This is a genomic window from Acinetobacter sp. 'aerobic (ED)' (assembly GCF_904886855.1).
Taxonomy (GTDB): Bacteria; Pseudomonadota; Gammaproteobacteria; order Pseudomonadales; family Moraxellaceae; genus Acinetobacter; species Acinetobacter courvalinii.
In genome coordinates this window covers 173,015-217,961 of sequence record NZ_CAJHGI010000008.1, presented here as the reverse complement: position 1 = coordinate 217,961, position 44,947 = coordinate 173,015, and the positions used below count along the sequence as shown (strand labels likewise).

The following is a 44,947-nucleotide window of genomic DNA, read 5'->3' as shown; positions in this document are numbered from 1 at the left end:
GATTTGTGAGTAATCTTTCGCTTCACCGCCGTAAGTTTTTGCACAGATCGTTGCAATCGCAGCAGTTAAAGTTGTTTTACCATGGTCAACGTGACCAATTGTACCCACGTTTACGTGTGGTTTATTACGTTCAAACTTGGCTTTAGCCATGATGATCTTCCTTTATAAACTGCTCATGAGGGTCGCCCATGAGCACTTGGTTTTTTAACTAAATTTTAGTTGGGTAATATAGTAATCGAAAGATTACTCGTCGTCACCTTTTTTACCGCCAGCTTGGAACTTAGCGATGATGCCTTCCGCCACGTTACGTGGAGTTTCAGCGTATTTAGCGAATTCCATAGAGTAAGTCGCGCGACCTTGAGACATAGAACGCATTTGAGTCGCGTAACCAAACATCTCAGCAAGTGGAACTTCTGCTTTAATTGCTTTTGTTCCGCCAGGAAGATCGTCCATACCCTGAACCATACCACGACGACGGTTTAAGTCACCCATGATATCGCCCATGTAGTCTTCTGGAGTTTCTACTTCAACTTTCATGATTGGTTCAAGAAGGATAGGATCTGCTTTCATGAAACCGTCACGGAAAGCGTATGAACCTGCCATTTTGAACGACAATTCATCAGAGTCGACATCGTGGTAAGAACCGTCGAATAATGTCGCTTTGATACCCACAACAGGGTAACCAGCCAATACACCATTCTTCATACGTTCTTGAATACCTTTGTCAACCGCACCAAAGAATTCTTTAGGTACAGTACCGCCGACAACTTCTTCAGCGAATTCGTATTCTTTACCAGCTTCTTCAACATCCATAGGTTCTAAACGAACATATACATGACCGAATTTACCTTTACCACCTGTTTGACGAACAAACTTACCTTCTTGTTCAACAGACTTTTTGATGGTTTCACGGTAAGCAACCATTGGTTTACCAATGTTCGCTTCAACGCTGAACTCACGCTTCATACGGTCAACGATGATGTCAAGGTGAAGCTCACCCATACCAGCAATAATTGTTTGACCAGATTCTTCGTCTGTACGAACGCGGAACGATGGATCTTCTTTCGCCAAACGACCTAAAGCGATTGACATTTTTTCTTGGTCAGCTTTAGTTTTTGGTTCAACAGCCAATGAAATTACTGGCTCTGGGAATTCCATACGCTCAAGTGTAATGATGTTTTTCTCATCACATAATGTATCACCCGTAGTAACGTCTTTAAGACCTACACACGCTGCGATATCACCTGCACGGATTTCATCAAGATCTTGACGTTCGTTCGCATGCATTTGCACGATACGACCGATACGTTCACGCTTAGATTTAACTGGGTTATAAACCGGATCACCTTGTTTAAGAACACCAGAGTAAACACGTACGAATGTTAAGTTACCTACGAACTTATCGTTCATGATTTTGAACGCAAGCGCAGAGAACGGAGCTTCGTCAGATGCTTCACGAGACGCTTTAGTTTCGTCTTTGTCGTCAAGGATACCTTCAATTGCTTTAACTTCTGTAGGAGAAGGCAAGAATTGAATTACAGCATCCAACATACGTTGAACACCTTTGTTCTTGAACGCAGAACCACAAAGCATAACTTGAATTTCAGATGCCAATGTACGAGCACGTAAGCCAGCGATGATTTCTTCTTTAGAAAGATCGCCTTCTTCTAGGTACTTGTCCATTAACTCTTCAGATGCTTCAGCCGCAGCTTCAACCATCTTAGTACGCCATTCGTTTGAAGTTTCAACGAGGTCAGCAGGAATATCACCGTATTCGAACTTCATACCTTGAGATGCTTCATCCCAGATAATCGCTTTCATTTCGATAAGGTCAACTACACCTGTAAATGTATCTTCAGCACCGATTGGCACAACGATAGGTACAGGATTACCGCCTAAACGTGTTTTAACTTGCTCAACAGCACGGAAGAAGTTTGCACCAGTACGGTCCATCTTGTTCACGAATGCTAAACGAGGCACTTTATATTTGTTTGCCTGACGCCATACAGTTTCAGACTGAGGTTGTACGCCACCAACTGCACAGTAAACCATGCACGCACCGTCAAGAACACGCATAGAACGTTCAACTTCGATTGTGAAGTCTACGTGTCCCGGTGTATCAATTACGTTGATACGGTGTTGTTGGAATTGGTTAGCCATACCAGACCAGAAACAAGTTGTAGCAGCAGAGGTAATTGTAATACCACGCTCTTGCTCTTGTTCCATCCAGTCCATTGTTGCTGCACCGTCGTGTACTTCACCGATTTTGTGAGATACACCTGTGTAGAACAAAATACGTTCTGTTGTAGTTGTTTTACCTGCGTCAATGTGCGCAGAAATACCGATGTTACGGTAATTACTAATTGGGGTTTGGCGAGCCATGATGTCTACATTCCTAAATGTTATATTTAAAACAGGACGCATCAATTAAATTGATGCGCACGAATATCCAAGCAGGCAACTTAAATACCCGCAAAGCCTCCACTTTGATAGAGAGCGATGTTGAATCGAGCTGCAGTACGCATGAATATTCTCCTGATTAGGGACTGTTTTATCCGCTTAGAAACGGTAGTGAGAGAAGGCTTTGTTGGCTTCAGCCATACGATGCACGTCTTCACGTTTTTTGATCGCTGCACCTTTACCTTCAGCTGCATCAAGCAACTCACCAGCAAGACGTAAAGCCATCGTTTTTTCAGAACGCTTAGCAGCAGCATCTACTAACCAACGCATCGCTAGAGCAGTACGACGGGATGGGCGTACTTCCATAGGTACTTGATAAGTAGCACCACCAACACGGCGTGCTTTTACTTCAACCATAGGACGAACTTTTTCAAGAGTAGTCTCGAAAAATTCAACTGGGTCTACTTTGTTTTTTTCTTGAACGCGGTCTAAAGCACCGTAAACGATACTTTCAGCAATAGATTTTTTACCATCTTGCATTACGTGGTTCATGAATTTAGCGATTGTTTGGCTGCTAAATTTTGGATCTGGAAGGATCTCACGAGCAGCGACTACGCGACGTCTTGGCATTTTAATACACCTAATAATATGACACTTCAGGATAATCCAGCAGTTTGTACAAGTGTCATGTACACGACGCTGGCCTTACTATACGTCGCTTGAATTACAAATCTATGAAGAATTCAAACAAGCGAAACGCTAAAGGGTTGCTTGGGCTAGTTTCCTAGAATTACTTCTTAGGACGCTTAGCACCGTATTTAGAACGTGACTGGTTACGATCTTTAACGCCAGCACAGTCTAAAGAACCACGAACGGTATGGTAACGTACACCTGGTAAGTCTTTAACACGACCACCACGGATAAGAACAACACTGTGCTCTTGTAGGTTATGGCCTTCACCACCGATATAGCTAGATACTTCAAAACCTGAAGTTAAGCGAACACGGCAAACCTTACGCATTGCTGAGTTAGGTTTTTTAGGTGTAGTAGTATAAACACGTGTACATACACCACGACGTTGTGGACAAGCCTTCAACGCAGGAACTTTTGATTTTTCAACCAAAGTCGTACGACCCTTACGGATCAACTGATTTGTTGTTGCCATTTGGCAATTCTCCCGTTATTAAACAACCTTAAAAAAAGAAAACGACCTCTTTTTAAGGGCACATAATTGTAAGCTAAGAAGTAAAAATGGTCAACATTGTTAGTGCTGACCATTTCTTGGGTTTGTTGTGTTTTTGATGTCTAAGACATCAGCCTATGATTAGCTATGTTTTGTTGAAGCAGGTTCGACATCAATTGATTTCTGCTCAGGCGCAACTTGCGCTTCAGCTTCATCGAAAATCTCTTCCTGTTCTGCCTTCAATGCGGGTTGCTGCTCAGTATGCTCATGCTCAACCACATGCTGCTCTGCAAGTTGTTGAATTCCTTCCTCTACTTTTTCATCCACTGGCGGTTTGACTGAGTCCGTGTCTTTTGCCTGAATCGAAACCTTGGCAATCACATCATTCTTTGACGCATCTGAAGCTGCAGTCTGCGTAGCAGCAGCTTCTACCTTATCCGACTTCTGTTCAGAGGTAACTTGAGTTCCCTCCCCATCCAGAGTCTGATCCTGTTCTGTCTTCAACGCAGGTTGCTGTTCAGTATGTTCATGTTCAACCACATGCTGTTCTGCAAGCTGTTGAATTCCCTGCTCCACCTTCTCATCAACCGGCGTTTTGGCAACATCACTATCTTTGGCCTGTATTGAAACACTGCTAATGACATCATTTTTTGGTATATCTGAAATCACCCCCTGCTTAACCTCTTCCCCACTTGCATTTAACAAACGCGGTGCTGCCTTTTTCAATAAAGTCTCGGCTTTATAGTAGGCTTCCAGTGGAGAAATGTTTTCATCCGGGTGCTCATTTAAATAGAAACGCGCTGCACCAAAAATAGCTTGTGATTTGTGCCCGACATCTTCCAGCAATCTCCAGCTATAAAAACCGCTCAAGACAGCCCCGGCAACAGGGGTTAGCTTACCGACCACGGAAACTTGAGGAACACGGTTTAACCAGCCAAATTTAAATTGTCCTTGTTCATCTACCAGCCACTTCTTGACCAAATCAAAATCATTATTCGATCCGAGTAATTGCTGAAACTGTTGCAGGTCGTGTGTTTCCAGCATTGACTTCAAGGCTTTTAAAGCCACCAGCAGGGTTTGTTTTTCAGCCACCAGACTCAGGTCAATTTCCTTAAAGATAAACGCCACAATCTCTTGATCGGCTTCTTCCGACAAATCAAAGCCATGGGAACGCCCTGTCTGATAAATGGTTCGCAAGGTCAAAACAATTGATGCAGGAATATCGATGGCTGCACCCCATACACCTGTTGCCCCTGTGACCGCACCCTGAACAGCTGCCAATAATTTATTCTGCTCAATCAGGGCCTGACTTAAACGTTGGGAACGCCCCGTATCTTTGGTGAGTTCGATAATATCCTTGACCCCTGCTTCTTCAAGGATTTTTTCAGTCAGGGAACTATTCGAACTGAACTCGTTCAGCCACTGGAATAAATAGTCAGAGGCTTTTTCTCCCAGATCTGGCGATACAAAAGATGCGATACTGTTCACGCGCGTGTAATGACGACCTAGAAACTGATGTGAAAGTTTAGGAAATTGCTGACGTAACATTTGTTGTGGACTTTCATATTTTTCCACTTCAAAAGGGCTTTTAAAACGAGCTTTTCCTTCAACCGTCTTGGAAGTGTTTGCAAGTTCCGCCCCAGATGTAATCGGCGCTACTTGAAATTTTTGTAATTCAGAACTGAGCTTTTTAGCCACTCCAAAGGCTTGTGCAAATAAACCTGAAGATTGCTTGTTTTTAGATTTTGTCATCAAGAACCTCTGTTGTGTAATATGTGAATTTCTAGGTAAATACTAGGTTGAATGCAGATTTATCTCAACTTTTATGTGTGTACTTTCATTACGTTTCGTCACCAGAACTGCAATATTTACGAATATTTACACAACTGGAAATAGGCATAAGATTTGCCATAAGAAATAAAAAACCTTTCTGCTATCATGGTGTCATTCACTCATAAGCCATTCTAATCGTTATTTTCTCCTGATTTGTATTCATAGCGAGATGCACAGGGCTTAAGTATTACCATAAAAGGGATCTGTAAATGAAACGTGTTGTAATCACTGGTATGGGCATTAACTCATGTATCGGTAACTCTTTAGAAGAGGTCACTCATTCTTTAAAAAATGGAATCTCAGGCACACGTTTAAACCCAACTTATGCAGAACTGAATTTCAAGAGCCATGTTAGCGCTGCAGCTGAACAGGATTTTGATGGCATTGACCGTAAACTGAAACGTTTTATGGGCGTCTGCGCCATGTATGCCTATAACGCGGCAGTCGCAGCAGTTGAGCATGCGGGACTAAAACAAGAAGATTTGGCAAATAATCCACGCTACGGTATTGCCGGTGGTTCTGGTGGTAACTCAACTGCCTCTGTTGCAGAAATGATCAAACTGCTAGAAGAAAAAGGTGCACGTAAAATCGGTCCTTTCTTCGTGCCGCGCAACATGTCAAATACCATTACTGCAAACGTTGGTGTTGCCTTTAAACTTCAAGGTGTGGCGCATTCGATTACCAGTGCATGTGCAACTTCTGCCGATGCAATTGGTTATGCCTACAACCTGATCCAATTAGGTAAACAGGATCTCATGCTTGCGGGTGGTGGTGAAGAAGATCACTGGTCACAAAGCTTGCTGTTTGATGCGATGGGTGCATTATGTTCAAAATATAATGACACCCCGGAAACTGCTTCACGCCCATATTCAAAAGACCGTGACGGTTTCGTTATTGCTGGCGGTGGCGGTTTCGTCGTGCTTGAATCACTTGAACACGCACAGGCACGTGGTGCCAATATCCTTGCCGAAGTGATTGGTTATGCAGCAAATAGTGACGGTGCCGACATGGTTGCACCAAGTGGTGAAGGCGCAACACGCTGTATCATCATGGCACTGGATGAAGCAAAGCAGCATGGCGTCGAGCAGATTGACTATGTCAATACTCACGGTACGTCAACACCAGCAGGTGACGTAACCGAGCTGAAAGCAATGGAACGTGCATTTGGTGAAGGTCAGGTTCCGCCACTCAGCTCAACCAAATCGATGACTGGCCATAGCTTGGGTGCTGCAGGTGTTCAGGAAGCAATTTATTCTGTATTAATGATGCAAAATGACTTTATTGCACCGAACATCAACGTAACCGAGCTGGATGAAGGCGCACAAGGTTTCGATATTGTACTTGAAAAACGTGATGCAAAACTGAATACTGTCATGAGTAACAGTTTTGGTTTTGGCGGTGTAAACGCCTGCCTTATTTTCAAGAAGTGGGATGCATAATCCCGCTTAGCAGGATTATCGATGGATGCACCTTCTGATGCTTTTTTGTGGGTAAAAGCATTACATATTATTGCCGTGGTTTGCTGGTTCGCTGCTTTGTTCTACTTACCACGCCTGTATGTTTATCATGCCATGAGTGAAGATGCCGTCAGTCATCAACGCTTTGAAGTGATGGAACGTAAGTTGTATCGCGGGATTATGTGGCCGTCCATGATTGCCACATTAATTACCGCCCACTTTCTGGTCGACTGGGGTGATGCAACCCGGCATTATCATGAAGCCTTATGGTTTTATCTCAAGGTCGGTCTGGTCGGTCTTCTGGTGATTTACCATCTGGTGTGTGGTTATTATCGTAAAAAACTGATTGGCAATGCCCACTACAAAACACATAAGTTCTGGCGCTTCTTTAATGAGATGCCGACCCTGATCTTATTTGCGGTGGTTATTCTGGTTGTTGTAAAACCTCAGTTCTAACTGAGGTTTTTTTATTTTAGAATTCAATACATCCTATCAATTTTCATACTTGAATTTCAGATGATCAAAGCACTTCAACAGACGCTAAGACAAATAAATAACTGGTTCATTGCAAACTTGATTGTACATCTCAAAATGAATCAGTTTCACTATCGCGGCTTAAGCTCTGGCGAGATTGAAATTGCACGTCCTGTGTTTGGTGACCTGATTGATTATGCACAGGTCAAAGTTTTTAATATTCCCTATCTGCCCTGGCAACCCGTAAATATATTTATGGCACCAAATGGCAATTTATTTGTACATCAAAAATATTTTAGTGCGGATTATTCAAAGTGCTCTGCCCCCTTACAAGGGATTTTTATTCATGAGCTGGCTCATGTCTTACAGTTTCAGCAACAGGTCCATGTCATTTTTAAAGGAGCAATGCTGCAATTGGGCTACTATCTCAGTTTTAAAACATACGATCCTTATCAATATCAATTCGAACCCGATAAAGCCTTCTCCAGCTACAACATCGAACAACAGGGAGATATTGCACGCGATATCTTCTTCAAGAAAATTCCCAATATTATTCTGAAAAAATAAAAAAGCCCTGTCATTCTATACAGGGCTTTTTAAGTTAAAGCATCGCAACGGGTCTTATGCAGCTGTGCCTTTGCCAGTTTCATTAGCAGGTTCATGATCGACATCCATATCTGTTGTAAAATCTACACGCATTGCATCCTTAACAATGGTACCCATACGTCCAAAGCCTATCGCTAAACCCAAAGCGATCACTGGCAATAAAATTGTTGAACTCATAATCTCTCACCTCACGTTATTTAAAAGAGAATCTGATATTTAAGCTTGCGGTTCTTGTTCACGGAACATGACAGTACCGATACGACCAACCACAACCGCTAAACCAAACGCAACAACTGGAAATAATAAAACTGACATATCAACCACCTCTTGATTTAAGTGTTGCAATACACTTGAGTAAGCTCAAAGTGTATAGCCATTCACATTAATCAGGATCATAGCAGTGCACAAATGTACACTCAAGTGTAGCAAAGATATTCCCGATAAACGGTATATAAAAGATACAAAAACCAAACAAGTGCTTGAAATAAATCTATTTTCTATCAGGTACAGCTGTTCCTCATTTTTTTGAATTATTTAATGGCTTTATCAAAGCTGCTCTTTTTATTAGAAATTTTAGAATTTATTGCACTTGTCACTGGGGTGTCATCTCAATAGGCGAAGATGACATGAAAAAAACTTGATGTGGTTATATTCAATTTATTCACAATCATGCACCATAACTACCTAAACATTGAGAAATGTTGCTTTTTCATACAGAAAAACTCGTTATTTTTACGCAGAAAAATGCGCATTTAGTATATATTAGTAAACTTGTCATTTTTCTTTAAGATATAAAATGTTTGGCGCCATGATATACAATCGTTTTTAACAACTATACTTATATAAATCAAAAACTTGTGTATCAAAACTTGTTAAGACTTAGGATTAGGTTTGAATGAAAAATTTTAAAATTGCCCTTGCTCAGTTCTCTCCGCATATTGGCAATGTTGACTCAAATACTCAAAAGATGATTGAGCAAGCAAATTTAGCGAAACAACAACAGGCTGATTTGATCATCTTTCCAGAACTTTCAACCATCGGTTACCCTGCGGAAGATTTAGTGCTTCGCCCAAATCTTCAAAAACGTACTCAAAAAGCTTTTGCCCAGCTAAGTGAAGTCAAAGACATCGTGATGGTATTTGGCTTTGTACATCAGACTGAAGATGGTCATCGTTATAATTCTGCTGCGGTGATGAAAGACGGTCAGGTACTGGGTATTTATAACAAACATAACCTGCCAAATTACGGTGTGTTTGACGAGAAACGTTATTTCCAGGAAGGCCATCAGCACCTTGTTTTTGAATATCTCGGTCATAAATTTGGCGTCCTGATTTGTGAAGATGTCTGGTCACTCAACACGGTGAAGCAGCTTAGCCAGCTCAATGTTGAAACCGTGCTGGTACTGAATGCTTCGCCTTATGAAGTGGGTAAACCACAGCACCGCATTCAGACCCTGAATGAATTGGCGAAACAGTTGCACTTGAATATTGTTTATGTCAACCAAGTCGGTGGACAGGATGACCTGATCTTTGATGGCAGCAGTTTTGTCAGCAACAATAGCGGTGAGCTGGCATTGCAGGCACCGAGTTTCCAGGAAGCTGTTCATTTTGCTGAATATGATGCAGAACAAAAACAGTTCAAGACAGCTGCAGCAGTTCCAGCTTTAGAAACCTTTGCTGAAATTTATCAAGCATTGGTCATGGCAACCCGTGACTACGTACAACGCTCAGGTTTCCCTGGGGTTATTCTGGGCTTATCTGGCGGGATCGATTCAGCATTAACCTTGGCAATTGCTGTTGATGCGATTGGGGCAGACAAAGTCCAGGCCGTGATGATGCCCTATACCTACACTTCACAAATGAGTGTTGAAGATGCGACTGAGCAGGCACGTCGTATGGGCGTGACTTTCGGTATTGCTGAGATTCATCCAATCGTGAATAGCTTCATGCAAACCCTATTCCCGTTCTTCGGCAATGCCCCTGCGGATGCGACAGAAGAAAACCTGCAGGCACGTACCCGTGGTACCCTGCTGATGGGCCTATCTAATAAATTTGGCAACCTTGTTCTTGCGACAGGCAACAAATCCGAGATTTCAGTCGGTTACTGCACACTTTATGGTGATATGGTCGGTGGCTTCTCGGTGCTTAAAGATGTCTACAAAACGATCGTGTTTGAACTGGCAAAATACCGTAACACACTGGAAGACACCCCTGTTATCCCGGAACGTGTGATTAGCCGTCCACCGTCAGCAGAACTCCGTCCAGATCAAAAAGATCAGGATTCATTACCTGCTTATGATGTACTTGATGCCATCTTGTATGCTTATATAGAAGAAGATCTCAGCCAGGCCGATATCATTGCCAAAGGTTATGAAAGCGATGTAGTCGAGAAAGTAATTCGCCTGGTGGATCGTAATGAATACAAGCGTCGTCAGGGCGCGATTGGGCCGCGGATCAGTTCACGTGCTTTCAGTCGTGAGCGACGCTACCCGATCGTCAACGGATGGACCGCGAATGACTGAAAAAATTGTTTCTGAAAAGTCACAATTACTTGCTCAAGCACTTTTGCTTGAGCAAGTTAAGTTTTATAAAAATCAACTTACAACACAACTTTCCGCTGATTTCTTCCAGCAATTTATCCAGCTCTTTCTGCAACATGCACCCAATATTCAACTCAAAGAAGTGGTCGAATTAGCGCAGATTCAGGCTGTGGTCAAACGTTATGCATTTGAAATGCAGCTGGGTGCAGGCTTACTGGAATTTATTGGCGAGATCGCACAAAGACTGCATGTGTTTTCGCTACAGTCATCCGCCCAGTTACAAGATGTATTTTCAGACCACCAGTTTGAAATGTGGCTGTCCAAGTTTCTGGAACTTGAAAATATCCGTCATTATTTAAACCAGTTTCTAAAAGAAAGCCCTTCTATTCAGCAATTATGCCAATACATTGCGACCACAACCTTACAGAACAAACTCCCTAAATTATTTACTCAGTCAGATGATGATAGAATTTCAGAAAGTAAATATGAGTGGCAACAAAAACTAAAAAGCTTTTCACATCGCCAGCAACAGCGTATTGAACAGAAAATTGAAGAAAGTATTGCCCGGTTTATTCAAGAACAACTGGCCGATCTTAGTCTGCTGTCTAATGACGATCTGGAAAGTCTGGCCCGTAATGTCTGGGATGACAATAAAGCTAAACCTTTATCAGAATATACCAAACAGGTCACGCCACTGGATGTGGAAGAATTCTTTGTCATGATTTATGAATACTGGAAAGAATTACGCCAGTCTGCATTCATACAGGATTTAATCCTTTACGGCGTCAAAGTCTTTTATGATTTCTATAAAGATGAAAGTCTAGCCGATGTCTTTGCTGCCATTGGACTGGAAGAGGCCGACCTGCTGAATGAAGCAGTGCGTTTTTATCCCAAAGTTGTGGCCGCTTTAGACCAGCACGGTGTCCTCGAACCGATCATCACTCTAATCCTGAAACCGTTCTATGACAGCGCTGACACGCTCGCCGCCATCGAAAAACACCTATAAAAATAAAGCCTGTAAATAGATCATTTACAGGCTTATATACGTATCCATTATTTTCAAATCATATAGATAAAAAGAAACCACGCAGGAGCGTGGTTTTTAAAATGGTGGCTATGACGAGACTTGAACTTGTGACCCCCGCATTATGAGTGCGGTGCTCTAACCAACTGAGCTACATAGCCGTAAACTGTGTGCGCATTATCTAGTGTTACGTGCAACGGGTCAAGTCTATGATCTTGAAAACAGAAGACATATGCGTGGTTTTTGCACAAACACCTAATTAACTGTATATTTTTAACTCAAAGCCTGTTCTGATAGCAATTTCCATCTCATCTTCCAGCTGATCTTGCTCTGAATACTTCTTTTCGGCTTAATGTTTTTCCCGATAAGACGCGTAGGAACAGCCAATGCACGCCACCATAATCATGATAATTGCCAGAATCTGATAAAGATTCAATGCTTCTCCCAAAATACACCATGCAGCTACAGCGCTAATCGCAGGTGAAGCGCTGAGTAACATCCCGAATACATGTGCAGCCAGTCTTTTCATCGCCACAATATCCAGCAAAAAAGGAATCATGCTTGAGAATAAGGACACAAATACGCAGGTAAAGAAAACCTTATAGGAGCTCACCACTAAATCTAGATGCTGAAAACCTACTGGAAGAGCACATAACGCCGCCACTAACATTCCGACGGCGACAGAACTGCCACCGGCAGAAGCGACTCGTCGTCCATAGATAATATACAACCCCCAGCAGATCGCCGCCGCCAATGCCAACCCCATGCCTTGGTAACTAAAATTCTGGTTAACGCCTCCTAATGGCAATATGACGATTCCAATCAATGCACATCCGGCCCACAGCAGGTCCTGCTTACGCTTGGACATTAACATCGCAACAGTCAACGGACCGAGAACTTCAATGGAAATTGCAATACCAACCGACATATAAGCAAAAGCCTTATAAACCAAAACATTCATTCCACTGATGAACATGCCGTAAATCACCAGATTGCGCCAGTTGGTCTGCTGATAGAACAATTGCCACGGCCTGAAAATAACACAGAGAAGAATGGCGGCTATGCCAAGACGAACCAACGCAACTGTTTCTGGGCCTAAAACCGCAAACAGGGTTTTGGCCACTGATGCCCCGATCTGTACAGACACCAACGATAATGTCGCAGCGAGAAATGCAATGCTTTGTCGCGAATCTAGTCCGACCATGACTACACCCCGTAATATAGAGATGCAATTTTAATTCACACACCTCCGTTTAATTCTGCAATTTTATGCAAGAATACGAGTAAATTACGCTTTATTATTATTCTTAGGATGAGAGATTTAATCGTGTCAGACATTTCATTGGATCAGTTCGATTATGCAATTTTAAGACAATTGCAACACGATAATAAAATGTCGCATCGGAAAATAGCCGAACTGGTCAATCTATCCCAAGCGTCAGTACAGCGGCGTATTGCCAGGCTTGAACAAGAACAGGTGATTGAGAAAAATTGTGCCGTACTCAACCCCAAAAAGTTTGGCGAAAAAATTACATCAATTATTGAAGTGCGTTTAGCAGAAGACCGTTCTATCGTGATGGATCGGGCCAAACAATATTTTGCCCATGTTGATGAGATCCAGCAGTGTTATTTCGTCAATGGTGGCGTTTCTTTTATTATCATTATGATTTCCGATACCTTATCCCATTTTGAGGCGTTGGTACGCAAGCACTTTGCAGATAATCAGGATGTCAGCACTTATCGGACACTGATCGTTTTAGATCGGGTCAAAGTCGGATTAGAGTTATCTATTTAAAAACAGCAGATAAAAAGAGACCACGCAGGAGCGTGGTCTATAAAATGGTGGCTATGACGAGACTTGAACTTGTGACCCCCGCATTATGAGTGCGGTGCTCTAACCAACTGAGCTACATAGCCGAAAACTGTGGGCGCATTATCTTAACTTTCGCTACACACGTCAAGCACAATTTTCAAAAAATTTAAGAAGTGGGCCTATAAGCCGGGTTCTGTCGAGGACGATCATTCCTCTAGGCGTACAATCACTCATACGCTCAAGCGACCTACCCGAATCCAGCACGGGCCGTGCCTCAGGATTCCTATTTGGTCTTGCTTCAGGTGGGGTTTACCTTGCCGTGAACTGTTACCAGACACGCGGTGCGCTCTTACCGCACCCTTTCACCCTTACCTCACGAATGAGGCGGTCTACTCTCTGCTGCACTTGCCGTCGGCTTTCGCCGCCCAGGCGTTACCTGGCACCTTGCCCTTTGAAGCCCGGACTTTCCTCCCCTGCTTCAGTCACGGAGACCTCCACAGCAGCGACCGTCCGGCCCACTTCGTGGCGCATCTTACCAAAGTTCGCTGTTAATTGCTTGCATTTTTTTGCGCAGTCAGCTTTTTATATTTCTCCATCAACTCATCATGCGATTCCACATGCTGAGGATCTAACGGAATACAGTCGACCGGGCAAAATAACTGACACTGTGGCTGATCATGATGTCCGATGCACTCTGTACAGAGTGCAGGATCAATCTCATAAATCAGCTCCCCCATATAAATGGCGTCATTGGGACAGACAGGTTCACAGACATCGCAGTTAATGCATTCATCTGTAATATATAAAGACACGTTACCAACCTTGTTGATGTTTACGTTCAAAGGCCTCGACCACAACGGCAGGCACAAATTTGTTTACATCACCTTTTAAACGGGCAATTTCTCTCACCAGTGTCGATGAAATAAATGAATATTGCTCAGATGGAGTTAAAAATACCGATTCAAAATGTGGATCAAGCTGACGATTCATATTGGCCAGTTGAAATTCATATTCAAAATCTGAAATTGCTCTTAAACCACGCAGTACTGCTGTCGCACGCTGTTCACGGAAAAAATTGACCAGTAAGCCATCAAAACCTACAAACTCAACATTGTTCAAATGACTGAGTGAGGCTTTTGCCAATTCAACACGCTCTTCTAAACTAAATACCGGATTTTTATGATGACCAATCGCAATGGCAACCACAACTTCATCAAACATTTTTGATGCTCTTGCAACCAAATCAACATGTCCATTGGTTATTGGATCAAAAGTCCCCGGATAAATCACACGTGTTTTAGACATGCGGTGTACTCTAGTGAATGAGATAAGGTGCGTATTTTAACAAATCTTCAGCCTAAACGCTAAATTCCTAAACATTGGAAAAAGATTGCGTTTTACGGCACAATAGAAGCAATTGTGGAAGTTTGAATTATGGCGCAAGCAACAGTTGTAAAAAAACATAATGGTGGCACGATTGCTCAAAACAAAAGAGCGCGCCACGATTACTTTATCGAAGAAAAATTTGAAGCAGGCATGTCTCTCCAAGGCTGGGAAGTAAAATCCCTACGCGCTGGGCGTATGAGCCTGACGGAAAGCTATGTCATTTTTAAAAATGGTGAAGCTTATTTATTTGGTTCACAAATTCAGCCGTTACTGTCTGCATCAACACATGTGGTTCCAGAAGCAACCCGCACCCGCAAGTTGCTGTTGTCTCGCCGTGAGCTGGAAAAGCTACTCGGTGCAGTCAATCAAAAAGGTTATTCATGTGTACCATTGGCATGTTACTGGAAAGGTCATCTGGTCAAGCTTGAAATTGCCTTAGTAAAAGGTAAGCAATTACATGACAAGCGTGCGACTGAAAAAGACCGTGACTGGCAGCGTGATAAAGCACGTATCCTACACAAATAAAAAAAACCTCCAATTGATGGAGGTTTTTTTTATTTCGATCTTCAACTTACACATGTTTGAGTCTTAACTCAGCCAGATATTGGCCAAACTTACGTGCTGTTTCCAGATCACCTTCTGGCGGCGTTACTTCAACACTGGCATTGTCTGATTGCGTCATTAAACCGAGAAAGCTCGACATCCGGTTAATATCCGATTGACCACGTCCAGTGGGCATAAACGGTAAACCTGCCCATAACATGCCATGCTGCATCGCAAATAAATTAATCTGCTGCAATACAGCCAGCTTATCACCGCTGAGTCCACCGCCATTGGTAAAACCGGCAGCCAGTTTGCCTTGCCAGGTACGTGCCAACCAGCGTTTGGAGGAATCTTCCATAAACTGTTTCAAGGCAGAAGTTAAGCTTCCCATATAGGTTGGACAGCCCATGACAATCACATCCGCCTGATCGAGCAAGTCCCATTGCGGTGCAGCCACAGACAACAGATGCACTTCGGCACCTGCCTGCTCTGCGCCCTGAGCAATGTATTGCGCAACTTTGGCCGTGTGCCCATAAGGGCTGTGATAGACCACACACACTTTGACCTGGGAAGAATTCAACTCAATAACAGACATGGAAAATTTAAAAAACCAAGGAATTAGATCAAGTTTAACATTTTTAAATGCGACAAGGCCAATCGGCAATGCAATGCCGGCAATTTATTGCATAAATACAAAGCTGGCCATGCGACCCGTTTTGGCATCACGGCGATAGGAAAAGTAATCCTCAGCTTGCTGATACGAACACTGATCACCCCCCAGCACCGTTTCCACGCCCAAACGCTTTAAGATAAAACGAGCGATTGCATACAGATCTGCCTGATATTTACCCTCGATCTGCCCTGCCATAAATGCAGATGCCAGTTCAGGATATTTCTCACAGAAAGCAGCCTTGACTTCTGCCCCGACTTCAAAACATGGCTGGCTGATAGCGGCGCCTAACCATGCCCAACTCGGCTGAGATTTCATTTCAGCGATTGTATTTTCCACGATGCCTGCCGCCAAACCGCGCCAGCCTGCATGCAGGTTGGCAACTTCAGTCCCTTCAGCATTGCCCAAGACCACAGGCAGACAGTCTGCTGTCATCATCATTAAGGCATGACCTGTACGTTGTGTGACCAGACCATCGCCCTCAAGGGCCACAAATGGAATTTGCTCATTCACGGTATGACAGATGGTGCTGTGGGTTTGCGTCATCCAGGTGATTTTATCCACGCCGAATTCACTCAGTTGATTCAGCAAGATCATACGATGTTGCTGAACACGCTGCGCCTCATCATTGACATGCAAAGCCAGATTGAACCCTGACAAACTCTGATTCGGCGTTGCGACTGTGTCTGGATGGTCAATGCGTGTTTGGCCGACAAAAACACCTTGAGGCAGACCTTGTACAAATTGCATAAATATCTCCAGAGCTCTCTTTTCTACCGTTAACCTCTCCCTTGCGGAACTATAATCGTTCCTCATCTCCTCAAAGAAGAGGGAATTTAAAGCACTGTAAGGCATTAAATTCACCAAAGTCTTCCACCTTTAAGGAGGAAGACTTAGAGGGAGCAAGCGCTTCAGTTAATAGGCTTCATTTTCACTGCGTAGCACTTCTACCAATTGCGTGAAGTCTTCTGGCCACGGCGCTTCAAACATCATTTCTTCGCCTGTGCGCGGATGCACCAGACCCAGTTTGGCTGCATGTAAGGCCTGACGCTTAAAGTTACGCAACATATTACTTAACTTTTCTGAAGCACCTGCAGGAAAACGTACACGGTTGATATATACCGGATCTCCAACCAGACCATGGCCTAAATAACTAAAATGGACGCGAATCTGGTGAGTACGCCCTGTTTCAAGCTGGGCCTGAACACGGGTAAAGTCACGGAAGCGCTCTTTCACATTATAGTGGGTCACCGCATCACGACCGCCTGGCAAGATTGCCATTTTGACACGATCCACCGGATGGCGTTTGATTGGCTCATCAATGGTGCCACCCGCAATGATATTGCCGTAGGCAATCAGATCATAAACGCGATAAACCGTTTTCTTTGCCAATTGCTTACTCAGTGAAAACTGAGCTTCCAGGTTTTTTGCCACCACCAGTAAACCACTGGTGTCTTTATCGATACGATGTACCAGACCGGCACGGGAAAGTTCGGCCAGTTTTGGCTCATGATAAAGCAATGCATTTACCAAAGTTCCAGATGGATTACCTGCACCCGGATGCACCACCATGCCGACTTCTTTATTGATCACGATAATGTCGTCATCTTCATAGACAATATTTAACGGAATGTTTTCTGGCTGGCTTGAAGTCTGCGCTTCAAGTTCAACTTCAAGTGTAAGAAGCTCATTTCCTTCACAGCGGTACTTTGGCTTCACAATGTTACCATTTACCAACAGATGGCCGTCTTTCATCCATTGCTTGAGTTTTTCCCGTGAAAACTCGCTCCACACCATTGCGGCAACCTGATCAATACGTTGCCCTAAATAGTTTTCATCGAGTTGAATTTGCAACGATAAACGTGTTGCAGTTGAGTCAGAATTATGATTATCTGCATCGACAGAATCTTCGAGTAAGAAATCTGTTTCAGAGATGTTTGAATTGGAAGATTGTGCTGAAGTCATTTGATGATCGGTACAAAAATGGTTTAATAGCACCATTGTAGCTCATTGCCCAGAATAACAGAGGAGTTTTTATGTCGCTACCACGTTATAAAATTACGGTGCTTGCACTATCTTTAGGTGTAGCGTCTGCATTTGTGGGCTGTAGCAGCAATCCAAGTAAGAAAGAAGTGGTTGATAAAGGACCACAATCAAGTGAACAAGTTTATTTTGAAAAAGCGCAGAAATCACTTGAACGCAATCAATATACCGACGCGGTCAAATCACTTGAAGCGTTAGATACCTACTATCCAACGGGACAATATACCCAACAGGCACAGCTTGAGCTTCTCTACGCGAAATTCAAACAGAAAGATTATGAAGGGACGATTGCGCTTGCAGAGCGTTTTATTCGTTTAAACCCGCAACACCCTAATGTTGACTATGCTTACTACGTGCGTGGCGTTGCCAACATGGAAATGAATTACGACAGCCTGATTCGTTACACTTCACTGCAGCAATCACACCGTGATGTCAGCTATGTCAAAGTGGCGTATCAGAACTTTGTTGACCTGATCCGTCGTTTCCCAAGTAGCCAATATTCAGTTGATGCCGCACAGCGCATGAAATTTATTGGTCAGGAACTGGCTGAAAGTGAAATGAATGCAGCGCGTTTCAACATTGAACGTAAAGCATGGCTGGCTGCCGCTGAACGCGCACAATGGGTGATTGAACATTATCCACAAACCCCGCAAACCCCTGAAGCTTTAGCCACTTTGGCTTATAGCTATCAAAAATTAGGTGATCAGGCGACCTCTCAACAATATGTTGAAATCCTAAAACTGAACTATCCGAATTTAGTTAAATCGAATGGTGAAGTGAATTTACGTGCAGCACGTAAAGAAGGTAGCTGGGTCAACCGTGCCACTTTAGGTCTGTTAGGACGTGAATCAAAAACTGTACAGGTGAAAGAACAAGCCAAAAGCGATACGGAACAACGCAGTTTAACCAACCGCTTAAGTTTCGGTCTACTGGATAAACCTGAAACTGAAGCAACCGTTGCGCCAGTACCTGTGGCTGCTCCGGAAGTACCAGCAGCAAGTACAGACAAACCAAGCTGGAAAAACCGTTTAAGCTTTGGCCTGTTAGACAAGCCGGAAGCAAAAACCACGACTGAGGACGATGCTGCAAACTAATTTGCAATCATCTGATACAGCAAACAGGCAAGTCTCCCTTGCCTGTTTTTTATTTTATGCAACAATGATTGCTGACATTTTTGCAGAGCAACGATGTTTTATTTTCTGTCTGAAATGGTTTAACGCACATGGCAATTCCACAGCATACGATTGATCAAATTCTGGATCGAACCGACATTGTCGATTTGATCGGTCAGCGTGTGAAGTTAAAAAAGACGGGCCGTACCTACTCCGGCTGCTGTCCATTTCATCAGGAAAAATCACCGTCTTTTCACGTCTATCGGGACAAGCAGTATTATCACTGCTTTGGTTGTCAGGCCAATGGCAATGCCATCCGTTTCCTGATGGATATCGACGGCCGTAACTTTGTCGATGTGATGAAAGAGCTGTCTAACAAGACCGGTGTCGACCTCCCCAAAGATAACCACGACAATAAAAAACTCTCTTATAAACGCAGTCCACAACAAGCTGCTGCTCCTCAACCGGTAAAACCTGCGCAAGAAAATCCAGTCGCACCACCTGTAGTCGACGAATTTATCGATGGACATTTTGTCGATATGGATCGGGTGATGGATGATCCGTTTGCCCAGTTTGATCCCTCATTCAGCATGGATGAGCCGGTACAGGAAGGTAATCTGTATGATCTGCTGGAGAATGTGGCGCAGTTTTATGAACGTCAGTTACCGAATAGTCAAAGAGCCCAACATTATTTCAGACAACGTGGCCTCTCGGCACAAACTATCCAGTTTTGGCGTTTAGGTTATGCACCAGAAGACTGGCAACATCTCGAAAAAGCCTTTCCACAAGATATTGAAGGCTTAAAACAGCTCGGCCTGATTCGCTCAAGCGACAGTGGCCGGGATTTTGACTTGTTACGTGAACGGGTGATTTTCCCGATTCGCGATCATAAAGGTCGTGTGGTCGGTTTTGGTGGTCGTGCACTGAATGACGAGATTAAACCGAAATATATCAACTCACCCGACTCAGAAGTGTTCCATAAAAACCAGTTGCTTTACGGTCTCTATGAAGGCCGTAAACTGAAAGCCAATGACTGGTTGATGGTGGAAGGTTATATGGACGTAATTGCACTACAGCAATACGGCATCAATGGCGCTGTCGCAACACTTGGAACAGCCAGTAATGCCGATCACTTAACCACGTTATTTAAACAAAACTCTAGAATTACCATTGCCTTTGACGGGGATGCCGCAGGACAAAAGGCCGCGCGCCGTACCTTGGAAATTGCACTACCGCTACTCAATGATGGTCGTGAATTAAAATTCTTTGTTTTGCCCAATGAACATGATCCTGACTCACTGATCCGCCGTGAAGGTCTGGAAAATTTCCAGAAACTACTACAGCAAGCGCCGCTGTTATCCGACTTTGTATTTGCCCATTTAACCGGACAGCATGATGTCAGCACACCTGAAGGCAAAAGTCTGGTGATGGGTGAACTGCGTGAATTGACTGAGTTGTTGCCTAAACATGGTTCATTCCGTTATTTGTTGAGTCAATCTTTCCGTGAAAAGCTAGGGTTAGGCAAACGTTTTACCCCGCAAGTCAGCCATGATGCTTCATTATCTTTTAACATCCAGACCAAAGATGAAGATTTTGCAGTGGCGATTTTGATGCACCATCCCTTCTTGTACATTCATTTTGAAGAATTACGCGCGGTGATTGATCAGGATGAACTGTTGGCAAAAATTTTAGCCGTATTGAATATTGTGTTTGATGAATTGCCTGATGATCAGGAACTGGCAACCTATTATGTGCTAGGTGCATGTAGTAATTATAGTCATGAACTGGCTGATATCATGCAACGCACTAATATTCAGTCATTAACTCAGGCACCTGAAATTGCAGATAAACTTGCTAAAGAATATGCATTGGGTTTACAAGAAAAATATCTGCGATTAAAACTTAAATCACCGATTTCCTTGATTGAATCACGCAATTTGCGTCAACAGCTGAATGAGTTGACCAAGCAGATTAGTTTGCGGTTGCTGTCTTAGTACCACAACCTTACTGTCTCGGTTTACGCTCATGCTCGAACACATCTTGTAAATGCTGCTGTAACCATTCGAAATAATCCGGATTTTCAGCTTTGGCGGCTTCTCTTAGCAAGATTGAAGTCGGGTGCATTAACTTCTGGGTTAAACGATGCGCGAACTCTTGTAAGACCTGCTCTGCGGCATGACCATGCTGTAATGACTCTAAGGCATGCGTCAATTCTTTCTGACTGATTTCTTCACTATGCTGACGATAGGCCTGAATGGTACCACTCGCCTCTTTGACTTTTTGCTGGGTCATCAACTGGGTAGCCAATTGATTAACCATAATCTCGGCTTCAACCGCTGCCTGACGACGTTGTGCCAGATTTTCATCAATCACACTTTGCAAATCATCAACGCCATACAAATACACGTTATCCAGTGATTCAACTTTGGGATCAATATCACGTGGCACCGCTAAATCGACCATCAGCATCTGTTGATAGCGACGTTTTTTCAATGCCGCTTTGACATCTGAATATTCAATCACTTGATGCAAACTACCTGTACAACTCGAGATGACATCTGCTCGATGCAAATTCTGTGCAAGTTCCGTAAAAGGAATAATTTCAACATCGACCTGATGGGCAATTTCCTGTGCCAGAACATCGGCACGTTCACGGCTACGGTTACAAATCAGGATCTTTGCCACCCCCATTTCAGCCAGATGTTTAGCGACTAAACTGTTCATCTCGCCCGCAGCCACCACCATTACAGTCAGTTTTTCTGGGCGACTAAATACTTGTAATGCCAACTGAGCAACGGCATAACCCATTGAAACGGCATGACTTCCGACAGAGGTTTCAGAACGGACCCGCTTGGCGGCATAAAAGGCATACTCAAAGACACTGTTCAGTTCAGGCGAAACGGTTTCTGCCTCTTTTGACAGCGCCAAGGCACTTTTTACCTGTCCCAAAATCTGCGGTTCACCCAACATCAGCGAATCCAGACCACTGGCTACACGCATCAAATGTGTAACAGCCTGAGCATTCTCGTAACGATAAACATGATGAATTAACTGTTTTACATCAATATTATTCACTTGGGCCAGCCAGTTCAGGACACTTTCCGCATCTTCTGTCATGGCATAGACTTCGGTGCGGTTGCAGGTCGACACCACCACAAGGTCATTCAAGGATGACTTCTGGTTTTGTTCAAGCAATAGCGCAGCTAATCGCTCTGCATTGAAAGCAATTTGTTCACGAAGTTCAACAGAAGCTGTTTGATGGTTGACACCCAATGCAAAGAAAGACATATCAGATCATCATTTCGCTAAATTTATGTTATTGTGCAACATCGGTGTCATAAAAAGCATTACTTTGGATCAATAAAAATTGCGTCAGCTATATCGCCGTACCCTTTTTAGCGGCAAGACGATTAGACGGTATTCTACCACAATCTTGTTGTTAGGTAGCATGAGCTCTTATGTCTCTGCACAAGCAATACACGACATGTATGCAGATAACAGCTTTGAAAATGCTTTACAACAAAGCATGATTGCTGAATTTTCTCTTGCTTATGATGATATTCCAACCGCTCTACACAATTATACCGTGCTTGCAATTCGTAGTAATTCAACCACAATCAAGCAGCGCGCCTTAGATGTTGCCTTAGAATATAATGACTTACAGTCTGCCTTGGACATTGCAACCCATTGGGTAGAGCAAGAACCCAAAGATGTACCAGCGTTATTCTATTTATCGCATATCGCGCTCAAAACGCATGAGTACGAGCTGGCTGCAAAAACATTGGATAAAATTTTAAATATTGATCCGACTGCCGATCTGGAAGAAATTTTAGCCGGGATTGCCCCCGAACAGGCTCAAGACCGCGAAGTGCTGTTAAATGCCCTGCGTGCCAGCGAAGAGCGTAACAACCCCTCTATTCTGGCCTTGATTGCAGGTTTAGAAGCGCAAGATGGTTTGTATGAACAAGCGCTTAAAAACATTAATCGGGCACTCAGAAAACGCTCGAAAACCACCAGTTTCATTTTAATGAAAGCCAATCTGCTCATGGCTTTGCAAGATGATGAAGAAACACAGAAATGGTTTGCCAAGGCAAGTCGCAAGAATAAAAACAATATTGATATTCGTCTGGCAGAAGCACGCTATTACATTCAGATCAACCAGCAGCAGCAAGCTTTAGACAAACTTGAAGATATCATTAAAGATCATCCCAAAGCCGAAGAAGCCCTGTTTATTGCAGGTTTGACCAGTATTGACCTGAAGCAATATGAAAAAGCCGAGCAATATCTGGTGGAATTGCGTTCATCGGCCAAATATCAAAATGAAGCCTATTACTATCTGGCGATCAATGCCCAGCGCAAACAGCATTATGAAACCGCCAAGGCTTATTATCGTCTGGTCGATGGTAGCCTGTATATCGTTTCCAGACGCAACATGATTGCAATTTTTGAGAAACAGGACCAGCTTAATGATGCCTTACGCTTTCTGACACAGGAACGTGTTAACTATCCGCAACATGCCAGTTTCCTCTATCAGGCACAGGCCGATATTCTGAAGAAAATGGATAACAAAAAGGCCGCTTTGGCGTTGCTGGATGAAGCCATCAAGAATTTGCCGGATGATCCGGAACTGATTTATGCCGAAGTCCTGTTACTCGACCCATACACAGATCGGGACAAATTAGACAAAACCTTAAAGCAATTGCTGGTGCTTGAGCCAAATAGCCCAACTTATCTAAATGCGTATGCCTACACCTTAGCTTTGCAAAACCGCCGCCTCAAGGAGGCGCGTAAATACGCCGAGATGGCACTGGATTTTGCACCTGAACAGGCATCGATTCTGGATACTCTGGGTTATATCGCTTTCTTACAAAATGATTTTGACACGGCTGCCAAAGTGCTCGGTCAGGCCTATTCGCTCAGTCAAAATGTCAATATTGGTATTCGCTATGCCAAAGCCTTGTATATGCAAGGCGCACTCACGCAATTTAGCGAGGTGTTACAGCAATTGAAACAAAAACATGCCAATGCCCCACAATTACAACAGCTTGATAGCTTAATCTTACCCATCACTGTAAAAAAGAGTTAAACCCATGCGCGTGTTTTCAAAATTATGCTTCGCCGTATGTAGCAGTAGCATTTTGTTTTTAACTGGTTGTCAGAGTCTGAGCCAGCCCAATAAAGTGATTGCTTCACCACAACTACAAGACGAAAATAATTTTAACCTGCAAGGCAAAATCGGTGTCCGCACACCGCAACAATCTGGCAGTGCATTTTTTACATGGGTACAGCAACAGGATCAGTTTGATATTGAGCTGACTGGTATCCTCGGCGTAGGTAAAACCCAGATTGAGGGCAAACCTGGTCAGGTCACCTTAAATAGCGCTAAAACAGGCTTGATTACGGCCACAACACCAGAAGAATTACTGGAAAAAGCAACCGGTTGGCAAGCGCCGATTATGCATCTTGCATACTGGATTCAAGCCAAACCCGCAACCCAGAATGCTCAAGTCAGTAAAGATGAGCAAAATCGTCTTAAACAGCTGATTGAAGATGGCTGGACTGTAGATTTCAGTTATAACGATGCACAAACGCTTCCGAATAAGCTTTTGTTGAAGCAAGCTCTTGCAGACGGTAAAGAAAACCGTATTACAATGGTGATTCAAAACCGATAATTTTTTAGATTATTTTTTATGATTAGAGTGCCTTCCCCCGCCAAGCTGAATTTGTTTCTGCATATCACCGGTCGTCGTGACAATGGTTATCATGAATTACAGACCATTTTTCAGTTGATTGATTTATACGACTGGATGACTTTTGAACCGCATGCGGAAGAAAATATTCAGATTGAAGGTCTGGCAGAAGTACGACTCGAACAGAATTTAATCTATCGCGCTGCACAGTTATTACGTCCGCATGCCAAAAAACCATGTGGGCTGAATATCCGGATTGAAAAAAATATTCCGATGGGTGCTGGGCTGGGTGGCGGTTCGTCCAATGCCGCGACCACCCTGATTGTGCTGAACCAGCTCTGGCAATGTGGCTTAAACGAGCAACAACTCGCCGACTATGGTGTACAGCTGGGTGCGGATGTTCCGATCTTTGTTTTTGGCCGCAATGCTTGGGCTGAAGGCATCGGTGAACATTTATCATTCATAGACTTAGCTCAAAAAAAATTCATAATCCTGAAACCTGACTGTTTTATCAGCACTCAACAGCTTTTTTCGCAAAAAACATTGACAAGAGACTCTAAGATCACTAAATTTTGCGCCTATCAGATAGAACCTTCTAATTTTGGAAATAACTTTGAACCTCTGGCTCGACAGTTATACCCTGAAGTAGAAGAAGCAATGCAGTATTTAGATCAGTTTGGTCGAGCAAAGCTTACAGGTACAGGTGCTTGTGTTTTTATTGAAGTAACCGGTGAAATGGATACAGCGCAAATTTTGCAAAACTCGCCTTGTAAATCTTACTTGGTCAACAGTTTAGCAGAGTCTCCGTTAAGACATTTCTCAGTTACACGTTAGGGGCGTCGCCAAGTGGTAAGGCACCGGGTTTTGATCTCGGCATCCGTTGGTTCGAATCCAGCCGCCCCTGCCAATTTTCACCTGTAGATGTATATGTAATAGGGGCGTCGCCAAGTGGTAAGGCACCGGGTTTTGATCTCGGCATCCGTTGGTTCGAATCCAGCCGCCCCTGCCATTACATATCATCGAATTTAGGGGCGTCGCCAAGTGGTAAGGCACCGGGTTTTGATCTCGGCATCCGTTGGTTCGAATCCAGCCGCCCCTGCCATATCTTTAGACAGACTTGTTTTGTATCGATATTTGCTCAAATATATTGACATTGTCCTATAAAACGATTAAAGTTCTGCCGCATTAGGGGCGTCGCCAAGTGGTAAGGCACCGGGTTTTGATCTCGGCATCCGTTGGTTCGAATCCAGCCGCCCCTGCCATATAATAGATTGTTTCCAAATTACCCGTTGGAAAAATTAAAAATTTTTCCCTTGCGCTCGGTCGAAGCATAGCTTCGCTTAACCCTCGCTCAGGTGCTTCATGCCCAATCTTGTCGTTTTTAGTGGAAGTGCTCATCCACAGTTCGCCCAAAAAGTCGTAAGCCATTTACATATCCCACTCGGTGCTGCTTCTGTAAGCAAGTTCTCTGATGGGGAAATTTCAGTTGAAATTACTGAAAATGTTCGTGGTAAAGACGTTTTTATCGTCCAATCTACTTGTGCCCCAACCAATGATAACCTGATGGAAATCTTGGTGATGGCGGATGCTTTGCGTCGCGCAAGTGCTGGTCGTATCACTGCCGTCATTCCTTACTTCGGTTATGCCCGTCAGGATCGTCGTCCACGTTCTGCACGTGTACCGATCACTGCCAAAGTTGTTGCAGACATGCTAACAACTGTAGGTATTGACCGTGTAGTCATGATTGACTTACACGCAGACCAAATTCAAGGCTTCTTTGATATCCCGGTTGACAACATTTACGGTACGCCAGCGTTATTGGCTGACTTACGTCAACAACAACATCATAATCTCGTTGTGGTTTCACCTGACGTTGGTGGTGTTGTTCGTGCCCGTGCTGTTGCCAAGCAAATGGGTGATATCGATTTAGCCATCATTGATAAACGTCGCCAAAAAGCAAATGAATCACAAGTGATGCATTTGATTGGTGATGTAAAAGATCGTGACTGTGTCATCGTTGATGATATGGTCGATACAGCAGGTACGCTTTGCAAAGCTGCCGATGCACTAAAACAATTTGGTGCTCGTCGTGTTGTTGCTTATGCAACCCACCCTGTTTTATCTGGCAAAGCCATTGATAACCTTCGTAATTCTGTGATTGATGAACTGGTTGTTACAGACACCATTCCACTTTCAGATGACGCCTTGAGCCTCGGCAAAATTCGCCAGGTTTCGGTTGCGAGCATGGTTGCTGAAACAATTCGTCGTATTAACAACGAAGAATCTATTAGCGCAATGTTCGATAGTTATCTATAATAGCCCAGCTTTTTTTCTTAAACCCTAGCTCGCTAGGGTTTTTCTATCACTAAACTGGTCGCAAGTTTAGTTCATTAAACTCCATTGAGGATATGCCCATGGCAAACTTCGTATTAAACGCTCAAGCACGTGAAGTCGCACAACAAGGGAAAGGTTCGAGCCGCCGCCTTCGTCACGCTTCACAAATTCCAGCAATCATCTACGGTGGTAGCGCTGAGCCTGTAGCAATCACTTTAGAGCTTCGCGAAATCGTTAAAGCTTTAGAAAACAATGCTTTCTTCGAAGAAGTGATCGAAATCAAAATCGGTGACAAAGTTGAAAACGTTAAAATCCAAGCGTTACAACGTCACCCAGCGAAAAACACACCTATGCACGCTGACTTCAAACGCGCATAAGTGTTAAAGGCGTAAATTAGTGTCAAATATTTCGCTAATTGTCGGTTTGGGCAACCCTGGAAAGGAATATGCCCAAACCCGCCATAATGCAGGCTTCTGGTTCGTTGAACAGCTTGCAGACCGTTATGGCATTTCCCTAAAAGCTGATCCTAAATTTCATGGATACAGCGGTCGTGGTCAAATTGAAGGTCGCGACGTACGTCTCTTACTTCCCACCACTTTTATGAACCGTTCTGGTCAAAGTGTTGTCCCTTTTGCCAAATTTTATCAGGTTGCACCAGAAGCAATTTTAATTGCCCATGATGAACTGGATATGGACCCTGGCATCATCCGTTTAAAAACAGGTGGCGGACACGGCGGACATAATGGTCTGCGTGATATCGTTCCGCATATCGGTGCAAATTTCCATCGCTTACGTATTGGCATTGGACATCCAGGTTCCAAAGAACGTGTTTCTGGTCATGTGCTCGGCAAAGCGCCTAGTAGTGAACAAGCTCTAATGGATGCAGCAATTGATCATGCCTTATCAAAAGTGAAAATGCTTGTTGACGGACAAGTATCACAGGCAATGAATCAAATTAATGCTTACAAACCCGCTTAAACTGAATTGTTGATCAATCACGCTTGCCATATTGCATTTTTAGGCGCAAAATGCGCATCAAACCGCCCCTAGCCCGCGGAAAACGTGACAAGTCAACCATAAGATAATCATCTTAGGTCTTACTCAGGAGACGCTAGCCATGCTATCTCGTTTATTAAAATGTAAAATTCACCGTGCAGTTGTGACGCATGCAGAGCTTCATTATGAAGGTTCTTGTGCAATTGATGGCGTATTAATGGACTTGGCAGGAATTCGTGAATACGAAGAAATCCACGTATGGAACGTTACGAATGGCAAACGTTTCACCACTTATGCAATCCGTGGTGAAGACGACTCAGGCATTATCTCGGTCAATGGTGGCGCAGCCCATCAAGCTGATGTGGGTGATCTAGTGATTATCGCAACTTTTGGTGATTTTACTGAAGTTGAAGCCAATCTTCACAAACCACGTCTGGTATATGCAAACCCGGACAATACCGTGAATCACACCGCAAACTGTATTCCGGTACAAATTGCATAAAGCATAAAAGATTCCTAAAAAGCCATGAGCCGCGAATGAAGCTGCTCGTGGCTTTTTTATTGGCACCTCAAATCCTCCTCCCCTATTCGCATAAAATCAGTCCTGCTTCAGCTCAAGCCTAGTTTTACGCAAACAGACTTGAAAAACATCGCCAGGCTTTGTTTAATAAACAGACAATAACGATAATTTGATCAATATGGATATGCTTAATATTCTCAGCAAAGTCAGCCTCTTTGCTGAATTGGATGGTTCAACACTTGAGAGCTTGATTCCCGCTTGCCATATTCGTCATCTACAAACTGGACAACAACTGTATTGTGCCCATGATATTGCCGATCATGTTTATATTGTGATTTATGGGCGGGTCAAGCTCACCACCACAACCAGCGTGTTGACTTACTATGGCCGTCATGAACTGGTTGGCGAAACCGGTGTGATTTCCAATCAGCCACATCATTGCACAGTCAATGCAGTTCGGGACACTGCTCTCATTGGCATTCCACAACAACAATTTCTGGATTTCATCCATCAGCATCCTAAAGTCCTGTTCGCTTTATCCCGGCTGATCATTCATCGCTCGCAATCCGAACAGCAGCATAGTCATGCCATGGGCAGTAGCCGAACGCTCTCTGTTATTCCTGTCTCGGCCCATATCCCTGCCACCCATTTGGCAGAAAAACTGACTGAACATTTACAGCGCTGGCCGCATGTTCGCTTGGTGTCAGCAGCACATGTCGATGCCCTGTTTGGGGCTGGTTTTAGTCAAACTCCACTAGATTATAGTGCTGAAGATTTACAACTCAGACAGTGGCTTGCCAGCTTGGAAGAAAAACATTGCTATGTCCTGTATGCTGCCGATAATAGTGAAGATGAATGGTCAAAACGCTGTTTACATCAGGCGGACCGAATTCTGATTCTGGCAGAAGCCAATCAGCCCCCAACTCGAACCCCACTCTCGCATGTGCTCAGTCAACATGACTGGCAAAGCCCGATTGAATTGGTTTTGCTACGTTCTGAAGGTGATCCTTCTCCCCACACCCTATTATGGAAGCAGCTTTATCATGCCCGCGCCCACTATTTTGTCCATCCTTGGGCGCAAAATGATATCTGTGCGGTGGCGCGCCAGATTTCCAGTCAGGGGGTTGGGTTGGTGCTGGGTGGCGGCGGTGCACGAGGATTCGCGCATATCGGTTTGATTCGCGCCCTAGAACAGCTACATATCCCGATTGATATTGTCGGTGGAACCAGTATGGGCGCATTTATTGCGGCGCTGGTGGCGTGTGGTTTTGACAGTGTCGAGATGACGCATATCGCCTATGAGACTTTTGTGGCACGTAACTATCTGAATGATTACACCATGCCTCGGGTTTCCCTGATTCGGGGACAGCGTTTCCATAGTCGCCTGCATGCCATCTTTGGGCAACGGCGGATTGAAGAACTCAGACAGACCTATTACTGCATCTCCACCAATCTGACCACCGGACAGGCGGTCATTCATGATCAGGGGGAACTTGCCACCTGGGTTGGCACCAGTATGAGTGTGCCAGGCGTTGCCCCCCCTGTGGCCTGGCATGAAAATCTGCTCTGCGATGGCGGTGTGATCAATAACCTGCCCACCGATGTCATGCAAAATCTGGAAAGAGGCACCATTATTGCCAGCAATGTCAGCTTGCATGATGATATTCGCGTTCCCGGTATCGGACTGGAAGAACCCGATCAGAGTGCCCTGCTCAACTGGAATAAAATTATTAAAGATAAGCTGTTACACGCACCACGACTGGCTGAGATCCTGATGCGTACTGCGACCCTTGCCAGCGATACCATGATTCAAAGTGCAGCGATTGAACGGGCGAATTTACACATTCGTATGCCGATTGAAGGAATTGGCATGTTTGACTGGCATAAACTGGATGAACTGGTCGAACGCGGATATGAACATGCGCTCGAAATGCTATTGCCTATTCGGGATACACTCCCCTCATCTTGAATTCAGCTTCCCGATCTGGTCATAGCGGACTGAATCTGGTAACGCTCCAGCAATGTATCTAAATATTGATAGGTTTCAGGATCTAGCTGCTGCATATAGCCATCAAGGATACGATGGCACTCCTGCTGCTTTGCGACAGGCATGCGCCGCATGATGTCAAATGTCACTTCCCATTGGGAACGCAACAACGAAGCATAGGCAATATGATGCAGGACCTGCTCATCAATTTGTGCAATCGCGCAGGCGACTACGTCTCTGGCCTCATCTTGCATATAATTGACAATTACCAGCATATCCGTCCATAAATCACAACGGTCAGCCGCCTCAACAATACTCTGAATAATCTCGACCCGTCTTAAGGCCGGCAAATTAGCAACGAAATGCTGGGCTTGTGCTGACAGGCAAGCCACCACCGGTAGCATATCTTCCCACAACTGATCTTCTTGCGCAGCCTGAATAATGGCATTGATTACAGGCTCGCCTTGCAGAACCGCCAGATCACCCAGCTCCTGCTTCAACCCATAACTGATGTAACTCATCAAGGCCAAAACTTTTGGCCAGATGAGCCGCTGTGCCGGATCGCCAATAATCAATAACGCTTTCTCGATCCGCTGTTTCGGTAAGACATGCACCAGATGGTCAATTTGCTCGCGTGACTCAATAAAAAATGCAATTTCCAGCAAGTCACTTTCACTCTCGACCACTTGCGCCACATCTTGTAATACCGCATCGGACAGCATACTGACGAAACGGCCTATGGTAACAAAGTCACGTTGTTCCAGTAGAACTCGGGTAATCTCTGTAATCTGATGCGTGGTGAGATAGCCCAACAATTCTCTTGCCAAGCGTGGGTCGAGATACACCGAGATAGCAGCTACAGTTTTGGCAGGCAGATGCTTCACAATGCGATAAGAACTTTCTGTCGATAAATACACGGCAATTTGTGCCACGATAAATGGCTCTAAGCAGTGTTTGACCATAAAAACACTGATCCAGCGCGGCAACCAGCTTACCCAGGCAGCCAAATAACGGAAGCGTTTTTTCTGCTGATTTTGTAATCGTTCTAATATCGCAAAACGGAATTGTCTTAAATTTTCTGGTGCCAAAGGCTGCAAAAAGGCTAATTCAGCTTCGGTGACCTTCAAGATGCGCGCCAATTTGATAAGCTCTGCCTGCACCGCAAGTCGAGTCATAAGCTTACTCCCTAGACTTTATCTCGGAACAGCCAACGTAGAAAAAAAGGAGTTTGATACAAACTCTGATTCATTTTCTGATCTTCATGTTCTAGGGTATGTTGTAATTGTTGGTTGAGCCAGGCCAGCTCCTGCGGGTTTAATTGAGAAAATGCCTTCAGGCTCATGACAGGCCGATGTAATTGTTGTGCTAGCTGTTCCAGCTCGGTTTTATCTGTCTTTTCCATGATAGAACCTACTCCAGATTATTGTTGTTTTATCTTTTCAGTCTATGCTCAATTGAAATGGATTACCAGTTGCACTGATCATGATAGAAAGTAGCGTCAAGTCTCAGCAGTTTTCTTCATTTTTATAGAACGATACATTCTATAAAAAGTTGCCTTTTCACTTAAAAATCTGGCTATAATCGAGGTACATCGCTTCAGGGCGGGGTGAAATTCCCCACCGGTGGTAAGTTAGGCAATGCAATCAAATGACCTAACCAGCCCACGAGCCTGTATATATTTTTATATACTCGCAGATTTGGTGAGATGCCAAAGCCGACGGTATAGTCCGGATGAAAGAAGACGAAACCACTGAAACACGCTTTTGCGTTGTTTTGGTGTACGCTTATTTTTTACATCAGTCCTGAAATGTTCAACCGTATCCTATTTACGAGAGCGTTTCATTATGTCTAGTTTAATTCAACCCGAACTTTTCTTCTCAGCCCTTTCCCCTGCTGAACAACGTATTCAACAAGCTTTAGAAGATATCCGCCAAGGTAAACCTGTGTTGGTGATGGATGACTTCGACCGTGAAAACGAAGCTGATCTGATTATTGCAGCCGAAACACTGACTGTTGAAACCATGGCGCAAATGATCCGGGATGGTTCAGGTATTGTATGCCTATGTTTGACTGAAGCACTGGCAGATCATTTAGAACTTCCACCGATGGTCGTGGATAACTCAAGCCAGTTTAAAACTGCGTTTACCGTGACCATTGAAGCAGCTCAAGGTGTAACCACAGGTGTATCGGCCAAAGACCGCGTCACTACCGTTTTGGCAGCCACCAAAGATGGGGCTGTGGCGAGTGATCTAAGCCGTCCAGGTCATGTGTTCCCTTTACGTGCACGTGAAGGTGGTGTTCTGACCCGTCGTGGTCATACCGAAGGTACGATTGATCTGGCTCGTCTGGCAGGTTTAAAACCTTCTGGTGTCTTGTGTGAATTGACCAACCCGGATGGTTCAATGGCGTCAGGTATTCAAGTGTTAGCTTATGCACAAACCCATGGCTTGACCGTGATCAGCATTGAAGAACTGGTGCAATACCGCTTAAAACATAATGTCTGATTAGACATAAAAAAGCCTCGATATTTCGAGGCTTTTTTTACTACCTGGATTTTAAGAAACCTTACGTTCTGCATTCAGTTCAGCCACCGTTTCAATGAGCTGGCTAAATTGAGAAATTTGCGTTACCGGCTGTGCCTGAGCCAGTTCCTCTGCCCGACCATAACCATAATTAACGGCAATGGTTTCAATCCCGTTGGCACGTGCACCCATAATGTCATATTGACGATCCCCCACCATGATACATTGCTGGGCATCGAGATGTTCTTGCTCAAGAATATAGGCAATCAAGTCCGCTTTATTGGTCCGCTCACCGGTTAGCTCACTGCCATAGATGGCGGTAAAATATTGATCCAGCTTGAAATGAGCCAAAATTTGTTTGGCAAAGACCACGGGCTTGGCGGTGGCAAGAAATAATCGATAGCCTTCCGCCTGTAATTGCTGCAGTGTTTCTGCGACTGAAGGATAAACTTCATTTTCAAATAAGCCTGTCACTGAAAACCGCTCACGGTAAGCCAGTAATGCCTGCTCAGCCAGTTCATCATCCTGGGTATTGAGTAATTTTGCCAAAGATGCTTTTAAGGGTGGGCCAATGGTCCAGTCCAGATCCACGTCATCAGTCAAAGGTTGACCTAACTTTTGCAAAGCAAAACGAATTGAACCATGAATTCCTGTTTTAGGGTCAGTCAGCGTCCCATCTAAATCGATGAGAATATTTTTGATCGTCATTCGTTCAATCTCTTGCAGCCTTACACAACAGAGTCGAGAGTTTCTCGAAACTTCCCTATACTACCGTATATTGAAGACTAAAAGGAAATTGCAGTGCGTCCGACCGTGCTTTGTTTTTCAGGTTTAGATCCATCTGGCGGGGCTGGCTTACAGGCAGATATTGAAGCTATTGGACAAAGTGGTGCGCATGCTGCCATTGCCTGTACCGCATTAACCATCCAAAACTCACAACAAGTATTTGGCTTTGAAGCCACTTCAAAAGAATTGCTCCTTGCACAGGCCAATGCCGTGGTCGGTGACTTGCCGATTAAATGTGTAAAATCAGGCATGCTGGGCACAACTGATAATATTGCTGCACTGGCTGAATTCTTGCGCGCCCATCCAGACTATCTCTATGTCCTAGACCCCGTTTTAGTCGCAAATAGCGGCGGTTCATTGGGTGACCAAGCCACATTAGTCAAAGCCTTTGTTGAATTGATTCCTTTAGCGACGCTAATCACGCCCAATACGGTTGAATTAAGAGCTTTAACCGGTCTGGAAGATATTGAACAAGCCACGCAAAAACTGTTTGAAATGGGTGCAAAAGCAGTATTGGTCAAAGGCGGCCATGAAGATACGCCTGATCATATCCGTAATGTGCTCTATGCAGATGGAAAAATGCTTGCAGAAAGCCGCTGTCCACGCTTAGAAGGTCAATATCACGGTTCAGGTTGCTCTTTGGCAAGCTTCATTGCAGGACGTTTGGCACTGGGTGATTCTTTAAAAATTGCCGTTCAACATGCCGAAACCTGGTTGTTTGGCGTACTGAAACAGGCAGAAACCCCTGTACCTAATGGGCAAAAGATTCCAAAACGCTTTTAAGCGCTGCAGAAACCGATCGTTTTTTTAAAAAATTTTCATTAAAAAAGGCGCATCAAGCGCCTTTTTTAGTTCCATCAGATTACTGTGGAATACGTAAAACTTGTCCCGGGAAAATATCATCGGCATTTTTAAGTAACGGACGGTTCGCTTCAAAAATTTTGTTGTACTGGTTCGGATCGCCATAATATTCTTTTGAAATCTTCGACAGGTTATCGCCTGATTTCACAGTATAGAATTTACTTTCTGGTTCCGGTGTTTCCACAGTCATCTGATCATCCACTTTCGCAACATGATCTGTGTTTCCGACCGCCAATACGATCTTTTCTTTATCCGCCTGGCTTTTTACTTGCCCTTTAATTGTTGCGGTATCTGTGCTGCCATTATAGGTCACAGACAAACCTTCAACCCCTAGACCCAAACTCTTGATCAAACCTAATAACTTATTTGCAATCTCTTGAGCTGATGGTTCAGCTGGTGTTGCTGGCGCAGCTTGTGGCTCTGCTGGTGCTGTATTTTTCTTACCGATACCTTTAACAAAATCAAAAAGACCCATTGTTATTACCTCTGTAATTATTAATCTCAAATCGTCAAAATAGACTTACTTTAGTTATACCGAAAAAAATAATCACTCGAGTTTCAATTTAAAGCGGTCTTGTAAATATATGTATATCCACTAAAACTCAGGGTATTTTCTGCTCTTATTCAATAGCCCATAAAAAAGCCACCTGACGGTGGCTTTTTTATCATGCAAGCTGATTAAGCAAGTTTCTTAGTTACGTAATCGATTGCAGATTGAACAGTTGTGATTTCATTTGAATCTTCATCTGGAATCGTGATGTCAAAATCGTTTTCGAAAGACATTACAAGTTCAACCAAATCTAAAGAGTCAGCACCTAAGTCATCCATGAAAGATGCTTCGTTTTTAATCTCTTCAGCACGCATACCTAATTGTTCAGCTACAGCTTGTTTGATGCGTTGTTCGATATCGCTCACAGGAATTCTCCTCATTGCTTGTGGCGTTTTAATTTGCCACTAGTTTAATTGAATATAAAAATTTTTAAAAGTTTATACATCGCCAGTTAGGCCATGTATAGACCACCATTTACGTGTAAAACTGTACCAGTAATGTAACTCGCCTTATCGCTGGCAAGGAAACTCACTGCATCAGCAATATCTTGAGGTTCGCCTAGACGATTTAAAGCTACTTGATCAGTCATTTTTTTACGAATCTCTTCGCTTAACTGATCAGTCATTTCAGTGGCAATGAAACCAGGTGCAACACTGTTCACTGTAATCTGACGGCTCCCCATCTCTTTTGCCAAGCTACGACTGAATGCTTCAATCCCTGCTTTCGCTGCCGAGTAGTTCGCTTGTCCAGGATTGGCAAAATGAGCAACCACTGAACTAATATTAATAATGCGGCCGAAACGTGCTTTGGTCATGCCTTTCAATACACGTTTAGATAAGCGGTATACCGCTTTCAGATGAATATTGAGAATGTCATCCCAGTCATCTTCCGACATACGCAGCAACAAATTATCTTTGGTAATGCCTGCATTGTTGACCAACACTAGCACCGAACCATATTTTTGCTCGATGTCTGAAACCAGTGCATCAATCGCAGCACCATCACGCACATCGAGTACAGCACCTGCACCATGTTCAGCAAAGCTTTCTGTCAGCTTTTGCGCGCCTGCTTCAGAAGTTGCGGTACCAACCACAAAAAAACCGTCTTGAATGAGTTGCTGTGCAATTGCAGCGCCAATACCGCGGCTTGCTCCTGTCACTAACGCAACTTTTCGTTGTTGTGTCATGCAATTTTTCCTTCTGCCACTAACACTGCGTTTAGGGCATCTTCCATACGTGCTTTGCTATCAATGGCAAATGCTTTTTCTATGTCCGGTAATCGCTTGGCAAGATTACTCAATACCGTACCAGGTCCACATTCAACCATGTACTGGATACCCTGATCTTGCAGATATTGCATGGTACGTGTCCATTGAACCGACTGGTACAATTGAGCTGTTAATGCCTGACGTAACTGCGCAACATCTGTCGCGATTTCCGCGTTGACATTTTGTATTACAGGAAGGCATGGTAGCTCAATGGCAGTTTGTTCCAAAGCTTCAGCAAACTTTTCTGCTGCTGGCTTCATCAATGTGCAATGTGAAGGCACTGAAACTGGCAATGCAATCGCTTTACCAGACTGCTCTTTTGCTTCAGCCATCACCTGCTGAACCAACGCAGCGCTACCCGCAATCACAACCTGTCCCTGTGCATTGTAATTTGCAGCTTCAACAGAACCTTGGCCCGCAGCAGAAACCTTTTCACAAAGTTCAACCACTTTGTCATCTGCCAAGCCAAGAATTGCCGCCATTGCACCTTCGCCTTGTGGAACAGCGCTCTGCATTAATTGACCACGTAAATGAACCAGTTTAACCGCATCAGCTAAAGTCATCGCTTCTGCTGCAACAAGCGCACTGTATTCCCCTAAAGAGTGCCCAGCAAGGTACTTTGGCACAATTCCACCCAGTTCTAACCACACACGCCATAAGGCAATACTTGCAGTTAATAACACAGGCTGAGTGTTTTCAGTCTGGTCTAAACCTTCACCGCTCTGGGCAATATGCCAAAGATCAAAACCAAGTGCTGCCGATGCTTCTGCGAATGTGTCTTGAACGACACTAAATTGCTCTGCAAGTTCAGCCAACATACCTGCTTTTTGTGAACCCTGACCAGGAAAAACAAATGCTGTTTTTGTTGCTTGAGCAGCCTGCTCAAGTCGCTTAGTCGACATATAAAAATCCTTAAAATGGTCTATCGCCAATTTCATCAACATGCATGATTCTACATGAGAATGACAACAGACTCTTTTCCGATGCGGCAATTTACCATTGATTAAATCGTTTTTTAATTGCGAAAAACAACAAAAAAGGGAGCTTTCGCTCCCATTTTTTCTATACTTTAAGCTAACGCTTAATGCATATGGTTCAATTATTCAGCATCAGCTGCTTTAGCGAATAATTGACGACCACGGTAGATACCATCTTTAGTCACGTGGTGACGACGATGAGTTTCACCCGTAGTTTGGTCTACAGATAATGCATTCTCGGTTAAAGCGTCATGTGAACGGCGCATGTCACGGCGAGAGCGACTTTTACGGTTTTGCTGAACGGCCATGATGGCTCCTTACAAAGATCGAAAAAATGGATCAGAAACAAATTCAGTTGTCTTAACTCAACATTATATCACAAATTATGAGTTAAGTTTACCCTTCAAACTTGCCAAAACATCAAACGGGTTATCCCGTTTCTCTTCGACAACGTCCTGAATGGCAGGTCGATGCTTATGCTCACAAACATCATGCTTGGGAGATAAAGGCATCAACAATAACAGTTCATCTTCTAGTAGTGCGAGCAAATCAATCGAAGCAGGTGTATCAAAATCACCTTTTTTCGAAGACTCGCTTTCACCTAAAACGATGAAATCAGCATCCTCATCCAAGCGCTCTATCAGTGACTCATCATCGATCAAGGCCAAATGAAAATCTGAAACAAGTTCAGTTTCAACAGTATCCAGACAACGCTGGCATTCCATTGGAACTTTCGTTTCAATACGTCCATCCAGCCATACAATGCGATGATATGCATCCATTGATAGCTTACAGTCTACGTTGATCAATCGATCATTAATTGATCCAACAGCTTCACGAGCGATACGAGCAAAGCGAGACAATGGCAGTGTGCCTGACCATGTAAAGCCCTGTTCAGCCCATTTAAACGGCTCAATCTGTGCCGGAAAGGTATTTGCTGACATAATTAAGGCGGCAATTCTACAAATTCATCGGTACTCTGTCAAAGATTAAGATACAATTTTGCACTTCTTTAGACAGAACTCGGGGTAAATTAAGCAATGCACCTGTTGCAGCCGCAACTTGAAGTAACAACTTCATTACTTGTAAGCACCCATTCAACCTCTGCTCCTGCATTAACGCCAGATCAAGTGCAACGCTCATCTTGGCAAAAGTTAACATCAGAACCAGAACAGGTCGATTGGCTTATTTTACACTTTAATCACTGGTTTTCCCACCATAATGTCACACTAGTTAAAGGTGATTTTGAACCAGAATATTTCCCGGCGGAAAATGGTCAGCCTGCAAGAATCCAGTTTGCCCACGGTTTCTTTAATAGTGCACTGCATGAAATTAGTCACTGGAGCATCTCTGGTGCACAGCGTCGCCTACTCCCTGATCTGGGATACTGGTATGCGCCAGATGGTCGAACTGCTGAACAGCAAGCGCTGTTTGAGCAGGTTGAAATCAAGCCACAAGCCATTGAATGGTTGTTTGCAAAGGCTTTTGGCCGAAAGTTCCGTGTCTCTTTAGATAACTTGACCGGCGATGGCGGTAATGGTCAGCAATTTAAAGATCATGTTTTTGCTCAGCTACAAGATTATTTTTCAGGTGAAGCCAAGTTACCACGCGATGCTACGCATTTTATTCATTACATCTGTCTATGTACCCGTCATGGCCGACCGTTACAACTCGATGAATTTAAACGTGAAGACCTTGATTAAAGGACAAAATTGTCACATCTAATGCTTGCAACTTGACCGCAACCCGCTTCATACTCAATTTAGCCATATAGATCAGGGAGTTCAAAGATGTTGCATTTACATATTCATCCCGAAAATCCACAGGCACGCTTAATCACACAAGCAGTGGAACGTATTCGTGCTGGGGATGTGGTGATTTATCCGACCGATGCAGCCTACGCCATCGGTTGTCAGATCGGAAATAAAAATGCGATGGAACGTATTGCGCAAATTCGTGGTCTGGGGCCAAAGCATCAATATGCCATTATGTGCTGTGACCTCTCTGACATTGCGACCTATGCCAAAGTCGATAATGCCATGTATCGTTTATTAAAAAATAATACACCTGCTGTCACAACGTTTATTTTGCCGGCGACCAGCGAAGTACCAAAACGTTTAATGCATCCGAAGAAAAAAACCATTGGTCTGCGTATTCCAAGTAATCCTGTTGCACAAGCTTTATTAAAAGAACTCGGTGAACCGTTACTGACCAGTACCTTAATCTTGCCGGATCAGAAAGATCCACTGGATGATCCATACGATATTGAAAACCAGTTGGGTAAACGCATTGATGTGTTTATTGACAGTGGTTTCGGAACCTTATCAACCACCAGTATTGTCGACCTGTCAGGAGAGAATCCTGAAATTGTGCGTCGTGGTGTCGGGGATGTCAGTGCTTTTGAATAAGGACTGACACCCGCTCTCTCTAAATCTTAGGCATATGGAAAGTTTGGACATTGCGCCAGAACTTGCTGAGTACTTTGTATTTTCTGGCCAGACATATTAAAAATTTCGATTTCAAATGACAGCCGATCTTCAATTAAAAGCCCATACACCTTGGTTCTTGTGCTTTGTTTAAGCGTCTGAAAGTTTTTTAGAAAGATACAGCTTTGCTGCTGAAGCTGCGCAGCGCTAACCGGGTTATGGCCTTCACCCCGTAATTTCATCTTCACCCTAATCTTCGGGTAGGAATTAACGGCGTGAATATCCATGTTCCACTTCGAAGCCGTCGGGTTGGCGCGATGATTAATCTTGCTGACGATCAATCTGCCTAAATACTGCCTTAACAGTTCTTTTTGAACAGAAGGATTGTTCCAGACAAAAAAACTTCCGATCAGAACAACCGGTAAGGTCAGCATCAGGCTGACAATTATTTTTCTTTTCATTGAAGTGATATACCGCAATATTTCTCATTAAAACGACGAACAACAACTCAGATTTCAAAAAAGTCTGATAACCGCTGTTTCTGGAAACCCTGGGCATCAAAATTTGATGGATTTAACCACTGTAAGTAGCACTGTTGCAGTGCCGGCCACTCCTCATCAATGATTGAAAACCATGCAGTATTGCGGTTACGGCCTTTAGTGATGCGGTCTTGGCGGAATAGCCCCTCATATTGAAAACCAAAGCGTAACGCCGCTGCTTTAGAGGGTGCATTGCAGTCATCACATTTCCACTCTACCCGTCTAAAGCCCTGTTTGAAGCATTGTTGTAACAATAAAAATATGGTTTCAGTCGAGGCTTTGGATTTTTTCATCTGATGTGAGTAGTACACATTACCGATTTCAATCGCCCCGTAGTTTAGTCGTGGATTCAACAGCGCAATCCAGCCCTGAACTTTGCCATTCACTTCAATCAGAAAATGGGTGGAGCCCTGAAAGCCAAATACATCCTCTAAGCTTTGTTTTAGTTGTGCTTTGCTCTCTGGCGCAGAATAAGGTAAATAGGTCCAGCATGCCGCATCAGGCTCAGTTTCTACAGCCTGCCAGATTTCACTGGCAGCCTGATCGGAAATTTTACCGTCAATACGACGTAGTTGAACGTATTTCCCCGCCAGATTTTGCTCAATGGGTAGACAGGGCTGATGATCAATGGCAAAGCCAACACTTTGTCCAAACGGATTTTGTTGCGTTTTTAAATATTTTTTCATGGCAATTTATAATTAAGAAGCAAACATGATTTTCGCTGCTCATTTAAGCATAAGTTTTTTAGCTGACCTAGCTGATCCTACATAAATAGGAAAAATACCCTGAGAAGTTTAAGGTTTTTGTAAGTCAGCAATTTATTAAATTCGGGTTTTCGAGTAGAATGAGCCTGCTCTTGGTAGCATGTGCCTTTCCTGCACAAAAATTATATCTTTTCATGCTTTTGAAAATTCGCGTGGCTTATAACGGTAATGAACCAAATTCTCCCCCAAACTTTGGAGTCCACTCCTTCCATTCGCGTGCTTGACGAGTGGCAAGAAGTCATACCTGAAGATTTGTATATTCCACCTGCCGCGTTTGAAATTTTACTGGAACAGTTTGAAGGGCCGTTGGATTTCCTGATTTACCTGATCCAAAAAAATGGCTTTGATTTATTACAAGTGGATATTTCACCAATTGCCACCCAGTATCTGTCTTATATGGACAGTATGAAATCGTTGAATATTGAACTGACAGCGGATTATATGGTGATGGCCGCGCTTCTGGCCGACCTAAAATCACGCTTGTTATTGCCCAAACCTGCTATTGTCGATCAATTTGAAAAAGATCCAAAACAGGAATTGATTGACCGTCTGGAAACCTATTTACGGATTAAACAGGCTGCCGAACGATTGGGACAAATGCCGATCTTCGAGCGCGATACCTTTAGTGCCAATGTCAGTCTGGGGCATATTGCACCGATTTATGAAGGCTATGATGTCGCCGCCTTACATGATGCATTATTTTGTGTATTTAACCGCCCTGAACCGGTCACGCATGTGGTGGCACAAGAACCCGTCTTGTTAGAAGAACGGATTGCCTTTATTGAAAGCCAGCTCGCATTAGGTGAAGCGTTGAGTTTTATTGAATTATTAAATCCCCAGCAAGGTCGCATGGGGATGGTGGTGACCTTTATGGCCGTACTTGAACTCACACGTCAGCAAAAAATCCAGATTATTCATACTGGTATTGAAGCTCCGTTGACCATTCAGGGAGTTGCCGCATGAGTCTAGATCAGTTAGAACAAAATGAAAGCCTGTCACTTGAAGACATTCATCACGATGTTTTATTACAAATCGAAGCGATCCTGTTCGCCAGTGACTCACCAGTTTCGATTGCCCGTCTAAAAGAAGCCTTTCAAAACCAATATAATAAGCAACAATTGCGGACCTTTGTGCAGCAACTTGCCATGTTGCAGCATGGTCGTTCGATTGAATTGATTGAAACAGCGCAAGGCTTTCGTTTTCAGGTACGCGCCAAATATCGCAATATCATTGCACAAGTCTGGCCGGAACGTCCGACCAAGTTATCACCCTCATTACTCGAAACTGTCGCAGTGATTGCTTATCATCAACCTGTAACCCGTGCCGATATTGAGCAGATTCGTGGTGTCTCTAATAACAGCCAGATTTTAAGAACACTTTTTGACTGGAACTGGATTAAAGAAGCCGGTTTCAGAGATTTACCCGGAAGACCTGCGTTGTTGATTACAACGCCCCAATTTTTAAATGCTTTTGGTTTAGCTTCGCTAGGTCAATTGCCTCCCCTGCAGAACGCCAAGGAAGCATTCATGGCTCTCGATGCACATGCGCCGAAGTCTTGAGAAGGTGAACTGTTGATCATTATGTCTAAGGTTGTGCTGTCATGAGTGAAAAATTACAAAAGGTTTTAGCGAGAGTCGGGCTCGGCTCGCGTCGCTATATGGAGGAAGTCATTGCTGCTGGTCGTGTCAGCATCAATGGTCGTATTGCCCAGGTCGGTGAACGTATCGAACCAGGTGATGAACTTCGTATCGATGGTCGTAAAGTACAGTTCCAGATTGAAGACGAAATCCGTCGTCGTGTGTTGATTTACTATAAGCCAGAAGGTGAAATTTGCTCACGCAATGACCCTGAAAAACGCCCAACCGTATTTGATCATTTACCTCAAATTGCCAATGACCGCTGGGTCATGGTGGGTCGTCTGGACATCAACAGTACAGGTCTGTTGCTATTCACCAATGATGGTGAACTTGCCAACCGTTTAATGCACCCTTCAAACGAAGTTGAGCGTGAATACGCGGTTCGTGTCATGGGTGAAGTGACACCGCAAATTCGCAACAACATGCTCAAAGGTGTTGAGCTTGAAGATGGCCCTGCGAAATTTGAATCTTTCTCTGAAATTGGTGGTGACGGTATCAACCGCTGGTATCAAGTGGTGGTAAAAGAAGGTCGTAACCGCGAAGTACGTCGTATCTTTGAATCACAAAGCCTGAAAGTCAGCCGCTTGTTACGTACCCGTTACGGCACGGTGATTTTACCGCGTGAATTACGTACCGGTCGCTGGATGGAACTGGATAAAACCGATATCGACAATTTGGCTAAATCAGTCGAGTTAAAACCACGTCAAGGGACTGGTCTATTCGGTATGGCAAAACGTCGTACCGAACGTATGGCAGACAAGCCAATGGCTGCACGTCGTGGTGGATATTTACGTCAACAGCGCCGTGATGATGAACAAGATCAATCACAGCAACGTTCAGGCGGGAATAGTAACAATAACAATGGTCGTAAAACCATTGGTTTCAACAAAGGCTTTAAAAAGTTTTAAGCCTGAGGTCTGAAATAAAAAAACGCTCTGATTAGAGCGTTTTTTTATGACTTGATTTTAATGATGGGCAATCCCTTGCGGAATTGCATTCAATAGTTTCTTGGTATATTCATGCTGTGGATGTAAATACAGTTGATCCGAATTGGCGATTTCAACCAGTTCACCATGATTCATCACCATCACCTGATCGGAAATATACTTCACCACCGATAAATCATGTGAAATAAAGATATAGCTCAATCCAAACTCATCCTGTAGATCCTGCAATAAATTCAGCACTTGTGCCTGCACCGATACATCCAGTGCAGAAACCGATTCGTCACAGATCAGGATTTCAGGTTTTAAGGTTAAGCAACGTGCAATCGCAATCCGTTGCCGTTGCCCGCCAGAAAACTCATGTGGATAACGGTCATAAGCCTGCACAGGCAAGCTGACACGCTCTAATAATTCCAAGGCAATTTTCTTACGCTCGGCGTCATTTTGACCAATACCATGAATCCGCATCGGTTCCAATAAAATCTGTCCGATGGTAAAGCGTGGATTGAGTGAGGCATAAGGATTCTGGAAAATGATCTGGATCTTGCGTTGATACTGACAAAACTCTTTCTCGCTCATGGCCAGAATGTCTTTGCCGCCAATCAATGCCTGTCCACCGGTTGCTTGGTGTAAGCGCATCAATAATAAACCGATGGTGGTTTTTCCCGAACCCGACTCCCCCACCAAACCCAAAGTTTTACCTTTGGCCAGTTGAAAGGACACCCCTTTCACGGCCTGAAACTCCTCTCGTCCCCATAAGCCTTTACGGCTATAAAACGATTTTTTCAGGTCTTTGACCTCTAAAATAATCTGTTCATCTCCCTTCAGACCACGAGTACGTTGTTTGAGATTCAGGTCAGATAACTGGCTCACTTCAACCCATTGTCCATGTTCCTGTTTCATAAAGTCACTGGTCACAGGCAAGCGGTAAGGTCGTGAAGCCAACTGCGGACGACAATGCAACAAAGCTTTGGTATAGACATCCTGTGGCCGTTCCAGCACTTGCTCAACAGGACCACATTCCCGAATTTCCCCATGCCGCATGACAATCACCTCATCGGCAA

The 44,947-nt window shown here is 43.9% G+C and carries 49 protein-coding genes, 6 tRNA genes, 1 other RNA gene and 1 riboswitch (1 of these 57 only partly in view); of the genes, 28 read left to right on the top strand and 28 right to left on the bottom strand.

Features of this window, described 5'->3' with window-relative positions:
* From JO943_RS16050 to JO943_RS16030, 5 genes are all read right to left on the bottom strand, one after another.
* Positions 1-150 (bottom strand): GTP-binding protein (locus JO943_RS16050; RefSeq protein ID WP_227614499.1); only part of this gene is annotated, 150 nt, incomplete at its 3' end.
* Positions 151-243: 93 nt separating this feature from the next.
* Positions 244-2,382 carry an elongation factor G gene (gene fusA / locus JO943_RS16045; RefSeq protein WP_005229047.1) on the bottom strand — a complete coding sequence of 713 codons (2,139 nt, stop codon included), beginning with the start codon at positions 2,380-2,382 and terminating at the stop codon, positions 244-246.
* A 177-nt stretch (positions 2,383-2,559) separates the two neighbouring features.
* Positions 2,560-3,030, bottom strand: a complete 471-nt coding sequence (gene rpsG, locus JO943_RS16040; RefSeq protein WP_004655203.1) for a 30S ribosomal protein S7 — start codon at positions 3,028-3,030, stop codon at positions 2,560-2,562.
* A gap of 160 nt (positions 3,031-3,190) precedes the next feature.
* A complete protein-coding gene (gene rpsL, locus JO943_RS16035) occupies positions 3,191-3,565 on the bottom strand; it encodes a 30S ribosomal protein S12 (RefSeq protein WP_000246374.1) in 375 nt (124 codons plus the stop codon).
* Between the two features lie 159 nt (positions 3,566-3,724).
* Positions 3,725-5,335 (bottom strand): EcsC family protein, encoded by a 1,611-nt coding sequence (locus JO943_RS16030; protein WP_202741294.1) that lies wholly within the window; start codon positions 5,333-5,335, stop codon positions 3,725-3,727.
* Between the two features lie 290 nt (positions 5,336-5,625).
* On the opposite strand from JO943_RS16030, the gene JO943_RS16025 reads away from it, so the two are divergent.
* The 3 genes from JO943_RS16025 to JO943_RS16015 are packed head-to-tail and all read left to right on the top strand — an operon-like array spanning position 5,626 to position 7,914.
* Positions 5,626-6,855 carry a beta-ketoacyl-ACP synthase II gene (locus tag JO943_RS16025; RefSeq protein WP_004805136.1) on the top strand — a complete coding sequence of 410 codons (1,230 nt, stop codon included), beginning with the start codon at positions 5,626-5,628 and terminating at the stop codon, positions 6,853-6,855.
* A gap of 21 nt (positions 6,856-6,876) precedes the next feature.
* On the top strand, positions 6,877-7,329 hold the full coding sequence (locus tag JO943_RS16020) for a CopD family protein (protein ID WP_005229045.1): 453 nt from the start codon (positions 6,877-6,879) through the stop codon (positions 7,327-7,329).
* Between the two features lie 60 nt (positions 7,330-7,389).
* Complete coding sequence (locus JO943_RS16015) at positions 7,390-7,914, top strand: hypothetical protein (RefSeq protein ID WP_202741293.1); 525 nt, start codon at positions 7,390-7,392, stop codon at positions 7,912-7,914.
* A 54-nt stretch (positions 7,915-7,968) separates the two neighbouring features.
* Here the strand turns inward: JO943_RS16015 and JO943_RS16010 are convergent, their stop codons facing one another.
* On the bottom strand, positions 7,969-8,130 hold the full coding sequence (locus JO943_RS16010; protein ID WP_005229043.1) for a hypothetical protein: 162 nt from the start codon (positions 8,128-8,130) through the stop codon (positions 7,969-7,971).
* 718 nt (positions 8,131-8,848) lie between these two features.
* On the opposite strand from JO943_RS16010, the gene JO943_RS16005 reads away from it, so the two are divergent.
* Together JO943_RS16005 and JO943_RS16000 are read left to right on the top strand one after the other, a co-directional pair.
* Positions 8,849-10,474 carry an NAD+ synthase gene (locus JO943_RS16005; protein ID WP_009507083.1) on the top strand — a complete coding sequence of 542 codons (1,626 nt, stop codon included), beginning with the start codon at positions 8,849-8,851 and terminating at the stop codon, positions 10,472-10,474.
* Positions 10,467-11,498 (top strand): hypothetical protein, encoded by a 1,032-nt coding sequence (locus JO943_RS16000; RefSeq protein WP_202741292.1) that lies wholly within the window; start codon positions 10,467-10,469, stop codon positions 11,496-11,498. The genes JO943_RS16005 and JO943_RS16000 overlap by 8 nt, the downstream gene beginning before the upstream one ends.
* A 102-nt stretch (positions 11,499-11,600) precedes the next feature.
* On the opposite strand, the gene JO943_RS15995 is transcribed toward JO943_RS16000, so the two are convergent.
* Both JO943_RS15995 and JO943_RS15990 read right to left on the bottom strand, forming a co-directional pair.
* Positions 11,601-11,677, bottom strand: a tRNA-Met gene (locus JO943_RS15995).
* Between the two features lie 188 nt (positions 11,678-11,865).
* Positions 11,866-12,720, bottom strand: coding sequence for an EamA family transporter (locus tag JO943_RS15990; protein ID WP_202741291.1), 855 nt, complete (start codon positions 12,718-12,720; stop codon positions 11,866-11,868).
* 123 nt (positions 12,721-12,843) lie between these two features.
* Between JO943_RS15990 and JO943_RS15985 the strand changes: the two genes are divergently transcribed.
* The gene (locus JO943_RS15985; protein ID WP_009507109.1) at positions 12,844-13,311 is read left to right on the top strand and encodes an Lrp/AsnC family transcriptional regulator; all 468 of its coding nucleotides are present in this window, start codon (positions 12,844-12,846) and stop codon (positions 13,309-13,311) included.
* A 45-nt stretch (positions 13,312-13,356) separates the two neighbouring features.
* Here the strand turns inward: JO943_RS15985 and JO943_RS15980 are convergent.
* The 4 genes from JO943_RS15980 to coaD all read right to left on the bottom strand — a co-directional run bounded on the left by JO943_RS15980 (position 13,357) and on the right by coaD (position 14,634).
* Positions 13,357-13,433: transfer RNA gene (locus tag JO943_RS15980), tRNA-Met, on the bottom strand.
* A gap of 62 nt (positions 13,434-13,495) precedes the next feature.
* An RNA gene (gene rnpB, locus JO943_RS15975) (RNase P RNA component class A) lies at positions 13,496-13,851 on the bottom strand.
* Positions 13,852-13,877: 26 nt separating this feature from the next.
* Entirely contained in the window at positions 13,878-14,141 is a 264-nt protein-coding gene (locus JO943_RS15970) for a YfhL family 4Fe-4S dicluster ferredoxin (protein ID WP_005229038.1), read from the bottom strand.
* Position 14,142: 1 nt separating this feature from the next.
* The gene (gene coaD / locus JO943_RS15965; protein ID WP_004770918.1) at positions 14,143-14,634 is read right to left on the bottom strand and encodes a pantetheine-phosphate adenylyltransferase; all 492 of its coding nucleotides are present in this window, start codon (positions 14,632-14,634) and stop codon (positions 14,143-14,145) included.
* Between the two features lie 129 nt (positions 14,635-14,763).
* Between coaD and smpB the strand changes: the two genes are divergently transcribed.
* Positions 14,764-15,240 carry an SsrA-binding protein SmpB gene (smpB, locus tag JO943_RS15960; RefSeq protein ID WP_005229036.1) on the top strand — a complete coding sequence of 159 codons (477 nt, stop codon included), beginning with the start codon at positions 14,764-14,766 and terminating at the stop codon, positions 15,238-15,240.
* 46 nt (positions 15,241-15,286) lie between these two features.
* Here the strand turns inward: smpB and JO943_RS15955 are convergent, their stop codons facing one another.
* The 3 genes from JO943_RS15955 to rluD form a co-directional block, all read right to left on the bottom strand.
* Entirely contained in the window at positions 15,287-15,853 is a 567-nt protein-coding gene (locus tag JO943_RS15955) for a flavodoxin family protein (protein WP_005283927.1), read from the bottom strand.
* An 84-nt stretch (positions 15,854-15,937) separates the two neighbouring features.
* On the bottom strand, positions 15,938-16,678 hold the full coding sequence (gene pgeF / locus JO943_RS15950; RefSeq protein ID WP_005229034.1) for a peptidoglycan editing factor PgeF: 741 nt from the start codon (positions 16,676-16,678) through the stop codon (positions 15,938-15,940).
* A 165-nt stretch (positions 16,679-16,843) separates the two neighbouring features.
* The gene (rluD, locus tag JO943_RS15945; RefSeq protein ID WP_032868283.1) at positions 16,844-17,893 is read right to left on the bottom strand and encodes a 23S rRNA pseudouridine(1911/1915/1917) synthase RluD; all 1,050 of its coding nucleotides are present in this window, start codon (positions 17,891-17,893) and stop codon (positions 16,844-16,846) included.
* A 71-nt stretch (positions 17,894-17,964) separates the two neighbouring features.
* On the opposite strand from rluD, the gene JO943_RS15940 reads away from it, so the two are divergent.
* A complete protein-coding gene (locus JO943_RS15940) occupies positions 17,965-19,065 on the top strand; it encodes an outer membrane protein assembly factor BamD (RefSeq protein ID WP_202741290.1) in 1,101 nt (366 codons plus the stop codon).
* 128 nt (positions 19,066-19,193) lie between these two features.
* On the top strand, positions 19,194-21,077 hold the full coding sequence (locus tag JO943_RS15935; protein WP_005229031.1) for a DNA primase: 1,884 nt from the start codon (positions 19,194-19,196) through the stop codon (positions 21,075-21,077).
* Between the two features lie 10 nt (positions 21,078-21,087).
* On the opposite strand, the gene hemA is transcribed toward JO943_RS15935, so the two are convergent.
* The gene (hemA, locus tag JO943_RS15930; RefSeq protein WP_005229030.1) at positions 21,088-22,371 is read right to left on the bottom strand and encodes a glutamyl-tRNA reductase; all 1,284 of its coding nucleotides are present in this window, start codon (positions 22,369-22,371) and stop codon (positions 21,088-21,090) included.
* Positions 22,372-22,450: 79 nt separating this feature from the next.
* Here hemA and JO943_RS15925 point away from each other — a divergent pair, with 79 nt between their 5' ends.
* The 12 genes from JO943_RS15925 to JO943_RS15870 all read left to right on the top strand — a co-directional run bounded on the left by JO943_RS15925 (position 22,451) and on the right by JO943_RS15870 (position 30,592).
* Positions 22,451-24,169: a tetratricopeptide repeat protein gene (locus JO943_RS15925; protein WP_202741289.1), complete on the top strand. Its 1,719-nt coding sequence runs from the start codon at positions 22,451-22,453 to the stop codon at positions 24,167-24,169.
* 4 nt (positions 24,170-24,173) lie between these two features.
* A complete protein-coding gene (gene lolB, locus JO943_RS15920; protein WP_032874719.1) occupies positions 24,174-24,755 on the top strand; it encodes a lipoprotein insertase outer membrane protein LolB in 582 nt (193 codons plus the stop codon).
* Between the two features lie 18 nt (positions 24,756-24,773).
* Positions 24,774-25,607 carry a 4-(cytidine 5'-diphospho)-2-C-methyl-D-erythritol kinase gene (gene ispE / locus JO943_RS15915; RefSeq protein ID WP_202741288.1) on the top strand — a complete coding sequence of 278 codons (834 nt, stop codon included), beginning with the start codon at positions 24,774-24,776 and terminating at the stop codon, positions 25,605-25,607.
* Positions 25,606-25,680, top strand: a tRNA-Gln gene (locus tag JO943_RS15910). Before ispE ends, JO943_RS15910 begins: the two co-directional genes overlap by 2 nt.
* A gap of 27 nt (positions 25,681-25,707) precedes the next feature.
* A tRNA-Gln gene (locus JO943_RS15905) sits at positions 25,708-25,782 on the top strand.
* A gap of 18 nt (positions 25,783-25,800) precedes the next feature.
* Positions 25,801-25,875: transfer RNA gene (locus JO943_RS15900), tRNA-Gln, on the top strand.
* An 85-nt stretch (positions 25,876-25,960) separates the two neighbouring features.
* Positions 25,961-26,035: transfer RNA gene (locus tag JO943_RS15895), tRNA-Gln, on the top strand.
* Positions 26,036-26,135: 100 nt separating this feature from the next.
* Positions 26,136-27,089 carry a ribose-phosphate pyrophosphokinase gene (locus tag JO943_RS15890; protein WP_202741287.1) on the top strand — a complete coding sequence of 318 codons (954 nt, stop codon included), beginning with the start codon at positions 26,136-26,138 and terminating at the stop codon, positions 27,087-27,089.
* Between the two features lie 98 nt (positions 27,090-27,187).
* Positions 27,188-27,484: a 50S ribosomal protein L25 gene (gene rplY / locus JO943_RS15885; protein ID WP_005229026.1), complete on the top strand. Its 297-nt coding sequence runs from the start codon at positions 27,188-27,190 to the stop codon at positions 27,482-27,484.
* A 19-nt stretch (positions 27,485-27,503) separates the two neighbouring features.
* Positions 27,504-28,085, top strand: coding sequence for an aminoacyl-tRNA hydrolase (gene pth / locus JO943_RS15880; RefSeq protein WP_005229025.1), 582 nt, complete (start codon positions 27,504-27,506; stop codon positions 28,083-28,085).
* Between the two features lie 139 nt (positions 28,086-28,224).
* Positions 28,225-28,605, top strand: a complete 381-nt coding sequence (gene panD / locus JO943_RS15875) for an aspartate 1-decarboxylase (protein ID WP_004655255.1) — start codon at positions 28,225-28,227, stop codon at positions 28,603-28,605.
* A gap of 196 nt (positions 28,606-28,801) precedes the next feature.
* On the top strand, positions 28,802-30,592 hold the full coding sequence (locus JO943_RS15870; RefSeq protein ID WP_202741286.1) for a patatin-like phospholipase family protein: 1,791 nt from the start codon (positions 28,802-28,804) through the stop codon (positions 30,590-30,592).
* Positions 30,593-30,594: 2 nt separating this feature from the next.
* Here JO943_RS15870 and JO943_RS15865 read toward each other — a convergent pair whose 3' ends face one another.
* Positions 30,595-31,785 (bottom strand): hypothetical protein, encoded by a 1,191-nt coding sequence (locus JO943_RS15865; protein ID WP_202741285.1) that lies wholly within the window; start codon positions 31,783-31,785, stop codon positions 30,595-30,597.
* An 11-nt stretch (positions 31,786-31,796) separates the two neighbouring features.
* The gene (locus JO943_RS15860; RefSeq protein ID WP_202741284.1) at positions 31,797-32,012 is read right to left on the bottom strand and encodes a hypothetical protein; all 216 of its coding nucleotides are present in this window, start codon (positions 32,010-32,012) and stop codon (positions 31,797-31,799) included.
* A gap of 187 nt (positions 32,013-32,199) precedes the next feature.
* Positions 32,200-32,357, top strand: a riboswitch (FMN riboswitch).
* 97 nt (positions 32,358-32,454) lie between these two features.
* Here JO943_RS15860 and ribB point away from each other — a divergent pair.
* A complete protein-coding gene (ribB, locus tag JO943_RS15855) occupies positions 32,455-33,114 on the top strand; it encodes a 3,4-dihydroxy-2-butanone-4-phosphate synthase (protein WP_004804956.1) in 660 nt (219 codons plus the stop codon).
* Between the two features lie 51 nt (positions 33,115-33,165).
* On the opposite strand, the gene JO943_RS15850 is transcribed toward ribB, so the two are convergent.
* Positions 33,166-33,840, bottom strand: coding sequence for an HAD family hydrolase (locus JO943_RS15850; RefSeq protein WP_005283890.1), 675 nt, complete (start codon positions 33,838-33,840; stop codon positions 33,166-33,168).
* Positions 33,841-33,933: 93 nt separating this feature from the next.
* Between JO943_RS15850 and JO943_RS15845 the strand changes: the two genes are divergently transcribed.
* The gene (locus JO943_RS15845) at positions 33,934-34,701 is read left to right on the top strand and encodes a hydroxymethylpyrimidine/phosphomethylpyrimidine kinase (protein WP_009507133.1); all 768 of its coding nucleotides are present in this window, start codon (positions 33,934-33,936) and stop codon (positions 34,699-34,701) included.
* A 79-nt stretch (positions 34,702-34,780) separates the two neighbouring features.
* On the opposite strand, the gene lysM is transcribed toward JO943_RS15845, so the two are convergent.
* From lysM to JO943_RS15815, 6 genes are all read right to left on the bottom strand, one after another.
* The gene (lysM, locus tag JO943_RS15840) at positions 34,781-35,254 is read right to left on the bottom strand and encodes a peptidoglycan-binding protein LysM (protein WP_005229019.1); all 474 of its coding nucleotides are present in this window, start codon (positions 35,252-35,254) and stop codon (positions 34,781-34,783) included.
* 203 nt (positions 35,255-35,457) lie between these two features.
* On the bottom strand, positions 35,458-35,694 hold the full coding sequence (gene acpP, locus JO943_RS15835) for an acyl carrier protein (RefSeq protein ID WP_005229018.1): 237 nt from the start codon (positions 35,692-35,694) through the stop codon (positions 35,458-35,460).
* An 86-nt stretch (positions 35,695-35,780) separates the two neighbouring features.
* Positions 35,781-36,515 carry a 3-oxoacyl-ACP reductase FabG gene (gene fabG / locus JO943_RS15830; protein WP_005229017.1) on the bottom strand — a complete coding sequence of 245 codons (735 nt, stop codon included), beginning with the start codon at positions 36,513-36,515 and terminating at the stop codon, positions 35,781-35,783.
* Positions 36,512-37,498, bottom strand: a complete 987-nt coding sequence (gene fabD, locus JO943_RS15825) for an ACP S-malonyltransferase (protein WP_202741283.1) — start codon at positions 37,496-37,498, stop codon at positions 36,512-36,514. The genes fabG and fabD overlap by 4 nt, the downstream gene beginning before the upstream one ends.
* Before the next feature lie 197 nt (positions 37,499-37,695).
* Positions 37,696-37,881: a 50S ribosomal protein L32 gene (rpmF, locus tag JO943_RS15820; RefSeq protein ID WP_004638135.1), complete on the bottom strand. Its 186-nt coding sequence runs from the start codon at positions 37,879-37,881 to the stop codon at positions 37,696-37,698.
* A gap of 75 nt (positions 37,882-37,956) precedes the next feature.
* Positions 37,957-38,517 carry a YceD family protein gene (locus JO943_RS15815; RefSeq protein WP_005229015.1) on the bottom strand — a complete coding sequence of 187 codons (561 nt, stop codon included), beginning with the start codon at positions 38,515-38,517 and terminating at the stop codon, positions 37,957-37,959.
* A 96-nt stretch (positions 38,518-38,613) separates the two neighbouring features.
* Here JO943_RS15815 and JO943_RS15810 point away from each other — a divergent pair, with 96 nt between their 5' ends.
* Positions 38,614-39,276, top strand: a complete 663-nt coding sequence (locus JO943_RS15810) for an elongation factor P hydroxylase (protein ID WP_009507150.1) — start codon at positions 38,614-38,616, stop codon at positions 39,274-39,276.
* Between the two features lie 87 nt (positions 39,277-39,363).
* Positions 39,364-39,981: an L-threonylcarbamoyladenylate synthase gene (locus tag JO943_RS15805; RefSeq protein WP_004770885.1), complete on the top strand. Its 618-nt coding sequence runs from the start codon at positions 39,364-39,366 to the stop codon at positions 39,979-39,981.
* 26 nt (positions 39,982-40,007) lie between these two features.
* On the opposite strand, the gene JO943_RS18575 is transcribed toward JO943_RS15805, so the two are convergent.
* Positions 40,008-40,460, bottom strand: coding sequence for a hypothetical protein (locus tag JO943_RS18575; protein ID WP_227614496.1), 453 nt, complete (start codon positions 40,458-40,460; stop codon positions 40,008-40,010).
* A gap of 47 nt (positions 40,461-40,507) precedes the next feature.
* On the bottom strand, positions 40,508-41,224 hold the full coding sequence (locus JO943_RS15795; RefSeq protein ID WP_202741282.1) for a GNAT family N-acetyltransferase: 717 nt from the start codon (positions 41,222-41,224) through the stop codon (positions 40,508-40,510).
* A gap of 246 nt (positions 41,225-41,470) precedes the next feature.
* Between JO943_RS15795 and JO943_RS15790 the strand changes: the two genes are divergently transcribed.
* The 3 genes from JO943_RS15790 to rluB are packed head-to-tail and all read left to right on the top strand — an operon-like array spanning position 41,471 to position 43,847.
* On the top strand, positions 41,471-42,265 hold the full coding sequence (locus JO943_RS15790; RefSeq protein ID WP_202741281.1) for a segregation and condensation protein A: 795 nt from the start codon (positions 41,471-41,473) through the stop codon (positions 42,263-42,265).
* Positions 42,262-42,861: an SMC-Scp complex subunit ScpB gene (scpB, locus tag JO943_RS15785; protein WP_032874732.1), complete on the top strand. Its 600-nt coding sequence runs from the start codon at positions 42,262-42,264 to the stop codon at positions 42,859-42,861. Before JO943_RS15790 ends, scpB begins: the two co-directional genes overlap by 4 nt.
* Before the next feature lie 41 nt (positions 42,862-42,902).
* Positions 42,903-43,847, top strand: coding sequence for a 23S rRNA pseudouridine(2605) synthase RluB (gene rluB, locus JO943_RS15780; RefSeq protein WP_005229009.1), 945 nt, complete (start codon positions 42,903-42,905; stop codon positions 43,845-43,847).
* Positions 43,848-43,904: 57 nt separating this feature from the next.
* Here rluB and JO943_RS15775 read toward each other — a convergent pair whose 3' ends face one another.
* Positions 43,905-44,947 carry the 3' portion of an ABC transporter ATP-binding protein gene (locus JO943_RS15775; protein ID WP_202741280.1) on the bottom strand. 685 nt of this gene lie beyond the right edge of the window, so only the last 1,043 of its 1,728 coding nucleotides appear in the window; its start codon lies beyond the right edge, outside the window; the stop codon is at positions 43,905-43,907.

What these genes read in the sequence shown, in the direction of transcription:
- fusA (WP_005229047.1), bottom strand. Translation starts at nt 2,382, where the DNA reads ATGGCTCGCCAAACCCCAATTAGTAATTACCGTAACATCGGTATTTCT.
- rpsG (WP_004655203.1), bottom strand. Translation starts at nt 3,030, where the DNA reads ATGCCAAGACGTCGCGTAGTCGCTGCTCGTGAGATCCTTCCAGATCCA.
- rpsL (WP_000246374.1), bottom strand. Translation starts at nt 3,565, where the DNA reads ATGGCAACAACAAATCAGTTGATCCGTAAGGGTCGTACGACTTTGGTT.
- JO943_RS16030 (WP_202741294.1), bottom strand. Translation starts at nt 5,335, where the DNA reads ATGACAAAATCTAAAAACAAGCAATCTTCAGGTTTATTTGCACAAGCC.
- JO943_RS16025 (WP_004805136.1), top strand. Translation starts at nt 5,626, where the DNA reads ATGAAACGTGTTGTAATCACTGGTATGGGCATTAACTCATGTATCGGT.
- JO943_RS16020 (WP_005229045.1), top strand. Translation starts at nt 6,877, where the DNA reads ATGGATGCACCTTCTGATGCTTTTTTGTGGGTAAAAGCATTACATATT.
- JO943_RS16015 (WP_202741293.1), top strand. Translation starts at nt 7,390, where the DNA reads ATGATCAAAGCACTTCAACAGACGCTAAGACAAATAAATAACTGGTTC.
- JO943_RS16010 (WP_005229043.1), bottom strand. Translation starts at nt 8,130, where the DNA reads ATGAGTTCAACAATTTTATTGCCAGTGATCGCTTTGGGTTTAGCGATA.
- JO943_RS16005 (WP_009507083.1), top strand. Translation starts at nt 8,849, where the DNA reads ATGAAAAATTTTAAAATTGCCCTTGCTCAGTTCTCTCCGCATATTGGC.
- JO943_RS16000 (WP_202741292.1), top strand. Translation starts at nt 10,467, where the DNA reads ATGACTGAAAAAATTGTTTCTGAAAAGTCACAATTACTTGCTCAAGCA.
- JO943_RS15990 (WP_202741291.1), bottom strand. Translation starts at nt 12,720, where the DNA reads ATGGTCGGACTAGATTCGCGACAAAGCATTGCATTTCTCGCTGCGACA.
- coaD (WP_004770918.1), bottom strand. Translation starts at nt 14,634, where the DNA reads ATGTCTAAAACACGTGTGATTTATCCGGGGACTTTTGATCCAATAACC.
- smpB (WP_005229036.1), top strand. Translation starts at nt 14,764, where the DNA reads ATGGCGCAAGCAACAGTTGTAAAAAAACATAATGGTGGCACGATTGCT.
- JO943_RS15955 (WP_005283927.1), bottom strand. Translation starts at nt 15,853, where the DNA reads ATGTCTGTTATTGAGTTGAATTCTTCCCAGGTCAAAGTGTGTGTGGTC.
- pgeF (WP_005229034.1), bottom strand. Translation starts at nt 16,678, where the DNA reads ATGCAATTTGTACAAGGTCTGCCTCAAGGTGTTTTTGTCGGCCAAACA.
- rluD (WP_032868283.1), bottom strand. Translation starts at nt 17,893, where the DNA reads ATGACTTCAGCACAATCTTCCAATTCAAACATCTCTGAAACAGATTTC.
- JO943_RS15940 (WP_202741290.1), top strand. Translation starts at nt 17,965, where the DNA reads ATGTCGCTACCACGTTATAAAATTACGGTGCTTGCACTATCTTTAGGT.
- JO943_RS15935 (WP_005229031.1), top strand. Translation starts at nt 19,194, where the DNA reads ATGGCAATTCCACAGCATACGATTGATCAAATTCTGGATCGAACCGAC.
- hemA (WP_005229030.1), bottom strand. Translation starts at nt 22,371, where the DNA reads ATGTCTTTCTTTGCATTGGGTGTCAACCATCAAACAGCTTCTGTTGAA.
- lolB (WP_032874719.1), top strand. Translation starts at nt 24,174, where the DNA reads ATGCGCGTGTTTTCAAAATTATGCTTCGCCGTATGTAGCAGTAGCATT.
- ispE (WP_202741288.1), top strand. Translation starts at nt 24,774, where the DNA reads ATGATTAGAGTGCCTTCCCCCGCCAAGCTGAATTTGTTTCTGCATATC.
- JO943_RS15890 (WP_202741287.1), top strand. Translation starts at nt 26,136, where the DNA reads ATGCCCAATCTTGTCGTTTTTAGTGGAAGTGCTCATCCACAGTTCGCC.
- rplY (WP_005229026.1), top strand. Translation starts at nt 27,188, where the DNA reads ATGGCAAACTTCGTATTAAACGCTCAAGCACGTGAAGTCGCACAACAA.
- panD (WP_004655255.1), top strand. Translation starts at nt 28,225, where the DNA reads ATGCTATCTCGTTTATTAAAATGTAAAATTCACCGTGCAGTTGTGACG.
- JO943_RS15870 (WP_202741286.1), top strand. Translation starts at nt 28,802, where the DNA reads ATGGATATGCTTAATATTCTCAGCAAAGTCAGCCTCTTTGCTGAATTG.
- JO943_RS15865 (WP_202741285.1), bottom strand. Translation starts at nt 31,785, where the DNA reads ATGACTCGACTTGCGGTGCAGGCAGAGCTTATCAAATTGGCGCGCATC.
- JO943_RS15860 (WP_202741284.1), bottom strand. Translation starts at nt 32,012, where the DNA reads ATGGAAAAGACAGATAAAACCGAGCTGGAACAGCTAGCACAACAATTA.
- ribB (WP_004804956.1), top strand. Translation starts at nt 32,455, where the DNA reads ATGTCTAGTTTAATTCAACCCGAACTTTTCTTCTCAGCCCTTTCCCCT.
- JO943_RS15850 (WP_005283890.1), bottom strand. Translation starts at nt 33,840, where the DNA reads ATGACGATCAAAAATATTCTCATCGATTTAGATGGGACGCTGACTGAC.
- lysM (WP_005229019.1), bottom strand. Translation starts at nt 35,254, where the DNA reads ATGGGTCTTTTTGATTTTGTTAAAGGTATCGGTAAGAAAAATACAGCA.
- fabG (WP_005229017.1), bottom strand. Translation starts at nt 36,515, where the DNA reads ATGACACAACAACGAAAAGTTGCGTTAGTGACAGGAGCAAGCCGCGGT.
- fabD (WP_202741283.1), bottom strand. Translation starts at nt 37,498, where the DNA reads ATGTCGACTAAGCGACTTGAGCAGGCTGCTCAAGCAACAAAAACAGCA.
- rpmF (WP_004638135.1), bottom strand. Translation starts at nt 37,881, where the DNA reads ATGGCCGTTCAGCAAAACCGTAAAAGTCGCTCTCGCCGTGACATGCGC.
- JO943_RS15815 (WP_005229015.1), bottom strand. Translation starts at nt 38,517, where the DNA reads ATGTCAGCAAATACCTTTCCGGCACAGATTGAGCCGTTTAAATGGGCT.
- JO943_RS15810 (WP_009507150.1), top strand. Translation starts at nt 38,614, where the DNA reads ATGCACCTGTTGCAGCCGCAACTTGAAGTAACAACTTCATTACTTGTA.
- JO943_RS15805 (WP_004770885.1), top strand. Translation starts at nt 39,364, where the DNA reads ATGTTGCATTTACATATTCATCCCGAAAATCCACAGGCACGCTTAATC.
- JO943_RS18575 (WP_227614496.1), bottom strand. Translation starts at nt 40,460, where the DNA reads ATGAAAAGAAAAATAATTGTCAGCCTGATGCTGACCTTACCGGTTGTT.
- JO943_RS15795 (WP_202741282.1), bottom strand. Translation starts at nt 41,224, where the DNA reads ATGAAAAAATATTTAAAAACGCAACAAAATCCGTTTGGACAAAGTGTT.
- JO943_RS15790 (WP_202741281.1), top strand. Translation starts at nt 41,471, where the DNA reads ATGAACCAAATTCTCCCCCAAACTTTGGAGTCCACTCCTTCCATTCGC.
- scpB (WP_032874732.1), top strand. Translation starts at nt 42,262, where the DNA reads ATGAGTCTAGATCAGTTAGAACAAAATGAAAGCCTGTCACTTGAAGAC.
- rluB (WP_005229009.1), top strand. Translation starts at nt 42,903, where the DNA reads ATGAGTGAAAAATTACAAAAGGTTTTAGCGAGAGTCGGGCTCGGCTCG.